53 protein-coding genes and 1 tRNA gene are annotated in these 56,465 nt (G+C 64.9%); 27 read left to right on the top strand and 27 right to left on the bottom strand.

The annotated features are described in order from the left end of the window. Positions 1 to 374: 374 nt before the first annotated feature. Positions 375 to 713: a hypothetical protein gene (locus K9B33_RS15475; RefSeq protein ID WP_224549982.1), complete on the bottom strand. Its 339-nt coding sequence runs from the start codon at positions 711 to 713 to the stop codon at positions 375 to 377. A gap of 499 nt (positions 714 to 1,212) precedes the next feature. Between K9B33_RS15475 and K9B33_RS15470 the strand changes: the two genes are divergently transcribed. Both K9B33_RS15470 and K9B33_RS15465 read left to right on the top strand, forming a co-directional pair. Continuing rightward, on the top strand, positions 1,213 to 2,484 hold the full coding sequence (locus K9B33_RS15470; RefSeq protein ID WP_224550055.1) for an ammonium transporter: 1,272 nt from the start codon (positions 1,213 to 1,215) through the stop codon (positions 2,482 to 2,484). A 4-nt stretch (positions 2,485 to 2,488) separates the two neighbouring features. After that, entirely contained in the window at positions 2,489 to 3,364 is an 876-nt protein-coding gene (locus tag K9B33_RS15465; protein WP_224549981.1) for a glycosyltransferase family A protein, read from the top strand. Here the strand turns inward: K9B33_RS15465 and K9B33_RS15460 are convergent. Continuing rightward, positions 3,361 to 4,695, bottom strand: a complete 1,335-nt coding sequence (locus tag K9B33_RS15460; RefSeq protein ID WP_224549980.1) for an MFS transporter — start codon at positions 4,693 to 4,695, stop codon at positions 3,361 to 3,363. The genes K9B33_RS15465 and K9B33_RS15460 overlap by 4 nt on opposite strands. Positions 4,696 to 4,858: 163 nt before the next feature. Here K9B33_RS15460 and cyoA point away from each other — a divergent pair, with 163 nt between their 5' ends. The 8 genes from cyoA to K9B33_RS15415 all read left to right on the top strand — a co-directional run bounded on the left by cyoA (position 4,859) and on the right by K9B33_RS15415 (position 14,291). After that, positions 4,859 to 6,010, top strand: a complete 1,152-nt coding sequence (gene cyoA / locus K9B33_RS15455) for a ubiquinol oxidase subunit II (RefSeq protein ID WP_224549979.1) — start codon at positions 4,859 to 4,861, stop codon at positions 6,008 to 6,010. Between the two features lie 57 nt (positions 6,011 to 6,067). After that, positions 6,068 to 8,086: a cytochrome o ubiquinol oxidase subunit I gene (gene cyoB / locus K9B33_RS15450; RefSeq protein WP_224549978.1), complete on the top strand. Its 2,019-nt coding sequence runs from the start codon at positions 6,068 to 6,070 to the stop codon at positions 8,084 to 8,086. Between the two features lie 6 nt (positions 8,087 to 8,092). Further along, on the top strand, positions 8,093 to 8,737 hold the full coding sequence (cyoC, locus tag K9B33_RS15445) for a cytochrome o ubiquinol oxidase subunit III (RefSeq protein WP_224549977.1): 645 nt from the start codon (positions 8,093 to 8,095) through the stop codon (positions 8,735 to 8,737). Then, a complete protein-coding gene (gene cyoD, locus K9B33_RS15440; RefSeq protein WP_224549976.1) occupies positions 8,734 to 9,120 on the top strand; it encodes a cytochrome o ubiquinol oxidase subunit IV in 387 nt (128 codons plus the stop codon). The genes cyoC and cyoD overlap by 4 nt, the downstream gene beginning before the upstream one ends. Beyond that, a complete protein-coding gene (locus K9B33_RS15435) occupies positions 9,117 to 9,842 on the top strand; it encodes an SURF1 family protein (protein ID WP_224549975.1) in 726 nt (241 codons plus the stop codon). Before cyoD ends, K9B33_RS15435 begins: the two co-directional genes overlap by 4 nt. Beyond that, complete coding sequence (locus K9B33_RS15430) at positions 9,839 to 11,164, top strand: ATP-binding protein (RefSeq protein ID WP_224549974.1); 1,326 nt, start codon at positions 9,839 to 9,841, stop codon at positions 11,162 to 11,164. The genes K9B33_RS15435 and K9B33_RS15430 overlap by 4 nt, the downstream gene beginning before the upstream one ends. After that, positions 11,154 to 11,687 carry a response regulator transcription factor gene (locus K9B33_RS15425; protein ID WP_224550054.1) on the top strand — a complete coding sequence of 178 codons (534 nt, stop codon included), beginning with the start codon at positions 11,154 to 11,156 and terminating at the stop codon, positions 11,685 to 11,687. The genes K9B33_RS15430 and K9B33_RS15425 overlap by 11 nt, the downstream gene beginning before the upstream one ends. A 174-nt stretch (positions 11,688 to 11,861) precedes the next feature. Beyond that, a complete protein-coding gene (locus K9B33_RS15415; RefSeq protein ID WP_263499607.1) occupies positions 11,862 to 14,291 on the top strand; it encodes a calcium-binding protein in 2,430 nt (809 codons plus the stop codon). Between the two features lie 174 nt (positions 14,292 to 14,465). On the opposite strand, the gene K9B33_RS15410 is transcribed toward K9B33_RS15415, so the two are convergent. Together K9B33_RS15410 and K9B33_RS15405 are read right to left on the bottom strand one after the other, a co-directional pair. After that, a tRNA-Gly gene (locus tag K9B33_RS15410) sits at positions 14,466 to 14,539 on the bottom strand. Between the two features lie 47 nt (positions 14,540 to 14,586). After that, positions 14,587 to 15,498, bottom strand: a complete 912-nt coding sequence (locus K9B33_RS15405; RefSeq protein WP_224549973.1) for a sugar kinase — start codon at positions 15,496 to 15,498, stop codon at positions 14,587 to 14,589. A gap of 155 nt (positions 15,499 to 15,653) precedes the next feature. Here K9B33_RS15405 and K9B33_RS15400 point away from each other — a divergent pair, with 155 nt between their 5' ends. Both K9B33_RS15400 and K9B33_RS15395 read left to right on the top strand, forming a co-directional pair. After that, complete coding sequence (locus K9B33_RS15400; protein ID WP_224549972.1) at positions 15,654 to 17,624, top strand: PAS domain-containing sensor histidine kinase; 1,971 nt, start codon at positions 15,654 to 15,656, stop codon at positions 17,622 to 17,624. Between the two features lie 121 nt (positions 17,625 to 17,745). Beyond that, the gene (locus tag K9B33_RS15395) at positions 17,746 to 18,663 is read left to right on the top strand and encodes an alpha/beta fold hydrolase (RefSeq protein ID WP_224549971.1); all 918 of its coding nucleotides are present in this window, start codon (positions 17,746 to 17,748) and stop codon (positions 18,661 to 18,663) included. Here the strand turns inward: K9B33_RS15395 and K9B33_RS15390 are convergent. Further along, on the bottom strand, positions 18,619 to 19,551 hold the full coding sequence (locus K9B33_RS15390; protein ID WP_224549970.1) for an NAD(P)H-dependent flavin oxidoreductase: 933 nt from the start codon (positions 19,549 to 19,551) through the stop codon (positions 18,619 to 18,621). The genes K9B33_RS15395 and K9B33_RS15390 overlap by 45 nt on opposite strands. A 135-nt stretch (positions 19,552 to 19,686) precedes the next feature. Between K9B33_RS15390 and K9B33_RS15385 the strand changes: the two genes are divergently transcribed. Next, positions 19,687 to 20,745, top strand: coding sequence for a hypothetical protein (locus tag K9B33_RS15385; RefSeq protein WP_224549969.1), 1,059 nt, complete (start codon positions 19,687 to 19,689; stop codon positions 20,743 to 20,745). A 47-nt stretch (positions 20,746 to 20,792) separates the two neighbouring features. On the opposite strand, the gene K9B33_RS15380 is transcribed toward K9B33_RS15385, so the two are convergent. After that, positions 20,793 to 21,149 (bottom strand): DUF2794 domain-containing protein, encoded by a 357-nt coding sequence (locus K9B33_RS15380; RefSeq protein ID WP_224549968.1) that lies wholly within the window; start codon positions 21,147 to 21,149, stop codon positions 20,793 to 20,795. Further along, entirely contained in the window at positions 21,149 to 21,880 is a 732-nt protein-coding gene (gene epsC, locus K9B33_RS15375; protein ID WP_224549967.1) for a serine O-acetyltransferase EpsC, read from the bottom strand. The genes K9B33_RS15380 and epsC overlap by 1 nt, the downstream gene beginning before the upstream one ends. 171 nt (positions 21,881 to 22,051) lie before the next feature. Between epsC and K9B33_RS15370 the strand changes: the two genes are divergently transcribed. After that, complete coding sequence (locus K9B33_RS15370) at positions 22,052 to 22,825, top strand: sulfite exporter TauE/SafE family protein (RefSeq protein ID WP_224549966.1); 774 nt, start codon at positions 22,052 to 22,054, stop codon at positions 22,823 to 22,825. A gap of 39 nt (positions 22,826 to 22,864) precedes the next feature. Further along, entirely contained in the window at positions 22,865 to 23,794 is a 930-nt protein-coding gene (locus K9B33_RS15365) for a hydrogen peroxide-inducible genes activator (RefSeq protein ID WP_224549965.1), read from the top strand. Here K9B33_RS15365 and K9B33_RS15360 read toward each other — a convergent pair. The 3 genes from K9B33_RS15360 to pgsA are packed head-to-tail and all read right to left on the bottom strand — an operon-like array spanning position 23,791 to position 25,061. Beyond that, positions 23,791 to 24,234, bottom strand: coding sequence for a molybdenum cofactor biosynthesis protein MoaE (locus K9B33_RS15360; RefSeq protein WP_224549964.1), 444 nt, complete (start codon positions 24,232 to 24,234; stop codon positions 23,791 to 23,793). The genes K9B33_RS15365 and K9B33_RS15360 overlap by 4 nt on opposite strands. Continuing rightward, the gene (locus K9B33_RS15355) at positions 24,231 to 24,491 is read right to left on the bottom strand and encodes a MoaD/ThiS family protein (protein WP_224549963.1); all 261 of its coding nucleotides are present in this window, start codon (positions 24,489 to 24,491) and stop codon (positions 24,231 to 24,233) included. Before K9B33_RS15355 ends, K9B33_RS15360 begins: the two co-directional genes overlap by 4 nt. 6 nt (positions 24,492 to 24,497) lie before the next feature. Continuing rightward, positions 24,498 to 25,061, bottom strand: a complete 564-nt coding sequence (pgsA, locus tag K9B33_RS15350; RefSeq protein WP_224549962.1) for a CDP-diacylglycerol--glycerol-3-phosphate 3-phosphatidyltransferase — start codon at positions 25,059 to 25,061, stop codon at positions 24,498 to 24,500. Positions 25,062 to 25,193: 132 nt separating this feature from the next. On the opposite strand from pgsA, the gene K9B33_RS15345 reads away from it, so the two are divergent. Next, positions 25,194 to 26,504, top strand: a complete 1,311-nt coding sequence (locus K9B33_RS15345) for an MFS transporter (protein WP_224549961.1) — start codon at positions 25,194 to 25,196, stop codon at positions 26,502 to 26,504. A 20-nt stretch (positions 26,505 to 26,524) separates the two neighbouring features. Here K9B33_RS15345 and K9B33_RS15340 read toward each other — a convergent pair whose 3' ends face one another. Beyond that, positions 26,525 to 26,722 carry a hypothetical protein gene (locus K9B33_RS15340; protein WP_224549960.1) on the bottom strand — a complete coding sequence of 66 codons (198 nt, stop codon included), beginning with the start codon at positions 26,720 to 26,722 and terminating at the stop codon, positions 26,525 to 26,527. A gap of 120 nt (positions 26,723 to 26,842) precedes the next feature. Between K9B33_RS15340 and K9B33_RS15335 the strand changes: the two genes are divergently transcribed. The 3 genes from K9B33_RS15335 to K9B33_RS15325 all read left to right on the top strand — a co-directional run bounded on the left by K9B33_RS15335 (position 26,843) and on the right by K9B33_RS15325 (position 29,525). Further along, positions 26,843 to 28,885, top strand: a complete 2,043-nt coding sequence (locus K9B33_RS15335) for a transglycosylase domain-containing protein (RefSeq protein ID WP_411974028.1) — start codon at positions 26,843 to 26,845, stop codon at positions 28,883 to 28,885. 66 nt (positions 28,886 to 28,951) lie between these two features. Continuing rightward, the gene (locus K9B33_RS15330) at positions 28,952 to 29,209 is read left to right on the top strand and encodes a type II toxin-antitoxin system ParD family antitoxin (RefSeq protein ID WP_224549958.1); all 258 of its coding nucleotides are present in this window, start codon (positions 28,952 to 28,954) and stop codon (positions 29,207 to 29,209) included. A gap of 4 nt (positions 29,210 to 29,213) precedes the next feature. Then, positions 29,214 to 29,525: a type II toxin-antitoxin system RelE/ParE family toxin gene (locus tag K9B33_RS15325; RefSeq protein ID WP_224549957.1), complete on the top strand. Its 312-nt coding sequence runs from the start codon at positions 29,214 to 29,216 to the stop codon at positions 29,523 to 29,525. Positions 29,526 to 29,598: 73 nt separating this feature from the next. On the opposite strand, the gene lpdA is transcribed toward K9B33_RS15325, so the two are convergent. The 9 genes from lpdA to K9B33_RS15280 form a co-directional block, all read right to left on the bottom strand. Continuing rightward, the gene (lpdA, locus tag K9B33_RS15320; RefSeq protein WP_224549956.1) at positions 29,599 to 30,999 is read right to left on the bottom strand and encodes a dihydrolipoyl dehydrogenase; all 1,401 of its coding nucleotides are present in this window, start codon (positions 30,997 to 30,999) and stop codon (positions 29,599 to 29,601) included. Positions 31,000 to 31,013: 14 nt separating this feature from the next. Beyond that, positions 31,014 to 31,595, bottom strand: a complete 582-nt coding sequence (locus K9B33_RS15315) for a DUF1877 family protein (protein ID WP_224549955.1) — start codon at positions 31,593 to 31,595, stop codon at positions 31,014 to 31,016. Positions 31,596 to 31,610: 15 nt separating this feature from the next. Beyond that, complete coding sequence (odhB, locus tag K9B33_RS15310) at positions 31,611 to 32,870, bottom strand: 2-oxoglutarate dehydrogenase complex dihydrolipoyllysine-residue succinyltransferase (protein WP_224549954.1); 1,260 nt, start codon at positions 32,868 to 32,870, stop codon at positions 31,611 to 31,613. 8 nt (positions 32,871 to 32,878) lie between these two features. After that, positions 32,879 to 35,674, bottom strand: coding sequence for a 2-oxoglutarate dehydrogenase E1 component (locus tag K9B33_RS15305; protein WP_224549953.1), 2,796 nt, complete (start codon positions 35,672 to 35,674; stop codon positions 32,879 to 32,881). 90 nt (positions 35,675 to 35,764) lie between these two features. Beyond that, entirely contained in the window at positions 35,765 to 36,649 is an 885-nt protein-coding gene (gene sucD, locus K9B33_RS15300) for a succinate--CoA ligase subunit alpha (protein ID WP_224549952.1), read from the bottom strand. A gap of 99 nt (positions 36,650 to 36,748) precedes the next feature. After that, positions 36,749 to 37,711, bottom strand: coding sequence for a malate dehydrogenase (gene mdh, locus K9B33_RS15295; RefSeq protein WP_224549951.1), 963 nt, complete (start codon positions 37,709 to 37,711; stop codon positions 36,749 to 36,751). A gap of 348 nt (positions 37,712 to 38,059) precedes the next feature. Then, the gene (zapE, locus tag K9B33_RS15290; RefSeq protein ID WP_224549950.1) at positions 38,060 to 39,172 is read right to left on the bottom strand and encodes a cell division protein ZapE; all 1,113 of its coding nucleotides are present in this window, start codon (positions 39,170 to 39,172) and stop codon (positions 38,060 to 38,062) included. Next, entirely contained in the window at positions 39,169 to 39,630 is a 462-nt protein-coding gene (locus K9B33_RS15285; protein ID WP_224549949.1) for a PaaI family thioesterase, read from the bottom strand. Before K9B33_RS15285 ends, zapE begins: the two co-directional genes overlap by 4 nt. Before the next feature lie 2 nt (positions 39,631 to 39,632). Further along, complete coding sequence (locus tag K9B33_RS15280) at positions 39,633 to 40,421, bottom strand: succinate dehydrogenase iron-sulfur subunit (RefSeq protein ID WP_224549948.1); 789 nt, start codon at positions 40,419 to 40,421, stop codon at positions 39,633 to 39,635. A gap of 189 nt (positions 40,422 to 40,610) precedes the next feature. Between K9B33_RS15280 and K9B33_RS15275 the strand changes: the two genes are divergently transcribed. Genes K9B33_RS15275 through K9B33_RS15265 form a run of 3 tightly spaced genes read left to right on the top strand, consistent with a single transcriptional unit; the run spans position 40,611 to position 43,236 of the window. After that, the gene (locus tag K9B33_RS15275; RefSeq protein ID WP_224549947.1) at positions 40,611 to 41,702 is read left to right on the top strand and encodes a glycosyl transferase; all 1,092 of its coding nucleotides are present in this window, start codon (positions 40,611 to 40,613) and stop codon (positions 41,700 to 41,702) included. Then, positions 41,699 to 42,802 (top strand): CDP-alcohol phosphatidyltransferase family protein, encoded by a 1,104-nt coding sequence (locus K9B33_RS15270; RefSeq protein WP_224549946.1) that lies wholly within the window; start codon positions 41,699 to 41,701, stop codon positions 42,800 to 42,802. Before K9B33_RS15275 ends, K9B33_RS15270 begins: the two co-directional genes overlap by 4 nt. Next, positions 42,799 to 43,236 (top strand): HIT family protein, encoded by a 438-nt coding sequence (locus tag K9B33_RS15265; protein WP_224549945.1) that lies wholly within the window; start codon positions 42,799 to 42,801, stop codon positions 43,234 to 43,236. The genes K9B33_RS15270 and K9B33_RS15265 overlap by 4 nt, the downstream gene beginning before the upstream one ends. A 32-nt stretch (positions 43,237 to 43,268) precedes the next feature. On the opposite strand, the gene K9B33_RS15260 is transcribed toward K9B33_RS15265, so the two are convergent. From K9B33_RS15260 to glmU, 6 genes are all read right to left on the bottom strand, one after another. Beyond that, on the bottom strand, positions 43,269 to 44,483 hold the full coding sequence (locus K9B33_RS15260; protein ID WP_224549944.1) for an FAD-dependent oxidoreductase: 1,215 nt from the start codon (positions 44,481 to 44,483) through the stop codon (positions 43,269 to 43,271). Positions 44,484 to 44,525: 42 nt separating this feature from the next. Further along, positions 44,526 to 46,349 (bottom strand): glutamine--fructose-6-phosphate transaminase (isomerizing), encoded by a 1,824-nt coding sequence (gene glmS, locus K9B33_RS15255; protein ID WP_224549943.1) that lies wholly within the window; start codon positions 46,347 to 46,349, stop codon positions 44,526 to 44,528. 15 nt (positions 46,350 to 46,364) lie between these two features. Continuing rightward, complete coding sequence (locus tag K9B33_RS15250; protein WP_224549942.1) at positions 46,365 to 46,745, bottom strand: PIN domain-containing protein; 381 nt, start codon at positions 46,743 to 46,745, stop codon at positions 46,365 to 46,367. Further along, on the bottom strand, positions 46,742 to 47,116 hold the full coding sequence (locus K9B33_RS15245; RefSeq protein ID WP_263499606.1) for a ribbon-helix-helix domain-containing protein: 375 nt from the start codon (positions 47,114 to 47,116) through the stop codon (positions 46,742 to 46,744). The genes K9B33_RS15250 and K9B33_RS15245 overlap by 4 nt, the downstream gene beginning before the upstream one ends. A gap of 117 nt (positions 47,117 to 47,233) precedes the next feature. Further along, entirely contained in the window at positions 47,234 to 48,097 is an 864-nt protein-coding gene (locus K9B33_RS15240) for a metallophosphoesterase (protein WP_224549941.1), read from the bottom strand. Then, on the bottom strand, positions 48,094 to 49,392 hold the full coding sequence (glmU, locus tag K9B33_RS15235; protein ID WP_263499609.1) for a bifunctional UDP-N-acetylglucosamine diphosphorylase/glucosamine-1-phosphate N-acetyltransferase GlmU: 1,299 nt from the start codon (positions 49,390 to 49,392) through the stop codon (positions 48,094 to 48,096). The genes K9B33_RS15240 and glmU overlap by 4 nt, the downstream gene beginning before the upstream one ends. Positions 49,393 to 49,567: 175 nt before the next feature. Here glmU and K9B33_RS15230 point away from each other — a divergent pair, with 175 nt between their 5' ends. Both K9B33_RS15230 and K9B33_RS15225 read left to right on the top strand, forming a co-directional pair. Then, positions 49,568 to 50,236 carry an HAD family hydrolase gene (locus K9B33_RS15230; RefSeq protein ID WP_224550050.1) on the top strand — a complete coding sequence of 223 codons (669 nt, stop codon included), beginning with the start codon at positions 49,568 to 49,570 and terminating at the stop codon, positions 50,234 to 50,236. 11 nt (positions 50,237 to 50,247) lie between these two features. Next, a complete protein-coding gene (locus K9B33_RS15225) occupies positions 50,248 to 51,009 on the top strand; it encodes an enoyl-CoA hydratase/isomerase family protein (protein ID WP_224549940.1) in 762 nt (253 codons plus the stop codon). A 78-nt stretch (positions 51,010 to 51,087) separates the two neighbouring features. On the opposite strand, the gene K9B33_RS15220 is transcribed toward K9B33_RS15225, so the two are convergent. Continuing rightward, the gene (locus tag K9B33_RS15220) at positions 51,088 to 51,432 is read right to left on the bottom strand and encodes a UrcA family protein (protein ID WP_224549939.1); all 345 of its coding nucleotides are present in this window, start codon (positions 51,430 to 51,432) and stop codon (positions 51,088 to 51,090) included. 590 nt (positions 51,433 to 52,022) lie between these two features. Between K9B33_RS15220 and K9B33_RS15215 the strand changes: the two genes are divergently transcribed. The 3 genes from K9B33_RS15215 to uvrA all read left to right on the top strand — a co-directional run bounded on the left by K9B33_RS15215 (position 52,023) and on the right by uvrA (position 56,248). After that, positions 52,023 to 52,322: a hypothetical protein gene (locus K9B33_RS15215; RefSeq protein WP_224549938.1), complete on the top strand. Its 300-nt coding sequence runs from the start codon at positions 52,023 to 52,025 to the stop codon at positions 52,320 to 52,322. After that, positions 52,319 to 53,149: a 23S rRNA (adenine(2030)-N(6))-methyltransferase RlmJ gene (locus tag K9B33_RS15210; protein WP_224549937.1), complete on the top strand. Its 831-nt coding sequence runs from the start codon at positions 52,319 to 52,321 to the stop codon at positions 53,147 to 53,149. The genes K9B33_RS15215 and K9B33_RS15210 overlap by 4 nt, the downstream gene beginning before the upstream one ends. Before the next feature lie 183 nt (positions 53,150 to 53,332). Beyond that, a complete protein-coding gene (gene uvrA / locus K9B33_RS15205; protein WP_224549936.1) occupies positions 53,333 to 56,248 on the top strand; it encodes an excinuclease ABC subunit UvrA in 2,916 nt (971 codons plus the stop codon). Positions 56,249 to 56,465 lie beyond the last annotated feature (217 nt).

Below are 56,465 nucleotides of genomic sequence, written 5' to 3'. Positions count from 1 at the left end.
CCGGGACATAGATCGAGCACACAGAAATGCGGCTGTGACGAAGATGAGCGTAGGAAGGGGGAATGGTATAAGCCTCCACCATAACTCCTCCGTTCCCGGCGCAGGGTCGCCAAAATTTCGCCCGAAATCAAAGAACAGAGCGACGACGCCCACCACTGCTCCGGCCAAGCAGCCCATCTGGTTGTTCGGATCGCCTCGATATCCCTCCTTCATAGTGTGTGAGTAGCATACGAGCGAACGTCTGCAATCGGGCGCGGCGATTTGTCCAATGAACGGCTATAAATGGTCGCTTCCAGACATGCCCGCTCCAGTCATGCCGGGCTTGCCTCGGCATCGCGCCTCTTTCCGAGCGCATCAGCAAATTGCGCCCTGCCTTACCGCTGCTTCTTGGCGATGGTCGCGGTGAAATCAGGGTCTTTATTCGCCACCCAGTCGACGAATTTGCGCACATTGGGATGGGCCAGCAGGCCCTCGACATCCGTGCCGTGGCGCTGCAATTCGGAATTGGTGAAATTGGCGATCAGCGTCTGCTGGCAGATGCCATGCATGGGAACGACATCGCGCCCGCCCCGGCTCTTGGGAACGGGATGGTGCCAGACGATCGTCTTGCCGGTCGGCCGCCCGCACAGCCAGCAGTCTATCACCGGCGCCGGCGCATCCTCCTCGACAGGCACGTCTTCGTAGCGACCATGTTTGGAATGTTTGCGGGCCATCTTCTACCTGCCATCATCTATATGAACGTCTTGGAACTGCGCCGCCCCTCTAAAGGAGCGGGGGCGCCATTACCACAGTCGAACCTGTTAATCGGCTTTGGCTATCCATCGGCGGAAAGACGGGTATGCTGCCCATTCACGAGGGCCTTCCAATGTAGGATTTTGTCTGGTCTATCCTTCTGGATGAATCCGCCGCCCCTCCCCGACAGTCCTGCCGTCGCGCGATCGGCGCATCGCAGTCGCGTGGGCGTAGCGCCAGTGTCGCGCGCGTGTCGCTTGAGTGTGGCCCATGTGGCGCGTCGCAGGGGCGTCACGAGGGCTTCGCGGCAGCCTCACAGTGACTATTGGCCGAATTTGCCCGACGACGGTGTGAACTTCGCCCGTCGTGTCCCGTCGCGTCCTGCCGCTGCATCGCCCGTCACCAATCGACCTTACTTATCGAAAACTTTACCAGAGCGCCGCTAGACACAGCGGACTTGTCCATAGCCGGGTTTTGATGATGCGCTTTTCCTTCGCCCTGCCCCTTCTGACCGCGATCGCGGTGCCGCAACCTGCCTGGGCGCAGGTGGCCGTGGCCGACAGCGGCGATACCGGCTGGATGATCCTGTGCGCGCTGCTGGTGCTGCTGGCCGCGTTGCCGGGGCTGATGTTGCGCCATGCGGGGCAGGTCAATGTGCGCAGCGCCCTGTCGGTGACGGCGCAGGGCGCGGCTGTCGCGGCGGTCGCGGCGCTGACCTGGGGCATTGCGGGCTACAGCATCGCCTATGCGCCGGGCAGCGCCTGGCTGGGCGGCGGCGCGAACCTGCTGCTCGCCAATCTCGCCCAGTTGCGTGACGGGCTGACGGTGCCCGAATCGGCCTTCGTCCTGTTCCAGCTTGCGATTGCGCTGCTCGCCGCCTGCCTGCTGGTGGGCGCAGTGGCGGAGCGGACGCGGATCGGCTGGTGGGTCGCCTTCACCCCGCTCTGGCTGCTGATCGTCTATGCCCCGGTCGCCCATGCGGTGTGGGGCGGCGGCTGGCTGGCCGATATGGGCGTCATGGATTTTGCCGGCGGGCTGGTGCTGCATGGCGTGGCGGGCTTTTCCGCCCTTGCCCTCTCCCTGATCGCGGGCGGGCGGCGCGAACCGTCCGATCCCGGCCACGCCCCGCTGCTGAGCCTGGCGGGCGGCGGGCTGCTGTGGGTCGGCCTGTCCGGCGTGGTCGGCGGCTGGGCGCTGGGCGCGACCGACGACGCCGCGACCGCCATCCTCAATCACCTCTTCGCCGCCTGCGCCGCGGCGCTGACCTGGGGGCTGCTCGACCGGATGCTGAACGCCCGCACCAGCGCGACGGGCATACTGTCCGGCGCACTGGCCGGCATCGCCGCCATAGCGGCCAGCGCCGCGCTGGTGGGCACCGGCGGCGCGATGCTGATCGGCGTCATCGCCGCCTGCGTCGCACGCACCGGCGCAGGCATCCTCTCCGGCCGGGTCGATGACGGTGCAGGCGTCTTCGCCATCCATGGGCTGGGCGGACTGACCGGCGTGCTGCTGCTGCCGCTGTTCGTCCTGCCGCTGATGGGCGGGGTCGGCTTCGACGCGAATATCTCGGTTGGCGGGGCGTTGACGGCCCAGGCCATCGGCCTGATCGTCGTGGCGCTGTGGGCGATGGTCGGCAGCGCGATCGCTGCGCTGGTCGTGTCGGTCGTCATCCCCATGCGGGTCGGCGCGCAGGAAGAGGCCGACGGTCTCGACGCCAGCCAGCACGGCCAGCAGGGCTGGGACTTCCGTTAAGGCGATGACGCCCCCCCCCTCTTCCGTCGCCCCCTCTTCCGTCGCCGTCGCCATCTTCGCCCATCAGGAAGAACGGCGGATCGGCGCCTGCCTGGCGTCGCTGCCGCTCGACCGGGCGGATACGCTCTTCCATGTGCTGGTCAACGGCACCACCGACTCCACCGTGGCGCGAGCAAAGGCAGCGGCGGCCGGCCGGGCCAATGTCATCGTCCATGACATCCAGGCGGGCGGCAAGTCGCGGACCTGGAACCATATGGTGCATGATCTGCTGACCGGGTCCGAGGATGCGGTCGTCTTCCTGGATGGCGATGCCCAGATCGCGGCGGGATCGATCGACGCGCTGGTCGCCGATCTGGCCGCCCATCCCCGCGCCAATGCCGCGTCGGGGATGCCGATGAACGGGCGGATGGCGGCAACCTATCGCGGCACGCTCCACAGCGAAGGCGGACTGTTCGGCGATCTCTATGCACTGTCTGGGAATTTCGTGCGGGCTATCCGCGCCCGCGGGCTGCGCCTGCCCGACGACCTGATCGGCGACGACGGGCTGGTCGCATCCTGGGCGCATACCGGACTGCAAAAGGATATCGCCTGGGATCTGGCCGGGATCGTGCCCTGCGACGATGCGGGCTTCCTGTGCGAGCAGGTCAGCCTGGCCCGACCCCAGACCTGGCGGATGCATTACAAGCGGCTGGTCAACTATTCGGTGCGTTTCTACCAGAACCGGATCGTGTCGGACATCATGACGCGCGAGGGGCCGGCCGGCCTCCCCGCGCGTCTTGCGAGCCTTTATTCCGAATGGCTGCCCCGCTTCCGCCCGCGCCCCGGCCTCACATCTTGGTTCGACCGGAAGGCGCTTAAGAGAATGCGCGACGCGGTTTAACGATCGCGGCCGGCCAGTTCCTTGTTCACAAACAGGGCGACACCCGTCACCACCGCACCCGACAGCAGATAGATGCCCGATGCGGCCAGGCCGAACTCGGCCGACACGAACAGCGCGACCAGCGGCGCGAAGCCTGCGCCCACCAGCCAGGCGAGGTCCGACGTCAGCGCCGATCCGGTATAGCGGGACGCGGTGCGGAAGTTGGAGGCGACGATGCCCGACGACTGGCCGAAGCTTAGCCCCAGCAGGATGAAGCCCAGCACCATGAAGGCGACTTCGCCCAGATCGCCGCCATTCAGCAGCAGGGGCGCCGCGACCGCGAAGATGGCGATGCCCACGGCCGACCAGCCGATCAAAGTGCGGCGGCCCACCATGTCGGCGACGAAGCCCGACACGATGATCGCCAGCACGCCGACGAACGCGCCGATCACCTCGATCATCAGGAAGCGTTCCAGCGGCTGGTCGGTGTAGAGCGCGATCCAGGACAGCGGGAACACGGTGACCATGTGGAACAGCGCGAAGCTGGCCATCGGCGCGAAAGCGCCGATCACGATGTTGCGCCCTTCGCTGCGGACGGTTTCGACGACCGGCGAAGGCTGTAGCTCGCGCGTTTCGAACAGCCGCTCGAACTCGTGCGTCACCACGATGCGCAGGCGGGCGAACAGCGCCACCACGTTGATCGCGAAGGCGACGAAGAAGGGATAGCGCCAGCCCCAGTCGAGGAAATCGGCGGTCGAGAGGGTGTTGAGGAAGAAGGCGAACAGGCCGGCCGCCACCATCAGCGCCAGCGGCGCGCCGAGTTGCGGCATCATCGCATACCAGCCGCGCTTGTTCTGCGGCGCGTTGAGCGAGAGCAAGGAGGCGAGGCCGTCCCAGGTGCCACCCAGCGCCACGCCCTGCCCGGCGCGGAACAGCGCCAGCAGGAAGGCGGCACCATGGCCGATCGTGTCATAGCCCGGCAGGAAGGCGATGGCCGCCGTCGATCCGCCCAGCAGGAACAGCGCAATGGTGAGTTTCACGCCGCGGCCATAGGCGCGATCGACCGCCATGAAGATGAATGACCCGATCGGACGTGTGATGAAGGCGAGCGCGAAGATGGCGAAGGACCAGAGCGTTCCCATCAGCGGCGACATATAGGGGAAGATATGCGCCGGGAAGACGATGCAGGAGGCGATCGCATAAACGAAGAAGTCGAAAAATTCCGACGTGCGACCGATGATGACGCCGATCGCGATCTCGCCGGGCGCGATCTTCTTGTGCCCATGCGCATGAAGCTGGCGCACGTCGCGTTCCGCCTGGGTCGAATTGGGCGTGGTCGTCGCGGAAGTCATGGGGTAAAACGGACCTTCATGCTGCGGGAACGATCCGTGCCGCACTTCGTTGCACGACGAATCATCCCGGTGATAAATTCACCCATGCCCTATTTTGCAGATGCACAGGGATAGGACAAAAGGTCCAATGTCGCGCGCCGGCCATCCTGATAATGCGGGCCGCATGATAGCCCGTCATTCCGCCACCAAGTGCGCATTTCTGCGCCGAATCGCGCCACTCCTGCTGCTGCCGCTGGGCGGATGCAACTGGGTGGTCCTGTCCCCCGCCGGCGACGTTGCAATGCAGCAACGCGACCTGATCCTCATTTCCACCGCGCTGATGCTGCTGATCATCATTCCGGTGATGGCGATGACGATCTGGTTCGCCTGGAAATATCGGGAGAAAGCGAAGGCGGAGGATTATGATCCCGACTGGGATCATTCGACCAGCCTGGAGCTGCTGATCTGGTCGGCGCCGCTGCTGATCATCATCGCGCTGGGCGCGGTGACGTGGAGCAGCACCCATCTGCTCGACCCCTATCGGCCGATCGAACGCGTCGATCAGGCGCGTAAGGTCGATCCGGCCGCCAAGCGGTTGCAGGTCGAAGTGGTGGCGATGGACTGGAAATGGGTGTTCATCTATCCCGAGCTGGGCATCGCGACGGTGAACGAACTGGCCGCGCCGGTCGACCGGCCGATCGAGTTCAAGATCACCTCGTCCAGCATCATGAACAGCTTCTTCGTGCCCGCACTCGCCGGCCAGATCTACGCCATGCCGGGGATGCAGACGGTGCTGCACGCGGTCGCCAACAAGCCGGGCAATTATGAGGGTTTCTCCGCCAATTATTCGGGCGCCGGCTTCTCCAACATGCGTTTCCGCTTCCACGCGATGGATGAGGCCGGTTTCGACCAGTGGGTCGCCAAGGTGAAAGCCAGCGGCGCGACCCTGGACCGGCCGACCTATATCAAGCTGGAACAGCCCAGCGAAAAGGTGCCGCCTATGTATTTCGGCGGCGTCGAGCCCAAACTGTTCCACGCCGCGCTCAACATGTGCGTGCAGCCGGGCAAGAAGTGCATGGAGGCGGTGATGATGACCGACATGCACGGCGGTGCGGGCAAGGAGTCGGCGCATGACGTCGAAGGGCTGCGCCATGACGGCACGATCGACGTGGGCGGCTATCATCCGGTCGAACCGGGCAAGAAGGGCGAAATCGCCCAGCCTGCGGGCATGACCCCGGCGGCGGACCGCACCCCGGCCGCGCAGGGCAAGCAAGCCCCCGGCCAGCAGGACGGCGATGGGCATGGCGGTGGCCATGCCGGTCATGAAGGCATGTGATCGCCCATGCCCTGCCCCCCGTTCTTTCTTTTCTCTCTCGCCTGAAGGCTAGACGCCATGTCCCCCTCCCCCGCCTCTGAAAATAGCGGCATCTGGAAGCTGATATTCGGTCGGCTCGACTGGAGTTCGCTCCCCCTGCACGAGCCGATCGTCGTCGGCACCTTCATCATGGTCATGCTCGGCGGCCTCGTCGTCGTCGCGGGCATCACCAAGTATAAATTATGGGGCATGTTGTGGCGCGACTGGTTCACCACCGTCGACCATAAGCGCATCGGCATCATGTATATGATCCTGGGCCTCATCATGTTCGTGCGCGGCTTTGCCGACGCGGTCATGATGCGCCTGCAACAGGCGATGGCGTTCAACGGATCGGAAGGCTATCTGAACGCCCATCATTACGACCAGATTTTCACGGCGCATGGCGTCATCATGATCTTCTTCGTCGCGATGCCGATGATCACCGGGATCATGAACTATATCGTCCCGCTCCAGATCGGCGCGCGCGACGTATCCTTCCCCTTCCTCAACAATTTCAGCTTCTGGATGACCACGGCGGGCGCCGTGATCGTCATGATGTCGCTGTTCGTGGGCGAATTCGCGCGCACCGGCTGGCTGGCCTATCCGCCGCTGTCGGGCATCGCTTATTCGCCGGGCGTGGGCGTCGACTATTATATCTGGGGCTTGCAGATTGCGGGCATCGGCACGCTGCTGTCGGGCGTCAACCTGATCGCGACCATCGTGAAGATGCGCGCGCCGGGCATGAACATGATGAAGCTGCCGGTCTTCACCTGGACTTCGCTGTGCGCCAACGTCCTGATCGTCGCCGCCTTCCCCGTGCTGACCGCCGTGCTGGCGCTGCTCAGCCTCGACCGCTATATCGGCACCGCCTTTTTCACCAACGACATGGGCGGCAACCCCATGATGTATGTGAACCTGATCTGGATCTGGGGCCACCCGGAAGTCTATATCCTGATCCTGCCGCTGTTCGGCGTGTTCAGTGAGGTCACAGCGACCTTCTCGAACAAGCGCCTCTTCGGCTATAGCTCGATGGTCTATGCGACGATCGTGATCGCGCTGCTCAGCTATCTGGTCTGGCTGCACCATTTCTTCACCATGGGTTCGGGCGCCAGCGTCAACAGCTTCTTCGGCATCACGACGATGGTCATTTCCATCCCGACCGGCGCGAAGCTGTTCAACTGGCTGTTCACCATGTATCGCGGCCGCATCCGGTTCGACCTGCCGATGATGTGGACGGTCGCCTTCATGCTGACCTTCACCGTCGGCGGCATGACCGGCGTGCTGCTCGCCGTGCCGCCCGCCGACTTCGTGCTGCACAACTCGCTGTTCCTGATCGCGCATTTCCACAACGTCATCATCGGCGGCGTATTGTTCGGCCTGTTCGCGGCGATCAATTACTGGTGGCCCAAGGCGTTCGGCTTCACGCTGGACACCAAATGGGGCAAGCGCAGCTTCTGGCTGTGGGTCGTGGGCTTCTGGTTCGCCTTCATGCCGCTCTACATCCTGGGTCTGATGGGCGTGACTCGCCGGATGCGCGTGTTCGACGATCCTTCGCTACAGATCTGGTTCCAGATCGCCGCCTTCGGCGCGCTGATGATCGCCGCCGGCATCGCCTGCATGTTCATCCAGTTCGCGGTCAGCATCATCAACCGCGACAAGCTGCGCGACACGAGCGGCGATCCTTGGAACGGCCGCACGCTGGAATGGGCGACCAGCTCGCCCCCGCCGGACTATAATTTCGCCTTCACGCCCGTCATTCACGACAATGACGCCTGGGCCGACATGAAGAAGCGCGGCTATCAGCGTCCGCTGACGGGTTACGAAGCGATCCATATGCCGTCCAACACCGGCACCGGCATCATCATCGCGGGTCTGTCCGTCGCCTTCTCGGTCGGCATGATCTGGTACATCTGGTGGCTCGCAGGCCTCAGCTTCGCCGGCATCCTCGCCGTCGCGATCGGCCATACCTTCAACTATAAGCGCGACTTCTACATCCCCAAGGATGTGGTCGAGCGTACCGAGGGCGAGCGCACCGCGCTGCTCGCGACCCAGGGTTAATCCATCATGGCAAGCGCATCTCCGATCGACCCCGCCTTCCTCGACAAGGACGGCAACCCGCTCTTCCATCTGGACCATGAGCCGCATCATCCCGAAGGGTCCAGCACCATGCTGGGCTTCTGGATGTACCTGATGAGCGATTGCCTCATCTTCGCCTGCCTGTTCGCCACCTATGCGGTGCTGGGCGGCAATTATGCGGCGGGACCGGGGCCGAAGGATCTGTTCGATCTGCCGCTGGTGGCGGTGAACACGGCCATGCTGCTCTTCTCCTCCATCACCTATGGCTTCGCCATGCTGGCGATGGAGAAGAACCGGGTCGGCGCGACGCAGGGCTGGCTGGCCGTCACCGGCCTGTTCGGCCTCGCCTTCCTCAGCATCGAAATGTACGAATTCGCGCACCTCATCCATGAGGGCGCGACGCCGATGCGGTCGGGCTTCCTGTCGGCCTTCTTCACGCTGGTCGGCACCCACGGGCTGCACGTCACCTTCGGCTGCATCTGGCTGGTGACGCTGATGGTGCAGGTCGCGAAAAAGGGCCTGATACCCGCCAACCAGCGCCGCCTGATGTGCCTCAGCATGTTCTGGCACTTCCTCGACGTCATCTGGATCGGCGTCTTCACCTTTGTCTATCTGATGGGAATGCTGCGATGAGCGATGCCGCCCACCCCAAACCCGGCCATGACCACCCCGACGCCCATGCGGGCGCGCATGGCAGCATGGGCAGCTACATGATCGGCTTCGGCCTGTCGGTGATCCTGACGGCCATCCCCTTCTGGCTGGTCATGGCCGGCGTCTTCGCCAATCCGCAGACCACCGCAATCATCATCATGGCCTTCGCCGTGGTGCAGATCGTGGTCCACATGATCTACTTCCTGCACATGAACACCCGCTCCGAAGGCGGCTGGTCGATGATGGCGCTGATCTTCACGCTGGTGCTGGTCGTCATCACCCTGTCCGGGTCGATGTGGGTCATGTATCATCTCAATCATAATATGATGCCCATGTCGCAGCATGACATGAGCCAGATGCCGTGACACAGGCCGACCCCCGCCCCGCCCCCAAGGGCAAGCGGGCGGGGTTTCCGGTCGGCCTGACATTGGCTGCACTGATCCTGTTCGTCGGCCTATGTGCGCTGGGCGTCTGGCAGGTGGAGCGGCTGGAGTGGAAGCGCGACCTGATCGCCCGTGTGGACGCCCGCATCCACGCCGCGCCGGTGCCAGCGCCGCAAAGCGCGACCCAGGCCGACGAATATCGCCGCGTGTTCGCCACCGGCACCTTCCTGCATGACAAGGCCGCGCTGGTGCAGGCTTCGACCGTGCGCGGCGCGGGCTATTGGGTGCTGACGCCGCTGCGCCGCCCCGATGGCGCAATCCTGCTTATCAATCGCGGCTTCGTGCCGCCGGACGCCAAAGCCCGTTACGACCGGCCGCAAGGCGTGGTGCGCGTCACCGGCCTGCTGCGCCTGACCGAGCCGGGCGGCGGCTTCCTGCGCAGCAACGATCCCGCCGCCGACCGCTGGTATTCGCGCGACGTCGCCGCCATCGCCGCCGCGCGCAGGCTTGTGCCGGTCGCGGGCTATTTCATCGACGCACAGGCTGGCCCCGCCCCCGACGCACTGCCCGTCGGCGGACTGACCGTCGTCAGCTTCCCCAACAACCATCTGCAATATGCCATCACCTGGTTCATACTGGCGGCGATGGTCGCCGGGGCCTATAGCCTGGTCATGCGCCAGTCTGGAAAAGATCGCCGGGGATGACTGCACAGCCGGGAAGACGCGCGCGCTGGCTGCCGAGCCGGTGGCCCGCCGACGCAGCCGGGCGCCGCAACATGGCGTTGCTGGTGCAATTGCGCTGGATCGCCATCGCCGGGCAGGTCGCGACGATCCTGTTCGTCCATTTCGGCATGGACATCCACCTGCCGCTGCCATCGATGCTGGTCGTGCCGTGCATCGCAGCGGCGATGAACATCGGCAGCCTGATGGTGCTGCGCAGGCGCACCGACATCACCCATGCCGAGCTGTTCCTGGCGCTGTTGTTCGACGTGTTCGCGCTGACCACCCAACTTTATCTGAGCGGCGGCGCGACCAATCCGTTCGTGTCGCTCTATCTGGTGCAGGTGGCGCTGGGCGCGGTGCTGCTGCATCGCTGGAGCGTATGGGGAATCGTGGCGGTATCGATGCTCTGCGCGGCGATGCTGGCCTTCGTCTACCGTCCGCTCGACCTCAGCGAAACGCTGGAAGGGCATTTGTTCGACCTGCATATCGTCGGCACCTGGATCTGCATCACCATGATCGCGGTGTTGCTGGTGCTGTTCATGACCCGCGTGACCCGCAACCTGCAACAGCGGGATGCTTATCTGGCGGAACTGCGGCAGCAGGCGGTCGAGGAAGAGCATATCGTACGGATGGGCCTGCTGGCATCGGGCGCGGCGCATGAACTGGGCACTCCTCTCGCCCAGCTCGCCGTGGTGCTGGGCGACTGGCGGCACATGCCGGAGATCAAGACCCACCCCGCACTGGTCGAGGAAGTGGGAGAGATGGAAGCGGCAGTGCAACGCTGCAAGACCATCCTGACCGGCATCCTCATGTCCGCGGGGGAGGCGCGCGGCGAAGCGCCGCAGATCACCAACGTCCGCGATTTCATCGACATCATCGCGCGCGACTGGCGGATCGCCAATCCGGGTATGCCGCTGCGCTGCGATTTCGGCCCGCATGAATATCCGCGCATCATCGCCGATCCGGTGATCCGCCAGGCGGTGACCAACCTGCTGGACAATGCGCGCGAGGCGGGCGCGACCTATATCAACATGATGGTCAGCCGCGACAGCCAGTGGCTGCACATCGCGGTGCGCGACAATGGCCGTGGCTTCGACGCGGCGATGCTGGCCGATGTCGGCAAACCCTATCGGTCGAGCAAGGGCAAGCAGGGCGGCGGCCTCGGCCTCTTCCTGGTGGTCAATGTCGTGCGCAAGCTGGGCGGGCGGGTCGACGCCAGCAATGGTGCGGAGGGCGGCGCGATGATCCTGCTGCGCCTGCCGCTCTCGACGCTGGCGCTGGAGGAGGCGAATGATGACGGATGAACGGCAATTGCTGATCGTCGAGGATGACGAAGGCTTCGCCCGCACGCTCAAACGCTCTTTCGAACGGCGCGGCTACAGCGTGCTGTCGGCCGACAGCCTGGAAACGGTGACCGCGATACTCGCCGACAACCGCCCCGGCTTCGCCGTCGTCGATCTCAAGCTTGGCCCGCAATCGGGCCTGGCCTGCGTCCAGGCGCTCCACGCCCATGATCCGGCGATGCTGATCGTGGTGCTGACGGGCTTCGCCAGCATCGCGACGGCCGTGGAGGCGATCAAGCTGGGCGCCACCAATTATCTCGCCAAGCCTTCCAACACCGACGATATCGAGGCCGCCTTCGCCCGCTCCGGCGGCAATCCCGCCGCGCCGCTCGCCCCCCGGCCGACGTCGATCAAGACGCTGGAATGGGAGCATATCCACGAGGTGCTCAAGGACAGCGAGTTCAACATCTCCGAAGCCGCGCGGCGGCTGGGTATGCATCGCCGCACCCTCGCCCGCAAGCTGGCCAAGCGTCAGGTAGGTTAAGTTTACTTACCCACTTGCGACGGACCCAGACAGGCTGGATCAAATAGAGAATCTTCGCTGTCGCAGTCCATGACAAAGTAGCCGCGCCGGACAGATGGTAATGGGCCGCTGTTTTCTTGTCGGAACCAGCGGCGTCGTCTATGATCTGTCCATCCATCCCGGCAGGAGGGGATCATGGCAGGCTTTATCGGCTATTGGCTTACGATCGATCGTGATTCCGGCACATTCGACATGCAGATCGATTATTATGTTCCCGGCTATGACGATCCGGAAACCGGGGAAGCCTTCTACGAAACAAGCTGGAATTACAATTATTACGACCAGGGCGGGACGATCGGGGGCACCGGCGGCTATGGCTGGGACTCGGGTTCCGCCATCGTCTATCTCGGCTTTCCGGGAGGCGAGGATGCGTCCGACGGCACTCTCTCCTTTTCCGCGATGAACAATTTCAGCGGCGAGTCGGTCTCCATGACCTGGCACATCCTCAATGCCGGCCTTGCCCATGGCGACCAGTTGCTGACCGGTTCCGCCGACATGGACATCATCCTGTCCGGCTATGGCGCCGATGAACTGCGCGGCGGCGATGGCGACGATTTTCTCGACTCTGGCGATGGCAATGACCGGCTGTTCGGCGGCGCGGGCGATGACTGGCTGGACGGGGGGCGCGGCGCCGACCAGATGAGCGGCGGCGACGGCCATGACATTTATTTCGTGAGCAACATCTACGATCAGGTGATCGAGGCGGACGGCGAAGGCATCGATTTCGTCGTGTCGTCGGTCAGCTACACATTGGCGCCCTTCGTCGAAGCGCTGGCGCTCGACGGCGCCGATGCCCGCAACGGCACAGGCAATGAGCAGGATAACCGGATCGACGCCAACGACCTGGCCAACGTGCTGAGCGGTCTGGGGGGCGACGACCTGCTGCTGGGCTATGACGGCGATGACAGGCTGCTGGGCGGCGCCGGCTCGGACCTGCTGGACGGCGGCGCGGGCGACGATCGGCTGGAGGGCGGCGATGGCGATGACCTCTATGTCGTCGACTCAATCAATGACCAGACGATCGAACTGTCCGGCGGCGGCACGGACGAGGTTCTTGTTCTGGATCTGGACGATTACGAGTTGGCGAGCCATGTGGAAAATCTCACCTATCTCGGCGGCGCAGCGCTGTTTCGCGGCAGCGGCAACAGCCTGAACAATCTCCTGAACGGCGGATTGGACGCGGATATCCTGCGCGGCCTGCAAGGCAGCGACACCCTGCACGGCGACTTGGGCGACGATGTGCTGATGGGTGGAACGGGCGCCGATATGCTTTATGGCGATCAGGGCGTCGACATGGCCAGCTATGCCGAGGCCCTGTCGGCCGTCGCCGCCAACCTCGCCTCCGGCGTCGGAACGCGCGGCGAGGCGATCGGCGACCAATATGACGGGATCGAGGGGCTGATCGGCAGCAGCCACGACGACAAGCTGACCGGAGACGCCGGCGAGAACCAGCTTATGGGCGGCGCGGGCGATGACATGTTGTTCGGTGGCGACGGGCGCGACTGGCTGATCGGCGGAGCCGGCGCGGATCTGCTCAACGGCGGCAAGCATGGCGACGTTGTGAGCTATCGCGGATCGGTCGGGGCAGTGCTTGTCAATCTGCAGACCCAGACCGCATCGGGTGGCGACGCCGACGGCGACACGCTCATCAGCTTCAGCCATGCGGAGGGCGGCGACGGCAACGACGTACTGATCGGCGGCGGCGGCCGCAACCAGTTGATCGGCGGCCTGGGGAATGACCGGCTGGAAGGCGCCGCTGGCGACGACATGTTGCGGGGCGGCGCAGGCGCGGATACGCTGCTGGGCGGCGACGGCAACGACATTCTGGACTATAGCGGATCGACCGCCGGCGTGACTGTGAACCTCACCACCGGCGCAGCGGACGGCGGCGATGCGACCGGCGACAGCTTCAGCGGCATGGAAAGGATCACCGGCAGCGACCTTGACGACACTCTGGCTGGCGATGGCCGGGCCAATATATTGGTCGGCGGCGCCGGCGACGATATTTTATACGGCGGTGCTGGCAACGACATCATCATCGGCGGCCTTGGCGCGGATGAAATGCACGGCGGCAGCGGGTCGGACCTGTTGAGCTACAGGGGATCGCTCGACTGGGTGACCATCCATCTCGACCTGGGCTGGTCCTATGGCGTGGAAGGGGCCGGCGACAGGTTCATCGGGTTCGAGAATGCCCGCGGGAGCGAGGTCGGGGATGCGCTGTACGGCAATGCCGGCAACAACCATCTCTACGGCGGCGGCGGTGGCGACTATCTGGACGGCGGCGGCGGCAAGGACGTCCTCTACGGCGAGGCCGGCGACGACGCCTTCCTGTTCTGGACGGGGTCCGGCCAAGTGCGAATCATGGACTTTACCGCCGGCGACGAGCAGGCCGATGATCGCATCATTCTGACGATGGGCGAGGATTATGACAGTTTCGCCGAAATCATGGCGATCGCGACGACGGATGGCGCCGACACCCGCTTTGATTTTGGGGGTGGACAGTCCCTGATCCTGACCGGCGTCGATAAAGCCGCGCTGGTCAGTTCGGATTTCGTCTTCAGCTAGGGAGGGAGAGGCAATTCCCGCCACGGCATGGCCGGTCAGGGCGTAGCGCGCCAAAAACGAGGGTTCGCATCGTAGAGCATCGTGCGGAAAAGTGGGAACCGTCCGCATGATGCGAAGATAAAAAACCAGATCGTACGACTTGCATCCGATTAAACGCAGCGCGCTTTAGACGGCTGGAGCGGGTGAAGGGAATCGAACCCTCGTCACTTGCTTGGGAAGCAAAAGCTCTACCATTGAGCTACACCCGCCTGCCCGATCGCCCATGGCGCAAGCCATGGGCTGCTGTCAACGGGGATCAGCCATAAGGCGCATCGGCATCGCGCGCCGGAATCGCGCCGCGGCGGCCGATATTCCAGCCGGCGAGACGATGCCCGGCCAGCGCCGCATCGCGCGGGCTGGCGCCGGCCAGCCGGGCATGGAGATAGCCGCCATTGAACGCGTCCCCCGCCCCGCTCGAATCGATGACGTCCAGTTGACGCGGTATCGGCACGATCTCACCCGCCACCAAACAGCCATCGCCGCCCAGCTTCACGACCACGTCCCGCCCTTCTCCCGCACCCCAGCGCGCCGCCGCGTCGCGGGCGTCGTCGGCTTCGCCCATCTCGACCTCGTCCGCCAGCGTCGGCAGGCCCATGTCGCTGACCGCGATCGCCCGGTCGCGCCAGCGGCGCGCGGTCGCCGCATCATCCCACAGCCGCGCGCGATAATTGCCGTCGAAGGCGATGCGGCCGCCATGGGCACGCACCTGCGCGCACAGGTCCAACAGCGCCTCCCGGCCGGCGTCCGGCAGGATCGCCAGGGTGATGAGCGAAAAATAGAGCAGGTCCGATTGCGCCGCCTGCGCCACCATCGCCGCGCTTTGCGGCAGGTCGAACATCCGCCGCGCCGCCGCCTCGCCGCGCCAGTAATGGAAGCTGCGCTCGCCCGCCGCATCCGTCTCGATCGCGTAGAGGCCGGGCAGCTTGTCCTTTGCCGCGATGACCAGCGACGTGTCCACGCCTTCCGCTTCCCATTGGGCGCACAGTTGCGCGCTCATGGGATCGGTGCCCAGCGCGCTGGCGAGGCGGACAGTGTCGCCCGCGCGCGCCAGATGGATGGCGGTGTTGATGACGTCGCCGCCATAGCGCAGGTTCCAGCCATCCCCATCGCCGCGGCTCAGCTCCAGCATCGCTTCGCCAATAACCGTGATCGTCGCCTTCGTCGCCATGCCCGCTCCCTGTGCAGTAGAGCCGGCGTGGTGCGCAGGGCCGCGTTTCAAGTCAAGAGGGCCTGCCGCGCGACCGCAGGGAACGATTGCGCTGCAGCGCCGTTTTGCCGATGGCAAAGAGAGCACCGTCCACCGGCGCTTGATTCGGGGACAAGATGGTTACCGCCTCCACTGACGAAACAGGCAATCGCTTCGAACTGCTGGTTCAAAGCGTCACCGACTATGCGATCTATATGCTCGACCCGACGGGCGTAATCGTCAGTTGGAACGCGGGCGCGCGCCGCTTCAAGGGCTATGAAGCGGACGAGATCATCGGTCAGCATTTTTCCCGCTTCTACACGCCGGAGGACCTGGCGCGCGGTATCCCCGCAATCGCGCTCCATGCCGCCGAGCATGACGGCCGGTTCGAAGCGGAAGGCTGGCGCGTCCGCAAGGATGGCGGACAATTCTGGGCCAGTGTCGTGATCGATCCTATCCGCGCCCCCGACGGCCGCCTGCTGGGCTTCGCCAAGGTGACGCGCGACCTGACCGAGCGACGCGCCGCGCAGGATGCCTTACGCGCCAGCGAGGAACGCTTCCGGCTGCTGGTGCAGAGCGTGACCGACTACGCCATCTACATGCTCGATCCCGTCGGCACGGTGACGAGCTGGAACATGGGCGCGGAACGATTCAAGGGCTATAAGGCCGAAGAGATATTGGGCCAGAATTTCTCCCGCTTCTACAGCGAGGAAGATCGGCTGGCGGGCCTGCCCTCGCGCGCGCTCCATACCGCGCAGACCGTGGGCCGGTTCGAGGCGGAAGGCTGGCGCATTCGCAAGGACGGCACGCGCTTCTGGGCCAATGTCGTGATCGACCCGATCCGCACCCCGGACGGCACCTTGCTGGGCTTCGCCAAGATCACCCGCGACCTGACCGAACGACGCGATGCGCAACGCGCCCTCGACGAGGCGCGCGACGCCATCGTCCAGACCCAGAAGATGGACGCGATCGGCAAGCTGACCGGCGGCGTCGCGCATGATTTCAACAATCTGCTGGCGGTGATCGTCGGCAGCCTGGACCTCGCCCGGCAAAGGCTGACGACCGGCGGCGACATCGCCCGTTATCTCGACAACGCCATGACCGCGGCCGAGCGCGGCGCGACCCTGACGCAGCGGATGCTCGCCTTTGCGCGCAAGCAGGAACTCAAGCTGCAAAGCGTCGACTGCGTCCTATTGGTGCAGGGCATGGCCGAATTGTTCCGCACCACGTTGGGCGCGGCGGTAGCCATAGAGATGCGCTTTCCGCCGGCGCTGGGCGCCGCCCATGCCGATCCATCCCAGTTGGAACTGGCGCTGCTCAACCTGGCGGTCAACGCGCGTGACGCCATGCCGGAAGGCGGGCGGATCATCGTCGACGCGGCGCGAACGACCGTCGCCCCGGACGAGCGCCCCGACCTGGGGGCGGGCGACTATATCCGCCTGTCCGTGATCGACGAGGGCGAGGGCATGGACGCCGCCACGCTGGAGCGCGCCCGCGAACCCTTTTTCACCACCAAGGGCGTGGGCAAGGGCACCGGCCTGGGCCTGTCGATGGTGCATGGCTTCGCCCAGCAATGCGGCGGCTCGCTGACGATCGCCAGCGAGCCCGGCGTCGGAACCAGCGTATCGCTGTGGTTGCCAATGGCGCAGGCCGATGCGGAGGCGCAGCACATCGCCATGGTGGTGGAGGAATTGCATGACCCCAACATGCCGCTGGTCATTCTGGCGGTGGACGATGACGATCTGGTGCTGACGAACACGGCCGGTATGCTGGAGGATCTGGGCCATACCGTGTTCCAGGCGTCGTCCGGCGCCGATGCATTGCGGGTGCTGGCGGGCGGCAGCGTAGACCTGGTCGTCACCGACCATGCAATGCCGGGCATGACCGGCGCGCAGCTCGCCGATGCGATCGAACAGATGCAACCCGGCCTGCCGGTCGTCATCATTACCGGCTTTGCCGAACTACCGCCGCACGCCACGCATCGCCTGCGTCTCGACAAACCGTTCAGGCAGGCGGAGCTTGCGCGCACCGTCGCGACCGCCATGCGCACCGCGCTCGCATCGGCGATCGTGGCGCGCGAACCCGATCCGCCCCGTACCGACTGTTGATCCATTTTTCGAAAAACCCGGCCGAAATATTGGAAAAGCGGCATTTTTCGTCGCTCTTTACTTGCAACATCGGTGCAGTTCCCTGATGGGGACCATATCTGTTCCCAGCCTGCAGGATCGCATGGACATCTTGACCGCGCCGACCCCGACTTCGCATTTCTTCACATCGTTGCGGACACGGCTGCACTATCTCGACTGGGGCAATCCATCGGCCCCGACGCTGGTCCTGGTGCATGGCGGCTTCGACCATGCGCGCAGTTGGGACTGGACGGCGCGCGCGCTGGCGCGGGACTATCATGTCATCGCGCTGGACCTGCGCGGCCATGGCGACAGCGGCTGGTCGCCCGACGGCTCCTATATGATGGCCAATTTCGTGTACGACCTGGCGCAGCTGGTCGACCTGCTCGACCGGTCGCCCATGACGATCGTGGGCCATTCGCTCGGCGGCGCGATCAGCCTGCGCTATGCGGGTCTGTTCCCTGAAAAAGTGCGCAAGCTTGTCGCGATCGAAGGTCTGGGTCTGTCGCCCGACCGCCTGAAGCAAAAGGCCGAACAGGCGGCGCCCCAGGTCTGGCGCGAATGGATCGACACGCGCCGCGCCAGCGCACGGCGCACGCCGCGGCGCTATCCCACGATCGAGGCGGCGATCGGCCGGATGCGCGAGCGCAACGAGCATCTGACGGTCGAGCAGGCGCTGCATCTGACCAGCCACGGCGTCAACCGCAACGAAGACGGCAGCTATGGCTGGAAATTCGACCCCTATCTGAAAGGGCTGGCGCCCCAGGCCGGCACCGATGAGGAACTGCCCGACTTCTGGAAGCGGATCAGTTGCCCCACCCTGCTCTGCCTGGGCCAGGATAGCTGGGCATCCAACCCGGAAAAGGACGGCCGCATCCGCCATTTCAGCGACGCCCGGCTGGTCGAGTTCGCCGATGCCGGCCACTGGCTGCACCATGACCAGTTCGAGCGCTTCATCGGCGAGGTTCGCGGCTTCCTAGAGGGTGAAGCCGGCGACAGCCGCACGGTAGTCCGCCTTTAACCCCGCGACGAAATCGGCGGTCGGCTGCACCTTGTCGACCGCGCCGATCCCCTGGCCGCAACCCCATACGTCGCGCCACGCCTTCTTGTCGCCGCCGGTCATCGCCGCGAAATCCATGTCCTTCGCCTTGGGCAGGCTGTCGGGGTCCAGCCCCGACGCGACGATGCTGGGGCGCAGATAATTGCCGTGGACGCCGGTGAACACGTCCGAATAGACGATGTCGGCGGCATGGCTGTCGACGATCATCTGCTTGTAGGCGGGGTCGGCATTGGCCTCCGCCGTGGCGATGAAGGGCGATCCCATATAGGCGAGGTCCGCGCCCATCATCCGCGCGGCGGCGATGGCGCGGCCGGTGGCGATCGATCCCGACAGCGCCAGCGGCCCGTCGAACCATTGGCGGATTTCCTGGATCAGCGCGAAGGGCGACAGCGTGCCGGCATGGCCGCCCGCCCCCGCCGCCACCGCGATCAGGCCATCGGCGCCCTTCTCGATCGCCTTGCGCGCGAACATGTCGTTGATGATATCGTGCAGGACGATGCCGCCATAGCTGTGGATCGCCGCATTCACATCCTCGCGCGCGCCGAGCGAAGTGATGACGATCGGCACCTTATATCGGACACACAGCGCCAGATCCTCCTCCAGCCGCGCATTGGTGCGGTGGACGATCAGGTTGACGGCGAAGGGCGCATCGGCGTCGGTCAGTTCCGCCTGCAACTGCTGCAACCACGCCTCGAACATGCCCGACGGCCGCGCATTGAGTGAGGGAAAGGCGCCGACGATCCCTGCGCGGCACTGCGCCATGACCAGCGCCGGTTGCGAGATGATGAACATCGGCGACCCGATCAGCGGCAGCGCAAGGCGGCCTTCCAGCAATGTCGGCAGGGTCATGGAACAGGCGTCTCCTCTATTATCACACCGCGCTAACACCGCTCGACCCTCGGAAAAAGGCCAAAATCATCTGTGTTGATGTATTAATACAGCAATGCTATAACGACGCTGCCAGACAGTGTCGGGAGCAGGACGATGTATAGCGAGAGCGATCTACAGGATGCCGTAGCGGCGGGCGCAATCCCCGCGCAGGCGGCGCAGGCGTTGCGCGATCATGTGGCGGGACTGCGCGCCTCGCCGATGGTGGACGAAGAACATTTCCGGCTGCTGACGGGCTTTAACGACATCTTCGTCGCGATCGCCAGCGTCCTGCTGCTGGTGGCGGTTGGCTGGCTCGGCAACAGCCTGCGATTCGGGGCGCCGGACCATCATCCTGCCTTCATGGCCGGCCTGCTGGTGGCTGCCGTCAGTTGGGGCCTGGCCGAATATTTCACCCGGCGCCGCCACATGGCGCTGCCCTCCATCCTTTTGCTGGGCGGTTTCGTCGGCGGCATCGTCTTTGCGGTCGGCGCGCTGGGTGCGCAGATATTCCCCCATGCGGGCGACAGCCTGGCCTCGATGATCGTGTGCGTCGCGGCCGGCGCGGGCGTGCTGGCGGCCTGGGCGCACTGGCGGCGCTTCATGGTGCCGATCACCGTGGCGGTCGGCGCGGCGGCGGCGGCCGGCGTCGGCGTCAGCCTTGTCATGGCCGGCACGCCCGACGATATGACCCTGCCCTTCGCGTTGCTGCTGATCGCGGGCCTCGCCATCTTCGCGCTGGCTATGCGGTGGGACATGAGCGATCGCGCCCGCACCACGCCGCGATCCGACGTCGCCTTCTGGCTGCACCTGGCCGCCGCGCCGATGATCGCGCATTCGCTGTTCCACCTGCTGGGCGTGATGAACGGCGACGAGATCAGCGCCGCGCGCGCCGCGCTGGTGATCGCCCTCTATGTCGCCTTCGGCCTCATCGCACTGGCGATCGACCGGCGCGCGCTGCTCGTCTCCAGCCTCGCCTATGTCCTTTTCGCCCTGTACGGCCTGTTCCGCCAGGCCGGCGCGGTGGAACTGTCCTGGGCGCTCACGACGCTGGTGATCGGCGCGGCGTTGCTGCTGCTGTCGGCGCTATGGCACCATGCCCGCGCGCTGGTGGTGCATGGCTTGCCGCCACGCCTTTCCGAGCGCCTGCCCTATCTGGATCGCGCCGTCGCTTGACCGCGACCGGCTGCTCCCTCTTTTCAGGAGGGAGCAGCCGCAGACCTTCAATCCTCGACGATCCGCAGCAGCTTGCGCTCGACCGGTGCCAGCACGCCCTGCAACTCCTGGCCGCGCTTCAATATCTGGCCGCTTTCCCCGACCAGCGCCCACATGCCCTGGCGATGGCGCAGCGCCGGGCGCTTCTCGATCCGATATTCGGGGCGTTCGGCGGAGCGGCGGAAGGCGCTGAAGATCGCCGCCTCCTGCCCCATGTCCATCGCATAGTCGCGCCAATGGCCGGCCGACACCATGCGGCCGTACAGATCCATGATCCGTTGCAGTTCCAGCCGCTCGAACCCGACCTGGCCGCCCTTCGGCCCCGGCCCCGCTCCTTGATGGGGAAACGGCGTCACATTGGTCATCAGGCCCGGCCGCGCTCCTTGAACAGCGGCGCATCGTCATCGTCGCCCAATGCCGATGGCAATATCGGTGTCTGGCGCTCCGCCATCAGTTCGGCGAGGCGCTTCTGCAACTGTTCGACCTCGCACTGAAGCATCTCCAGCTTCTGCTTTTCGGGATCGAAACAGTCCGAACAGGGCGTGCCATAGGGCATGAAGTCGCGCTGATAGGCGGTCACGTCGACCAGCATCGCCCGCGCAGGAATGCCGACCATGGTCGCGCCTTCCGCCACATCCTTGGTGACCACGGCGTTCGCACCGACGCGGGCGCGCGCGCCGACGTTGATCGGCCCCAGCACCTGTGCGCCCGACCCGACGATCACGCCGTCATTCAGCGTGGGGTGACGCTTGCCGGCAATGCCGTTGGCGGGGTCGGTACCGCCCAGCGTGACATTCTGGTAAAGCGTCACATCGTCGCCGATCTCGGCCGTCTCGCCGATCACGGTAAAGCCATGGTCGATGAAGAAGCGTTTGCCGATCTTCGCGCCCGGATGGATGTCGTTACCGGTCAGGAAACGCGACAAATGGTTCACGGCGCGCGCAAGAAAGAACAGCCGCGCGCGATACAGGCGATGGGCGACCCGATGAAAGGCCAGCGACCAGACGCCGGGGTAGAGCAGGATTTCCGCGCGGGACCGCGGCGCCGGATCGCGGGATTTGATCGAATCCAGATAGGAAATGAGGCTGCGCACCATCCAGACGTCCCTGACCGTTCCTAGACTTGTTATGAGCATCCCATATAAGAGGAATTGCCCGGCTTTTCCAGATGGGGCGCTAACCGCGCTTTTTCGCCGCAAATAGAAACTTGCTTGGCGGCACGCGATATACCAATCATGGAAGTAGACAATTCCAGTGAGGGGTAGCGGATGATCGACACTTTTATCGCCCATTTCGGCGAAATCCTGCCTTTCATCCTCGTCGGATTCGGCGCGCAGATCATCGACGGCGCGCTGGGCATGGCTTATGGCGTCATTTCCAGCACCCTGCTGCTGACCCTGGGTGTGTCGCCCAGCCGCGCGTCGGCCAGCGTCCATGTCGCCGAAACCTTCACCACCGGCGTATCGGCGATCAGCCATATCCTGCACCGCAATGTCGACTGGAAACTATTCGCCCGGCTTATCATTCCCGGCGTGATCGGCGGCGTCAGCGGTGCCTATTTTCTGTCCAATATCGACGGCGCGGTGATCAAGCCTTTCGTTCTGGCCTATCTCGCCGCGATCGGCTTCTACCTCATCTGGCGCGGCTTCCATCTGCCGCCCAAGCCCCGCGATCCCAAATGGGTCGCGCCTCTGGGCCTGGTCGGCGGCTTCATGGACGCCAGCGGCGGTGGCGGCTGGGGACCGATCGTGACATCGAACCTGCTGCTGCAGGGGTCCAGCCCGCGCCACACCATCGGCACGGTCAACACGGTCGAATTCATCCTGACCCTGTCGATCAGCCTGACCTTCCTCCTTCATCTGGGCTGGGAAGCCTTCACCACCTATACGCTGGGCCTGCTGATCGGTGGGGTGATCGCCGCGCCCTTCGGCGCGATGCTGGCACGCCGGGTGGCGCCGCGCATCCTCTTCTCGGCGGTGGGCGTCATCCTGACGATCACGTCGCTGTTCGGGGTCGCCAAATATCTTGGATATATCGGCTAAGACGCTTATATTCGGATTTCTGATCGAGGAATCCGATAAATGTCCAGTTATCTGCCCACGCTCAAGCAGCTGCAATATCTGGTTGCGCTCAAGGAGCAGGGCCATTTCGGCAAGGCCGCCGATAGCTGTTTCGTCACCCAGTCGACCCTGTCGGCGGGCATCCGCGAACTGGAATCGCTGATCGGCGTCACCCTGGTCGAGCGCACCCGCCGGGTGGTGCGCTTCACCGCCCTGGGCGATCGCATCGTGGTCAAGGCGCATCGCGTGCTGCGCGAGGCGGAGGAGCTGGCCGCCATCGCCGAGGCGTCGGGTAAGCCGCTGACCGGCGAGTTGCGGATGAGCGTGATCCCGACCATTGCGCCCTTCCTGCTGCCGCGGATGCTGCCCAGGCTGCGCGCCGACCGGCCCGACCTCAAACTCTATCTGCGCGAGGAAACGACCCAGGCGGGGATTGAATCGCTGCGCCACGGCCATGTCGATTGCGTGCTGATGGCGCTGCCCTTCGCCATGGGCGAGGTGGACAGCGAAATCCTGTTCCAGGACCGGCTCTATGTCGCCTTTCCGCATGACGAGCCGCGCGATCCGCCCGAATGGATCGGCCCGGACATGATCGATGAGAGCAAATTGCTGCTGCTGGAGGACGGCCATTGCCTGAAGGACCATGCGCTGGCCGCCTGCAACCGGCCCGACCTGCGCGCCAGCGCGACGATGATGGGTACATCGCTGCACACGCTGATCCAGATGGTCGATAATGGCCTGGGCATGACGATGATCCCGGAAATGGCGATTGCGAGCGGGATATTGGAGCATACGCAAATTGTCGCGCGGCCGCTTCAGTCGGAACGCGCCTGGCGCGACATCGCGCTGGTGTGGCGCAAGAACAGCCCGCGCGAGAAGGAATTCCACCTGCTGGCCGGCATCTTGCGCGACGCCGCGGCGCTCAATTGCCGGTTGCCCGAAGCGGCTTAAGCCTTCCAGCCCTTCGCCCTGGCCTCATCCTCGGCCCGCGCCGCAACCCATTGAGTTGCGCCGTCGCCAAAATGCTCCTTCTTCCAGAAGGGCGCGTCGGACTTCATCCAATCGATCAGGAAGGCGCAGCTTTCCAGCGCGGCGGTGCGATGGCGCGACGCCGTGCCGACGAAGACGATGCGCGCGCCCGGCGCCAGCCGCCCGAAACGATGGATCACGCTGACGCCCAGCAGCGGCCAGCGCGCCAGCGCCTCGTCCACGATCCGGTCGACCTGCGCCTGCGTCATCGCCGGATAATGTTCCAGCTCCAGCGCGATCAGGCCGCCGTCCCCGCGCACCACGCCGGTAAAGCTCGCCACGCCGCCACCGCCCAGCGCCTCCAGCGCGGCCAGTTCGGCGGCGACATCGAAATCCGCCGTCTGGATGGCAACCCGTTTCATCCGCCCGTCACCGGGGGAAACAGCGCCACTTCGCGCGCGTCGCCGATCAGGCTGTCCAGCGGCACGAAACGCTGATCGATCGCCGCACGCAGCCGCGCCGGATCACTCAAAGCCTGCGCGTAACCCCCGCCCCGGGCGGCCAGCGTCGCGACCAGATCGGCCACGCTGCTATCTGCTGCGGGCCGCGCGACCCGCTCCTCGTCGCGGCCGATGGCCTCGCGCACCCAGGCGAAATAGACGATGGTCAGGTCCGCCATCGCCGGTCAGTCCATATGCTTGATGCCGACGCGCAGATAGTCCCAGCCGGTGACCAGCGTCAGCATCGCCGCGGCCCACAGGGTCACGATGCCCACCGTCTGGACGAAGGGGAATTGCGGCACCGCCCCGGCCAGGATCAATGCGCCCAGCGCGATGATCTGGAACGTCGTCTTCCATTTTGCGAGGCGCGACACCGGCACCGACACCTGCAGCCCGGCCAGAAATTCGCGCAGGCCCGACACTGCGATCTCGCGCAGCAGAATGATCATCGCGGCGGCGATATGGATGCCCGCTATGTCGCGGGTCGCCGCCAGCATCAGGATGACCGCGCCGACCATGATCTTGTCCGCGATCGGGTCCAGAAACACGCCCAGTTTCGACACCGTGCCCTGCGCGCGCGCCAGATAGCCGTCGAAATAATCGGTCACGCCCATCAGGCAATAGAGGGCGAAGGCCAGCGCATAGCCGGTGGTCCAGCGCGCGCCCTGTTCCGCCGGCCACAGCAGAGCGACCAGCAGCGGCACCGTCACGATCCGCGAAAGCGTCAGCAAATTGGGCAGCGTTAGCATCGCCGCGAACTGCCACAGTCCGGCGCGGCATACAAGCAAAGCCGTATCGTCATGCCCAACCCATTGGACACAGACGTCGTCAACCGCTAGACCCCGCCCCGGTCGCTCACGGGAAAGAAGACGCCCCTATCCATGCAAGCCTCTCTCAGGCTCTTGAACAAGCGCCGTTTTCTGCCGCTTTTCATCACCCAGCTCCTTGGTGCGTTCAACGACAATCTGTTCAAGAACGCGATGGTCCTGTTCGTGGTCTATCAGGTCTATAATGACGAGAAATCCGAAACCTGGTTCAGCGCGCTGGCCACGGGCCTGTTCATCCTGCCCTTCTTCCTGTTGTCGGCGATATCGGGCCAGTTGGCCGACCAGCGCGACAAGGCGGTCATCATCCGCTGGGTGAAGGCGGCGGAAATCCTGATCATGGGCGTGGGTGCGGTGGGCCTCGGCCTCATCTGGAGCGGCATTGCCGTCCACACGCTGGCGATCCCGCTGCTGCTGGTCGCGCTGTTCGCCATGGGCATCCATTCGACCTTCTTCGGCCCGATCAAATATGCGATCCTGCCCCAGCATCTGCATGACGACGAAGTGCTGGGCGGCACCGGCCTGGTCGAAGCGGGCACCTATATCGCGATCCTGGCCGGCACGATCCTGGCCGGCGTGATCCCGGTGGAGGCGGCCGCGGTCGGCATCATCATCACGGCGCTGATCGGCTATATCGCGGGGCGGGGAGTGCCCTCGGCGCCGTCATTGCTCGAAAAGCAGCCGATCGACTTCCACATCATCCGCTCGTCGGTCGCGCTGGTGCGCGGGACGATGCATATTCGCCGCCTGTTTCTGGCGATCATGGCGATCAGCCTGTTCTGGGCGGTCGGCTCGATCCTGTTCATCCAGTTCCCGCCGCTGGTGAAGAATGTCCTGACCGCCGACAAGCCGGTCGCCAGCCTGTTCCTGGCCATCTTCTCGATCGGCATCGCGATCGGCTCCGTGGCGATCAACCGGCTGTTGCAAGGCCATGTCTCGGCCAAATATGCGCCCGCGTCGGTGATCGGCATGGGGCTGTGCATCGTCGCCTTTCACATCGTGTGCGACCTGTGGACGCCCTCGCCGGACGGGAAGATGCTGTCGCTCGCCGGGTTTCTGGCCCATCCGCTGGCGATTCCGCTGTCGTTCTGCCTGCTCGGCGTCGCGACCTTCGGCGGCATGTTCGTCGTGCCGCTCTACGCCTTCCTGACCACGACGGTCGAAAAATGCGAAGCGGCGCGCACCGTGGCGGCCAATAATATCGTCAATTCGGGCGCGATGGTGGTCGGATCGCTCTGCGCCATCGGGCTCAGCATCGCCGGCGTATCGGTGGTGATGCAGTTGCTGCTGGTCGCCTTCCTCACCCTGCCCTGCGCGGCGATGGCGTGGAAGCTCCACAAGGCCTGCGACGGCCCTCTATGCCATTGACCGGACGCCCGGTCCTCGTCTCAGAAAATGAAGCTGTAGAAGGCCGTGAAGAAGGCCGCGAAGCTCAGGCCGAACAGCTTCCAGTCGCTGTCGTCGTCGCTGAACCGCTTCTTGCGCGCGGGCATATCCTCCACCACGCGCAGCACATGGGCGGGCAGCCGCTGGCGGAACGGATGGCGGGCCGATTCGGTGGTGAGGACGAGGGGTCGGTTTCGCATAGCGATTGGTTAACGCAAAATTTACCATATAGACCAGCGCATATTGTGGTTAATTCCGGCCTGTCCCGGCACGGGACAGGCTTGACTGTATGATATGAATAACACAGTATGACCCAAGACATGCCCGATTCCGCCCCACTCGATCCCTTCGCGCAACCCCCGCGCGAGTTCGGCGCGGGTCCGCCCAGCGCCTTCGCACGGCCCACGCCCTGGCGTCGCCGGCTCCAGATCGCCGGATGGGTGATCGCCGCAGGCCTCGCCGTGCTGATGATTCTGGTCGCCTGGCTCGCGGTCACGGCGCCGCTCTCCCGCTCGCTCAAGCCGATCGCGCCGCCCAGCATCAGCCTGACGTCGGCGGACGGCCATCTGATCGCCCGGCGCGGCGCGGTGATCGACACACCGGTGACGATGGCCGAATTGCCCGCCCATGTGCCGCAGGCGTTCATGGCGATCGAGGATCGCCGCTTCATGACCCATTGGGGCGTCGATCCGCGCGGCATCGCGCGGGCCATGTGGCATAATCTCTGGTCGGACGGATCGTCGCAGGGCGGCAGCACGATCACGCAACAACTGGCCAAGGGCGTCTTCCTGTCCAGCGACCGCACCTTCGGCCGCAAGGCGCGCGAGGCGCTGATCGCACTCTGGCTGGAAGCGTGGCTGACCAAGGACCAGATCATGGAGAGATATCTCTCCAACGTCTATTTCGGCGACAATGTCTATGGCCTGCGCGCCGCCGCGCTGCATTATTTCAATCGCGCGCCCGAACGGCTCACCATCCCGCAGGCCGCGATGCTGGCGGGGCTGTTGAAGGCGCCCTCGCGCCTTGCTCCCACCGGCAACCTGAAGGGCGCCCGCACCCGCGCCGCGCTGGTGACGCAGGCGATGGTCGATGCCGGCTATATCAGCCAGGCGGAACGCAACGCCCTGCCTCCCGCCCGGCTCAACGTCCATGACACGCCCGACGCCACCACCGGCACCTATTTCGCCGACTGGGTGCTTGCCGACGCGCGCGATCGCGCCGGGGCCGTCTATGGCGAACAGAAGATCGAAACCACGCTCGACTGGCGCATCCAGCGGCTGGCCGAAGCCGCGATCCGCCGCGCGCCGCTGGGGGCTGCGCAGGCGGCGCTGGTGGCGATGAAGCCCGATGGCAGTGTCGTCGCCATGGTCGGTGGCAAAAATTACGCCAAGAGCAGCTTCAACCGCGCGGTGCAGGCGAAGCGCCAGCCGGGTTCGACCTTCAAACTGTTCGTCTATCTCGCCGCCTTCCGCGCGGGGATGACTCCCGACGACATGATCGATGACACGCCGATCACCACCGGCACCTACCGCCCCGCCAATCACAGCGGCAAGTATCGCGGCCGCATCACCCTGCGTCAGGCCTTCGCCGCGTCGAGCAACGTCGCCGCCGTCCGCCTGACCCAGAAGGTCGGCGTCGACAATGTCATCAAGGTCGCCCGCGATCTGGGCGTCACCGCGCCGCTGACCGAAGATTTGAGCCTCGCGCTCGGCACGTCGGAAATCCCGCTGGTGGAACTGGCGGAGGCCTATGCGGCGGTCGCGGCGGGCGCCTATCCGGTGCTCGCCCATGGCCTGCCGCCCGAGGAACAGGGCTGGTTCGAAAAGCTGATGCAGCGCCAGCGGCAATTCAGCCAGGACCAGCTCGACATGATCCGCGACCTCCTCTCCTCCGCCGCCAATCGCGGTACCGGCAGCGCGGCGGCGCTGCGCACCAGCACCTTCGGCAAGACCGGCACGACGCAGGACAGCCGCGACGCCATCTTCGTCGGCTATGCCGGGGGCCTCGTGACGGCGGTGTGGATCGGCAATGACGACAATGCCCCCCTGCCCGGCGGCGCGGCCGGCGGCGGCGTGCCCGCGCGCATCTGGCGCAATTTCATGAGCGGCGCGATCAACGAACCGGTCGAGGATGCGCCGGAAGAAACGCAGGACGCCGACCTGGTCAACGCCATCGCCAATGTCACGGTGGAAACCGGCATCGGCAATGTCGGGCTGGGCGTGGACGAAGGCGGCATGACGGTGAATATCGGCGGCGGCCAGATCCGCCTGCCGATCGACCAGCCTGCCGGGCCGTCAGGCACTCCACCGCCGAGGATCGCGCCGACGCAGCCGGGCGAAGGCGAGGATGGCGGGCCGCAATAAGGATGAAACAGACCACCTTGCCCCCGTCCTGAATATTCCATATCCTGTGGACAGGAAGGTTATCGCATGTCCAAACCCATGACCCTGAATGTGCGCGTGAGCGGTGCGCTGAGCGATTTCGTCTCTACCAATATCGGGGACAGCGGGGCTTATGAAAATGTCAGCGAATATGTTCGCGATCTCATCCGTCGGGACAAGGCACGGGTCGAGGGCGAGCGGCTTGCGCTTCTCAAAACCGAACTGGTCCATGCCTTCGCCGCACCAGAGAGCGACTATCAACCGCTCGATGCCGATATGATTATCGCCCGCAACGCGCGGCCATAGGCGCATGGCCGCCTATCGCGTGCGGCAGGCGGCCGGACGGCGGATCGACGATATCTATCGCTACACCCGTGATAGATGGGACCAGGACCAGGCCGAGAATTATATTCGCGGCCTTTTCGCGCGGTTCGAGGATATCGCTATGCGGGACTGCGTCTGGCGGGATATTCCTGCGGAGTTCGGCGTCGATGGCTTTTTTTGCCGCTATGAACACCATTATATTTATTGGCGCGTCCTGTCGGACGGTGCTGTCGGCATCGTGACGGTGTTGCATGAACGAATGCACCAGATTGATCGCTTCCGGCAGGACCTGACCTGACCATCAGCCCGAAAAGAAAAAGGCCCCCGCAGTGCGGAGGCCCCTTCCTTTGTCTTCGCGATAAGCGAACCGATCACATATGGATCGGCTTGCCCGTTACGGCCATGGCCGCTTCCTTGATCGCTTCGCTGTGCGTCGGGTGCGCGTGGCAGGTATAGGCGATGTCTTCGCTCGACGCGCCGAATTCCATCGCCTGCGCCGCCTGCGCGATCATCGTGCCCGCGGGCACCGCGATGATCCACACGCCCAGCACCTTGTCGGTTTCGGCGTCGGCGATGATCTTCACGAAGCCGTCCGGTTCGTGATTGGTCTTGGCGCGGCTGTTCGCCATCATCGGGAATTTGCCGACCTTGATCGCGCCCTTTTCCTTGGCTTGTTCCTCGGTCAGGCCCACGCCCGCGATTTCCGGCTTGGTGTAGACCACCGACGGGATCACGGCATGGTTCACGATGCCGGTCAGGCCCGCGATATTCTCCGCGACGGCAATGCCTTCGTCCTCGGCCTTGTGCGCCAGCATCGGACCGGGGATCACATCGCCGATCGCCCAGACGCCCGGAACCTTGGTCGCGAAGTCATGATCGGTTTCGATCTGGCTGCGCGCGTTGAGTTCCAGACCGATCTTGTCGAGACCAAGCCCTTCGGTGTTGGGACGGCGGCCGATCGACACGAGGACCACATCGGCCTCGATCGTCTCCGCGTCGCCACCGGCGGCGGGTTCGACGGTCAGGGTCACGCCCTTCTTGCCGACTTCCGCGCCCGTGACCTTCGTGCCGAGCTTGTACTCGAAGCCCTGCTTCTTGAAGATCTTGTTGGCTTCCTTGCGGACTTCGCCGTCCATGCCGGGCAGGATCTGGTCGAGATATTCGACCACGGTCACCTTGGCGCCCAGGCGCTTCCAGACGCTGCCCAGTTCCAGCCCGATCACGCCGCCGCCGACGACGACCAGATGCCCCGGAACCTTGTCCAGTTCCAGCGCGCCAGTCGAATCGACGATTCTACCGCCCGCATTGTCCACCGCGACGCCCGGCAGCGGCGTGACCGACGATCCGGTGGCGATGACGATATTCTTCGCCGTCACCGTCTCGCCGTTGATCTCGACCGTGTTGGCGCCGGTGAAGCGCGCCAGACCCTTGAGCCAAGTCACCTTGTTCTTCTTGAACAGGAACTCGATGCCGCCGGTCAGGCCTTTGACCGCGTCGACGCGCTGGCCCTGCAGGGTGGGCAGGTCCAGGCTCATCTTGTCGATCTTGACGCCCAGCTTGGCGAGCGCGCCATTGGCCGCTTCGTCATACAGCTCCGACGCATGCAGCATCGCCTTGGACGGGATGCACCCTACATTGAGGCAGGTGCCGCCCAGCGTCTCGCGGCTTTCGGCGCAGGCGGTCTTGAGGCCTAGCTGCGCGGCGCGGATCGCGGCGACATAGCCGCCGGGGCCAGCGCCGATTACCAGGACGTCATAGTCGAAGTCTGCCATCGTTCTTCTTCCGATCAGGTGTAATAGGTTATGATCGCTTCGCCGTTTCGCGCTGCTGCGACGGCGAAGTCACGGAGAAAATGAAAGTTCTCCAGCGAATATTCTTTCATATCATCGTGGTCGCCACGCGCCACAACATCACCCATATAGAGTTCATCGGTAGGCATTTGCTCTGGTATGAAACGAGCTAGGAAAACCTCATCGGAAATCGATTGGGCCGCTTCAGCGAACGCCTTTGTCGCATCGACAGAAATAACGTTGGGCTTACCAAGACCTAGATCGAGATCGGCAAGGGGGTGGAGGTCGTCTGCAATCAAACCAAGCGGCCCTTCGACGCGCCCCGTCTTACCGGTTAGCAAATAGTGGACGAGATGCCATGCCTTATCCAAGTCGGCTTCATCATCCTTTCCACGATCTGGTACGGGCGCGTTGTCGCTAACGACGCCCGCTCTAGACAAGCGTGCAAAAAAGCCCGGCTTCGGCGGCTCATAGGCATCGGGGTCCTGATACACGAACTCAGCCACGGCTTTCGGCCGCCCCCGAAGTTGATCCACAACTTCGGGCTTTGCTCTAATCAGGCTGTAAGCGATGCCCATGAGTTCACCTCATTATTACAGGTCGATCAGCAGGCGGGTCGGATCTTCGATCGCGTTCTTCACTGCGACCAGGAACGTCACCGCTTCGCGACCGTCAACCATGCGATGGTCATAGCTCAATGCCAGATACATCATCGGACGCGCCACGATCTGACCATTGCGGACGACCGGGCGTTCCTCGATGCGGTGCAGGCCCAGAACCGCCGACTGGGGCGGGTTAATGATCGGGCTGGACAGCAGCGAACCGAACACGCCGCCATTGGAGATGGTGAAGGTGCCGCCCTTCATATCTTCCATGGTCAGCTTGCCTTCCTTGGCCTTCTTGCCGAAGCCGCCGATGGTCTTTTCGATGTCCGCGACGCTCAGCGCCTCGGCATTGCGGATGACCGGCACGACGAGGCCGGTGGGCGCAGACACGGCGACCGAGATGTCGCAGAAGTCGTTATAGACGATCTCGTCGCCTTCGATCTGTGCGTTCACGCCCGGAATGTCGCGCAGCGCCATGCAGACGGCCTTGGTGAAGAAGCCCATGAAGCCCAGACGAACGCCATGCTTCTTCTCGAACAGATCCTTATATTTCGCGCGCGCCTCGATGATGTTGGTCATGTCGACGTCGTTGTAGGTCGTCAGCAGCGCGGCGGTGTTCTGCGCTTCCTTCAGGCGCTTGGCGACCGTCTGGCGCAGGCGGGTCATCTTGACCCGTTCCTGCTTGCGGCTCGGGCCAGCGGCGGGCGCGTCAGCGGCAGGCGCAGCGGCGGCCGCACCGGCGGCAACCTTGGCGGTGCCGGCGGCGGCGGCGGCAGTGACGTCGTCCTTGGTCAGGCGGCCGTCCTTGCCGGTGCCCTTGATCTTGCTCGGGTCAAGGCCATGTTCCAGCACCAGGCGACGCACCGCCGGCGACAGGGTCAGATTGCCGCCCTCTTCGTCATCCGAAGCGGCAGGCGCAGGCGCCGACGCGGCGGGCGCCGGGGCAGCGGCTTCCGCCTTGGCGGCAGGCGCGGCAGCAGCGGCAGGCGCAGGCGCGGCAGCGGCCGAACCGCCTTCGTTCACATAAGCCAGCAGCGCGCCGACCTCGACCGTGTCGCCTTCCTTGGCGATGATGTCGCCCATGACACCGGCGACGGTCGAGGGTACGTCGACCGCGACCTTGTCGGTTTCGAGGGACACGATCGGCTCGTCGACCTTGACGGCTTCACCGGGCTTTTTGAGCCACTGGCCCACGGTTGCTTCGGTAACGGATTCGCCCAGGGTTGGGACTTTGACTTCGGTAGCCATGAGCTTGATCAGCCTTTCTTCTGGCGACGGATTTCTTCACGGACGCTGTGACCCAGCGCATCGGCGACGAGGGCGCCCTGTTCGGACACATGGCGCGACGCCAGCCCCGTCGCGGGCGATGCCGACGCCTTGCGACCGGCATAGCGGGCGCGCTTGGGCGCCTTGCCGGCCTTGGCCAGGGCTTCCTCGATATAGGGTTCGACGAAGAACCATGCGCCATTGTTGCGCGGCTCTTCCTGGCACCAGACGATTTCGTCCAGATTGGTCATGCGCTCGATGCGCTTGGCCAGGGCGTCGGTCGCGAACGGGTAGATCTGTTCGATGCGAACGATCTGCACATCCTTGTCGCCGGCCGCGTCGCGCGCCTCCATCAGGTCGTAGAACACCTTGCCGGAACACAGGACCAGACGCTTCGTATCCTTGTCGGCCGACCCGTTGGGGTCCGACAGGATGCGCTTGAACTGGGTTTCGCCCAGGAAATCCTCCGCCTTGCTGACCGCCAGCTTATGACGGAGCAGCGACTTGGGCGCCATGATGATGAGCGGCTTGCGGAAGGGCCGCAGCATCTGGCGACGCAGCGCGTGGAAGTAATTGGCCGGGGTCGTGATATTGGCGACCTGGATATTGCCTTCCGCACATAGTTGCAGGAAGCGTTCCAGACGCGCCGAACTATGTTCCGGCCCCTGCCCTTCATAGCCGTGCGGCAACAGGCAGACGAGGCCGTTGGAGCGCAGCCACTTGGTTTCGGACGAAGCGATATACTGGTCGAAGATGATCTGCGCGCCGTTGGCGAAATCGCCGAACTGCGCTTCCCAGATTACCAGGCTCTTCGGGTCGGCCAGTGCGAAACCATATTCGAAACCCAGCACGCCATATTCGGACAGCGGCGAATCCAGCACCTCGAACCGGCCATGTGGTACGGTCGACAGCGGGATATATTTATTCTCGCTGTCCTGATCGGTCCAGACCGCGTGACGCTGGCTGAACGTCCCGCGCCCGGAGTCCTGCCCCGACAGGCGGACGCCATAGCCTTCCGACAGCAGCGAACCGAAGGCCAGGGCCTCGCCGGTCGCCCAGTCGAAATTCTCGCCGGATTTGAACATCTCCGCCTTGGCGGCGAGGACGCGCGTCAGCGTCTTGTGGACGTTCAATCCTTCGGGAACGGTGGTCAGCGTCTTGCCGAGGCCGTCGAACAGCTTGGTGCTGATCGCCGAATCCACGCTCTGGCGCGAGGTTTCGGCGTCGGCCGGCTTGTGCAGGCCCGACCAGCGACCGGCGAACCAGTCGGCCTTGTTGGCCTTGTAGCTCTTGGCCGCCTCGAACTCTTCCTCCAGATGATTGACAAAATCGCCCGTCACCTTGTTGACATAGTCGTCGTCGACCACGCCTTCATTCTTCAGCCGCGCCGAATAAACGTCGCTGACCGGCGGATGCTGGCGGATTTCCTTGTACATCAGCGGCTGGGTGAAGCCGGGCTCGTCGCCTTCATTATGGCCGAAGCGGCGATAGCACCACATGTCGATCACGATGTCGCGGTGGAAGGTCTGGCGATATTCCATCGCAAGCTTGCACGCGAAGGTCACCGCTTCGGGATCATCGCCATTGACGTGCAGGATCGGCGCCTGGACACCCTTCGCCACATCGGACGGATAGGGCGAGCCGCGCGAAAATTGCGGGCTGGTGGTGAAGCCGATCTGGTTGTTGATAATGAAGTGGACGCAGCCGCCGGTATTGTACCCATGCACACCGGAGAAGCCGAGGCATTCCCAGACGATGCCCTGCCCCGCAAAAGCGGCGTCGCCGTGGATCAGCACGGGCAATACCTGCTCATGCTTTTCCAGATCGTCGCGGAAGGTCTGCTGCGCACGGACCTTGCCCAGCACCACCGGATCGACGGTTTCGAGGTGCGAGGGGTTGGGGACCAGCGACATATGGACCTTGACGCCGTCGAACTCGCGATCGGTCGACGTGCCCAGATGATATTTCACGTCGCCCGATCCGCCCACATCTTCCGGATTGGCGGTGCCGCCGGAAAATTCGTGGAAGATGACGCGGAAGCCCTTGGCCATCACATTGGCCAGCACATTGAGGCGGCCGCGATGGGCCATGCCGAACACGATCTCGCGCACGCCGGACTGGCCACCATATTTGATGACCGCTTCCAGCGCGGGGATCATGGATTCGCCGCCGTCCAGGCCGAAGCGCTTGGTGCCGACATATTTGCGGCCCAGGAACTTCTCATATTGCTCGCCCTGGATGACCTTGGCCAGGATCGCCTTCTTGCCCTCGGGCGTGAAGATGATTTCCTTATCCTTGCCTTCCAGCCGGTCCTGCAGGAAGCGGCGTTCCTCCACATCGGCGATGTGCATATATTCCAGGCCGACATTGCCGCAATAATTGGCGCGCAGGATCGCGACGATCTCCGCCACGGTCGCATATTGCAGGCCCAGCGTGCCGCCCAGATAGATTTTTTTCGCGGGGTCGGTCAGGCCGTGATATTCCGGCGTCAGGTCGGCCGGCAGATCGCGCTTGGTCAGCCCCAGCGGATCGAGATTGGCGGCCAGATGGCCACGCACGCGATAAGTGCGGATCAGCATCTGCGCGCGGATGGCGTCGTCGGCAGCGGCGACGGCGTCGACATCCGACACGGCTTTGCCGGCGGACTTGGCGGCGGCCTTCACGGCGACCTGCATCTGGGTGGGGTCCATCGCCCCGGTCAGATCGTCGGTGTCGCTCAGCGGCCAGTTATCGCGCGCCCAGCTTGGCCCGCGTTCAATCTCGAATTCCTGGTTCTCGTAACCCATTGCCTTGTCCCATGCCAGCCGCGTGCAGTCGCGGCGCGGGGAAATCAGCGGCCGGGGTGCAGCCCGGCCGCCTGCATAGATAGGAGCTGTTTAGCCCTTCAGCACGTCGACCAGCGTCGAGCCCAGCTCGGACGGGCTGGCGGCGACCTTGATACCGGCCGCTTCCATCGCCGCGATCTTGCTTTCCGCGTCGCCCTTGCCGCCCGACACGATCGCGCCGGCATGGCCCATGCGACGGCCCGGAGGCGCCGTGCGGCCCGCGATGAAGCCGGCCATCGGCTTCTTGCGGCCGCGCTTGGCTTCGTCGATCAGGAACTGGGCGGCCTGTTCTTCCGCATCGCCGCCGATTTCGCCGATCATGATGATCGATTCGGTGGCGTCGTCGGCCAGGAACAGTTCCAGCACGTCGATGAAGTTGGTGCCGTTGACCGGGTCGCCGCCGATGCCGACGGCCGTGGTCTGGCCCAGGCCCGCATTGGTGGTCTGGAACACGGCTTCATAGGTCAGGGTGCCGGAACGCGACACGACGCCGACGCTGCCCTTCGAGAAGATCGAACCGGGCATGATGCCGATCTTGCATTCGCCCGGCGTCAGGACGCCGGGGCAGTTCGGGCCGATCAGGCGCGACTTGCTGCCCGACAAAGCGCGCTTTACGCGGACCATGTCGAGGACAGGGATGCCTTCGGTGATCGCGACGATCAGCGGGATTTCGGCATCGATCGCTTCCAGGATCGAATCGGCCGCAAATGGCGGCGGCACGTAGATGACCGAAGCGTCGGCGCCGGTCTTGCTCTTGGCTTCGGCGACCGTGTCGTACATGGGCAGGCCGATATGGCTGGTGCCGCCCTTGCCGGGGGTCACGCCGGCAACCATCTGGGTGCCGTAGGCCAGGGCCTGTTCGGTGTGGAAGGTGCCGGTGGCACCGGTCATACCCTGCGTGATGACCTTGGTGTTCTTGTTCACCAGAATGGACATGGGTGTCCCTTTATCTGCTGTGGAAGTGGCACTTGGGTCTAAAGCGCCCCGTTCCAGGCTGCGCACTTACCTGGAACGGAACGGTGCAGCTGTTAAAGCTCAGGCGAGCGAGGGATCGATGCCCTTGCACGCTTCCAGCAATTCCTTGACGGCGTCGACCGACACCTGAAGGTTCGCCTTGGCTTCGTCATTCAGTTCGATCTCGATGATCTGCTCGACGCCGTCCTTGCCGATGATGACCGGCACGCCGACATAGAGATTGTCGACGCCATATTGACCGGTCAGGTTCGCGGCGCAGGGCAGCAGGCGCTTCTTGTCGCCCAGATAGGCTTCGGCCATCGCGATCGCGCTGGTGGCGGGCGCATAGAAGGCCGAACCGGTCTTGAGCAGCGCGACGATCTCGCCGCCGCCCGAACGGGTACGCGCGACGATGGCGTCGATGCGCTCCTGGGTCGACCGGCCCTGCTTGATCAGGTCGGGAACCGGGATGCCGGCGACGGTCGAATATTCGATCACCGGGACCATCGTGTCGCCATGGCCGCCCAGCACGAAGCTGGTGACGTCCTTGGCCGAAACCTGGAATTCCTCGGCGAGGAAATGGTTGAAGCGCGACGAGTCGAGCACGCCGGCCATGCCGACGACCTTATTGTGCGGCAGGCCCGAAAATTCGCGCAGCGCCCACACCATCGCGTCGAGCGGGTTGGTGATGCAGATGACGAAGGCGTCGGGCGCATTGGCGGCGATGCCCTCGCCCACGGCCTTCATGACCTTGAGGTTGATGCCCAGCAGGTCGTCGCGGCTCATGCCCGGCTTGCGCGCCACGCCGGCGGTGACGATGATCACGTCCGCGCCCGCAATGTCGGCATAATCGTTGGAGCCGGTGATCTTGGCGTCGAAGCCTTCGACCGACGCGCACTGCGACAGGTCGAGCGCCTTGCCCTGCGGCACGCCTTCGACGACGTCGAACAATATAATGTCGCCAAGCCCCTTGAGGGCCGCGAGATGCGCCAACGTGCCGCCGATATTGCCAGCGCCGATGAGCGCGATCTTGTTACGGGCCATATGCAATCATCCTCCAAGTCGTGACTACTGGAATTGCTGGTCCGCCTACGCCCTTCGAACAGGGGTTTCAACCGCCGAAGCCCTGGGAATGCAAATTATCTTTGCAATTCATTCGCAATTGCATTAGATGCGATTCACACCCTGTCGCTGTAGACTTCTACCCTGGTCTCCAGCCTTCCCTGCAGAGGTATCCTGCCGGGCGCCTTTCTCCTCGGAGGCGCCCGGCCTGTTTCCCACCTTAAGATTGCGGCCTGATGAACGGCCCGCGCGCGATCGGACGGGCCGATTCCACCCGGCGACGAACGGACCGACGAGGATGAAGTCATGTCGGGTCCATGACCCGGCGGGCTATTTCGGCCCGTGGCCCAGCGCCAGATAGTCGTCCGACTGCATTTCCATCAGCCGCGACACGGTGCGCTCGAATTCGAAGGCGCCGTCTCCCTCCGGATAGAGGCGCGCCGGTTCGGCATCGGCCGACGCCAGCAATTTCACCTTATATTCGTAGAGCGAGTCGATCAGCGTCACGAAGCGCGCGGCTTCGTTGCGGTTTTCCGGCCCCAGCACGGGAATGCCGACGATGATGACCGTATGATATTTACGCGCGATCGCCAGATAGTCCGGCGCACCGCGCGCTTCCGCACACAGCCGCTTGAACGAGAAGACCGCGACGCCCTTCAGGCTCTTGGGCACATGCAGGGTGCGGCCGCCCTGCACGACAATATCCTCCGACGGCACATTGGCACGGTCGGACGGCGGATAGTCGGTCAGCCGGAAGAAGGCCGTGCTGAGCGCCTGCGTCGCTGCGTCGCCATTGGGACAATGCCACAATGTCGCGTCGCCCAGACGGTCGCGCCGATAATCGGTCGGCCCGTTCAGCGTCATCACGTCCAGCTTCATCTTTATGAGGTCGATGAAGGGCAGGAAAAGCTGGCGGTTGAGGCCGTTCTTGTAGAGTTCGTCCGGCGCGCGGTTGGACGTCGTGACGATCGTCACCCGCTTTTCCAGTAACCCGGTGAACAGCCGCGACATGATCGCCGCGTCGGCCATATTGTTGACGACCATCTCGTCGAAGCAGAGCAGGCGCGCCTCGTCGGCCAGCGATTCGACCACTGGCGGGATCGGATCGCCCGTTTCCGACTTGCGCGCGTCGGCCAGCCGGGCATGGACGTCGAGCATGAATTCATGAAAATGCGCGCGCTTCTTCCGCTGAATCTGCACCGTGTCGAAGAACAGGTCCATCAGCATCGATTTGCCGCGCCCGACCCCGCCCCACATATAGAGACCACGGGGCGGATCGGGTTGCTTGCGCAGCAGCTTCCACAGCGTCGATCCGCGCGCGGGCACCGCTTGCAGCTCCTGCTGCAACCGATCGAGTCGCTCGGCCGCCGCCCGCTGGTCGGCATCGGGCCGCAATTCGCCCGCCTGCACCAGCGCGTCGTAGCGGGCGAGAACGGCGGTCACTTTTTCGCGCGCGCCTTGCGGATCGTGGCGGTCGATGCCGCGACCGGCTCGCCGTCCTGCGTCATCACCATGCGCAGGAACAACATCCGCCCGGTTTCGCGCAGCAGCTCGACTTCGGCGATCAGGTCGGGGCCGACCTTGCCAGCGCCCAGATATTGCATGTTAAGGTCGATGGTCACGCCATTGACATGCTCCTTCAGCCCCATGGCCCACAGCGCGCCGAAAAAGGCGTGGTCGGCAAAGGCGGCCAGGAAGCCGCCATGCAGCATGTCGATTCGATTGCGATGGCCGGGGCGCGTCTCCAGCCCCACCTGCGCCCTGCCCGAACCCAGGTCGCGCATATAGCCGCGCCCGATGGCCTGCAGGAAGGTGTCGGGATGCGGCTCGGCCCAACCGGACCAACCCGCCCATTTCCCTTCGGTCAGCGCAATCCCGCCTGCAACGCCGTCACTGCTCAAGATCAGAGCTGCCGCTCGACCATCATCTTCTTGGTTTCGGCGATCGCCTTGGCCGGGCTGAGGCCCTTGGGGCAGACATTCGCGCAATTCATGATGGTGTGGCAGCGATAAAGGCGGAAGGGATCTTCCAGATCGTCCAGACGCTCGCCGGTATATTCGTCGCGGCTGTCCGCCAGCCAGCGATAGGCCTGGAGCAGGATCGCCGGACCCAGGAACTTGTCCGAATTCCACCAGTAGGACGGGCAGCTGGTCGAGCAGCAGGCGCACAGGATGCACTCGTAGAGGCCGTCCAGCTTTTCGCGCTCGGCGGGCGACTGGAGCCGCTCCTTGCCCGAGGGCGGCGGCGACACGGTCTTCAGCCAGGGCTGGATCGAATTATACTGGGCGTAGAAATGGGTGAAGTCGGGCACCAGGTCCTTGATGACGTCCATATGCGGCAACGGCGTGATACGCACATCCTTGCCGCTGCATTCGTCGATCGCGGTGGTGCAGGCCAGGCCGTTCTTGCCGTTCATGTTCATCGAACAGCTGCCGCAAATGCCTTCGCGGCACGACCGGCGGAAGGTCAGCGTGGGATCATATTCATTCTTGATCTTCAGCAATGCGTCCAGAACCATCGGGCCGCACGCATCGAGATCGATGTCGAACGTGTCGTAGCGCGGGTTCTGGCCGGAGTCGGGATCGTAGCGATAGACCTTGAAGCTGCGCACATTGGTCGCGCCGGCGGGCGCGGGGTGGGTCACGCCCTTGCCGCTGATCTTGCTGTTCTTGGGCAACGCAAATTCGGCCATCGCTCGTCGAGCCTCTTCGAATAGGTCTGTCTGGTCGGGGTCCGCATAACAAAAAATAAGCAAAGGTCCAGCGTCGTGGACCATGTTTCTGTCCTCAAGCGCTTGTTGCAAATGGCTTGCAAATCATCGGAGGGCCGCTTGCTTCCTCCACCATCCGCGCTAGGGCGGCAAATCTCTAAGGATATAGTCTTGCCGACCGACATCGCCTTTCTCGCTATCGCCGAAGCGCAGCAACTCTATCACTGGCTGCCCGCCGCGCTCGAACTGGCGCGCCGGCCCGACGTGCGGGTCAGCATATTGTCGCCATCGGACCAGATATTGGCGCTGGTCGCCAGCTATGATCCGCAGGGCCGCCTCGCCTGCATCCGGCTGCGTCGCCCCCCCTCCCGCCCCGACTCGCTGTTCCGCCAGCCATCCCGCCTCGCGACCCTGCTGCTCAACTATGCGACCATCGCCCGCTTCCCGACTCTGGTGACGACCGAGATCAGCAGCGCCTGGCTGCGCCGCGTGCCGGGTTTCGCCTCCCGCCTCATCCTCATCAAACATGGCGCGGGCGACCGGGAGGGCGGCTACAAGAAACGCCATGCCGATTTCGACCTCACCCTGGTCGCGGGCGAAAAGGACCGCCGCCGCATGATCGATCGCGGCCTGTGCACGCCCGACACGGTCGCGGTCGGCGGCTATCCCAAGTTCGAGCTGAAGGCGCCGCGCCAGCGCTATTTCTACAATGACGACCCGGTGCTGCTCTATAACCCGCATTTCGACCCGAAACTCTCCTCCTGGATAAAGCACGGGCCACAGGTGCTTGCCGCGCTGGAGGCCCTGGTCGGCTGGAACGTCATTATCGCCCCCCATACCAAGCTGGCGCGCACCGCCGCCCCGATCGCCAGCCCCGCGCCGCATATCCGCATCGACATGGGCAGCCGCCATTCGATCGACATGAGCTATACGATGAGCGCGGACGTCTATCTGGGCGACGTATCGAGCCAGGTCTATGAATTCCTGCTCCACCCGCGCCCCTGCATCTTCCTCAATCTCGACCATCGCGACGGCGCGGGCGACGCCTTCGCCCATTGGCGGCTGGGCCAGGTGATCGAGTCCGCCGACGCGCTGCCCGCCGCGCTCGCCCGCGCAACCGACTTGCAACCCGGCTTCGTTGCTGCTCAGGAAGCAGCGATGCAGCAATCGATCGACCTGTCCCCGGCCCCCGCCTCACAGCGCCAGGCCGACCTCATCCTGAATTTCGCCCACACACACCATCTTGCGACGAGCCAAGCATGACCCAGATCCTCGCCACCACCCTTGGCCCCGTCCGCCTTCTGGGCGACAATCCGACGCCGATCTGGGGCATGGCCAATGCCGAACGCAATCGCCGCATGGCGGAAAGCGCCGCGAAGAACGGCAGCCATCTGGCGGCGGGGCATGAACTGGTCTTCAACCTCCTCTATGCCTTCGACCCGCTGCTGCTGCGGCTCGTGCTCGAAACGCCCGGCACGCTCTTCGCCTGGGGCCGGACGCCGATCGTGGGCCAGGTGCCGCAGGGCAGCGATCCCCTCGCCGCGCCGCATGTCATCGACCTGTCGGACGGCCGCAGGCTCTACAATCGCCAGTTGCGCAAGCTGGAGCAACCGATGGTGCGCGAGCTGACCCCGGCGACCCGGCGGGAGATCGAGCGGCGCAGCTATTTCGGCGCCTATAAGGGCGTCACGGACCTGCTCACCAAATATCTCTGGCCCGAACTGGCGCTGATCCTGACCCGCATCGCCGCGCAGTTGAAGATGACGCCCAACATGGTGTCGGTGATCGGCGTCACCCTCTGCCTGGTCGCGACCTTCCTCTTCGCCGAGGGGATGTACTGGACCGGCTTCCTGTGCGGCTTCATCTTCATGGTGCTGGACACGGTCGACGGCAAACTCGCCCGCTGCACCATCACCTCGTCCAAATGGGGCAATGTGATCGACCATGGCGTCGACCTCGTCCACCCGCCCTTCTGGTGGTATTTCTGGGGCACGGGCCTGGCCTATTGGGGCCTGTCGCTCTCGACCCGGGCCTTCGCGCTGGTGATGGCGGCGGTGATCGCAGGCTATGTGCTGCAACGGCTGATCGAGGGCATGTTCCTCAAGGACTTCAAGATGGACATCCATGTCTGGCGTCCCTTCGACAGCCAGTTCCGCCTCGTCACTGCACGCCGCAACCCGAACATGGTGATCCTGTTCGTGTCGCTGCTCTTCGGCCGCCCCGACATCGGCCTGATCGCGCTGGCCTGGTGGACGGTCCTCTCGCTGGTCGTCCACGCCGTGCGACTGGCCCAGGCCTATGCCGTCAAGCGTTCGGGCCGTCCGATCGTGAGCTGGATGGACGAAGCGGAGGCCGCAGCATGAATGCCACCATCGCAAAATTCGGCTGGCCCGCGACCCTGATCGCGGAATTCGACCACTGGGTCGTGCTGCTCCGTCCTACCCAGCCGACGCTGGGATCGCTGGTGCTGGCGGCGAAGAGCGACGCGACCGCCTTCGGCGACCTGCCGGCGGAGGCCCATGCAGAATTGAAGACCGTCACCGCCACGATCGAGGCGGCGCTCACCAGGGCGGTGGGCTATGCGAAGATCAATTATCTGATGCTGATGATGGTCGACCCCCATGTCCATTTCCACGTCATCCCCCGCTATGAAGGAACGCGCAGCGGCGGCGGCTTGACGGTGGCCGATGCGGGCTGGCCGGGGCAACCGGACCTGGGCGCGGCGGTCAGGCCGGACGGCGCGCTCGACGATTTGCGGACGTGGTTGCAAGGCTGGTTCGACGGGGCCATGGCGTAGCGCCCGCCCGCCTTCCCGCACAGGCACGCCAGCTAAGCCCGCCGCCCGGCGTCGGGCGACCGGATATGTTCGCGGCGCACGCCCAGACCCAGCAGCCGCGCCGGCACTCCCCGCAGCGCCGCGTGCCGGTCCAGCATACGCACCGCCAGGGGTGGCCCGTCCAGCCGCGCATCGGGCCGCAGCAACGCGCCGATGATCCGGTCATGCGCGATCTTTTGCACCCGCTGGATCAGCCATGTCGGCCACATTCGCCGCTGCTGGACGACCGCCGCCAGCCCGTCCGCCATGGCGCCCGCGGCCATCTGCGCCGCCATGATATTGGCCGCCGCCACCGCATCCTGGATCGCCAGGTTGATGCCGACCCCGCCCACCGGCGACATGGCGTGCGCCGCATCGCCGATCGCCAGCAATCCCGGCCGGTGCCAGCGCGTCAGCCGGTCGAGCGCCACCGACAGCAATTTCACCTGGTCCCAGTGGGTCAGCGCCTCCGCTGCCGACGCCATCTCGCGATTCAGCGTCGCAATTTCGGCGCGAAAGGCTGGCAGGCCCCGCGCCCGCACCGCATCCGCCTGCCCCTTGGCAAAGACATAGGCGCATTGCCCATATTCGCCCCGGTCGATCTGCACGAACAGCCGCCCCGCCTCGAACACGCCCATCGTCTCGTTGCCCGTTCCCGCGGTCTTGGGCAGGCGGAACCAGAAGACGTCCATCGGTGCGCCCAGATCCTTGCGCGGCAGCGCCGCCGCGTCGCGCAGCACCGACCGGCGGCCATCGGCGGCAATGACATAATCGGCCGCGATCACCTGTCCGTCCGCCATCCGCACCCCGTTCACCCGCTTGTGTGCATCATGGGTCAGCCCGGTCGCCTCGGCCGCCATGCGCAGCGTGAAATCGGGATAGCGCTTCGCTTCCGCCGCCAGAAAGTCGAGAAATTCCCATTGCGGCATCATCGCGATGAACCGGCTCTCCACCGGCAGGCGGCGGAAATCGGCGATCCGCACCGTCTGTCCGCCGATCCGCGCGCGCAACTGGTCGACCCTGTCGTGCGGGCGCCGCAACAGCGCGTCGCGCAGCCCCAGTTCGCGGAACAGTTCCAGCGTCGAAGGATGGACGGTATCGCCCCGAAAATCGCGCAGGAAATCGCCATGCTTTTCCAGCACCGTGGTCGGCACGCCCGCCCGCGCGAACAGCAGCCCCGCCATCATCCCCGCAGGCCCGCCACCGACAATGACCAGATGCGACGCCATGGCCGATCTCCCAAAGCGGCATCATAGCATCGTTCGCCCGGCCTATTCCACCGTCACGCTCTTCGCCAGATTGCGCGGCTGATCGACATCCGTCCCCTTCGCCACTGCGACATGGTAAGCCAGCAACTGCACCGGCACCGCATAGACCAAAGGCGCGATCAGCGGATGCACCTTGGGCATCTCGATCGTCGCCATACAGCCCTCGCCCGCCGCCGCAATGCCTTCCGCGTCGGAAATCAGCACCACCTTGCCGCCGCGTGCCTGCACTTCCTGCATATTGCTCACGGTCTTCTCGAACAGCGGGCCACTAGGCGCGATCACGATCACCGGCACCAGTTCGTCGATCAATGCGATCGGCCCATGCTTCATCTCGCCCGCGGCATAGCCCTCGGCATGGATATAGCTGATTTCCTTGAGTTTCAGCGCCCCTTCCAGCGCCATAGGATAGTCCGGCCCGCGGCCCAGATACAGCACGTCCCGCGCCGGCGCGATCAGGTGCGCCATCGCCTCGATCTGCCCGTCGCGGCTCAGTGCCTCGTTCAAGGCCGCAGGCGCCTCGCTCAGGTGCCAGACGATCTGCGCCTCCTCCTGTGGCGTCAGCCGACCCTTGGCCCGCGCCAGATTGGCCGCCAGCGCCGCCAGCACCGCCAACTGGCAGGTGAACGCCTTGGTCGACGCCACGCCGATTTCCGGTCCGGCATGGGTCGGCAGCAACAGGTCCGCCTCGCGCGCCATCGAACTGGTCGGCACGTTCACCACCACCGCGATGATCTGCCCCTCCGCCTTGGCATGGCGCAGCGCGGCCAGCGTATCGGCCGTCTCGCCCGACTGGCTGATGAACAGCGCCAGCCCGCCCGCCTCCAGCACCGGGTCGCGATAGCGGAACTCGCTCGCGACATCGATGTCCACGGCCACGCGCGCGAATTTCTCGAACCAATATTTCGCCACCAGCCCGGCATAATAGCTGGTGCCGCACGCGACGATGGTGATGCGCTTCACCGCGCCCAGGTCGAACTCCATGTCGGGCATGGCGACCTCATTCTCCATCCGGCGCAGATAGGAACGCAGCGTCTGGGCGACCACGACCGGCTGCTCGTAAATCTCCTTCTGCATGAAGTGGCGATGATTGCCCTTGTCGATCATCGCCCCCGACACGCCGGAAATCGTCACTGGCCGCTCGACCGGCTGGTTGTCCTTGTCGAAAATTGCTGCACCATCCGCCGTGACGACGACCCAGTCGCCCTCCTCCAGATAGGCGATCCGCTGGGTCAGCGGCGCCAGCGCCAGCGCGTCCGACCCCAGATAGGTTTCCCCCTCGCCATAGCCGACCACCAGCGGCGACCCCAGCCGCGCGCCGATCAGCATGTCGGGATGGCTGCGGAACGCGATCGCCAGCGCGAAGGCGCCATGCAGCCGCGGCAACACCTGCGCCACGGCCTCTTGCGGCGACGCGCCCTGCTCCACCAGTTCGCTCACCAGATGGGCGACGACCTCGGTGTCGGTCTGGCTGTCGAAATGCCGGCCCCGCGCCATCAACTCCGCGCGCAGCGACTTGAAATTCTCGATGATGCCGTTGTGGACCAGCGCGACTTCGCTGGTCGCATGGGGGTGGGCGTTGCTGGTGGTCGGCGCGCCATGCGTCGCCCAGCGGGTGTGCGCGATGCCGGTCGTGCCAGGCAGCGGCTCGTCGCGCAATTCGCGCACCAGGTTCGCCAGCTTCCCCTCGGCCCGTCGCCGCTCGATCGCGCCGTCATGGATCGTGGCCACGCCCGCGCTGTCATAACCGCGATATTCCAGCCGCTTCAAACCGTCGACCAGCCGTTCCGCCACGTCGTCCTTGCCGATGATGCCGATGATGCCGCACATGTGCCGGAAAGCCTTTCAGAGTGTATAGGGAACGCGGATGCCCGGCATCTCTGCCGGGAAATCCTTTGTATTTCGTGTCACCAGCACGCGGCCGCGCAATTGCGCCGTCGCCAGGATGATCGCGTCCATCGCTTTGAGCCGCCCCCGTTCGCGGCGCAAGGCCGCCGCGCGTTTGCCGACCTCCGCATCGATCTCATCCACGCCAAAGCCGGACAGGAGCGTTTCCGCCCGCCACAGCCCGTCGCCCGACCCTTTCGACATCACTTCGATCCATACCGCTCGGCTGATCCACGCCCGCGCGCCATAGTCGGTCGCGCGGTCGATTTCCATACGGGCCGGGGCAAAGCCCGCCAAGGCATCGATGATGATATTGGAATCGAAGCTGAAACCACTCACCGGGAAACGGGCTTCTTGGAGCCGGGATATTTGCCCGCCATCATATCGAGATAAATCTGACGCTGGCGATCATCCTCCGCGTCGAACAGGTCGGGAAACTCCGCCCTGGTCTCTTCATAATCATCGTCCCAGGGCCGGGTCGATGACGCCCGCTCCCGCCGCTGCCATGCAACCGCATCACCGATATCGACCTCGTCCTTCCAGGCGCCAAAGCCGATATCGAGCCATTTCTTGCTGGTGAGCGATTCCGCTTCGGCGCGATAATCGCGCACCGCCTCCCGCAGCACCGCCGCCCGCGACTTGCCCTGCTCGCGCGCCATCTGGTCGAGCCATTTGACATCATCGTCGGGAATGTCGGCCAGGAAACGCATGATGCCATGATATCATATCATGATATCAGGTCAAGTCGCGCCCATTCGCACCATGTCCGTTCGTTTCGAGCGAACGGGTCAGCATAAAGTCGCTCAGCCTTTCGCCGCACGAACCCTTTATCGCGGCCGGATCGTCACCAGCCAGATATCCGGCGGCGCCAGCATCCTAAACGGCGCGCTGCTCGTCCCCACCCCGCCCGACACGATCATCGTCCGCTTGCCCTCCCGATAGACGCCGCACGCATAGCGTGTCCCATATTTCGACGGCACATAAACGACGCCCAGGAATGGCAGGGCGATCTGCCCGCAATGGGTGTGGCCAGCGAGTGTAAGCGACGCCGCATCGGGTAGTCGCGGAAAAACATCCGGCCCATGCGACAGGATCAGCGGCGCGCCGCCCGCTTGGCGCATCGCCGCCAGCGTGCCGGGCATGTCGATCCGGCGGGTATAGACATCCTTCAACCCGCCGATCGCCAGCGGCCCACGCCGCACCGCGCCGTCCTGCAACAGGGTGACGCCGATCCGCGCGAACGCGGCACGCCAGTCCGGCCCGCTCAGCGCCCGGCGATTGCGCTTGCTGCGGCTGTCATGATTGCCCAGCACCGCCACCACCCCCAGCGGTGCGCGCAACCGGGCGAACGGCGCGATGCTCGCCCGCGCATCATAGGTCGCCCCGCCCTTGTCATCGCCGATATAGTCGCCGCCCAGCAGGATCAGGTCGGGCCTGAGCGCATTGATCTGCGCCACGATCCGGCGCAGCCGATCCGGACTGTTGTCCGGCCCCGACAAATGCGTGTCGGTCAGCAGCGCGACGGTGACGGGTGCGCGCGGCGCGCCCGCCGGAAAGGGCAGCACGATCTCCGCCCGCCGCACGACCGGCATGGCGCTGGCGTTGTGGAGGAGCCAGCCGACAAAAGCGAGGATCGCCAGCAAAAGGCACAGGCTTCCTGTCAACCACGGGCGGCGGCGGACAAAACTCATCCCTTGGCGGCGGCTTTCCGCGCCAGCATCCGCTCGCGGAAGCGCTTGGCCCAGCCCGGCTTGCCGACCTGATCGGGCCGCACCAGACACAGCGCATCGGCCTCGACCGGCTTGGTCACCACGCTGCCCGCCGCCACGATCGCGCCCGCGCCGATGGTCGCCGGGGCGACCAGCGCGCTGTTCGACCCGATAAACGCGCCCGCGCCGATCTCCGTCCTATATTTGAAGAAACCGTCATAATTGCAGGTGATCGTGCCCGCCCCGACATTGGCGCCCGCGCCCACGCTGGCGTCGCCGATATAGGACAGGTGGTTGACCTTCGCCCCCTCGCCCAGGGTCGCCTTCTTGATCTCGACGAAATTGCCGACCTTGGCCTTCACGCCGATCTCCGCGCCCGGCCGCAGCCGCGCATAGGGACCGATCGCCGCCCCACGCGCGATCGTCGCCCCCTCCAGATGCGAAAAGGCGTGGATCACGACATCGTCCGCCACGGTCACGCCCGGCCCGAACACGACATTCGGCTCCACCACCACGTCGCGGCCCAGCACCGTGTCATGGCTGAAGAACACGGTCTCCGGCGCCACCAGCGTCACGCCCTCGCGCATAGCCTCGGCCCGCCGCCGCGCCTGCCACACGCCTTCCACCCCGGCCAGTTCGATCCGGCTGTTGACCCCCGCCACTTCCCACGCTTCCGTCTCGATCACCGCGCTCGTCCCGCCGGGCAGCATGACGATGTCGGGCAGATAATATTCCCCCGCCGCATTCTGGTTGCCGATCTGGTCGAGCAGCACGAACAGGTCGGTCGACCGCACCGCCATCAGCCCGCTGTTGCACAGCGTCACCGCCCGCTCGCCCTCGCTCGCATCCTTATATTCGACCATCTTCTCGATGATGCCCTGCCCGTCGGCGATGATCCGGCCATAGGCCGCCGCGTCATCGGGCCGAAACCCCAGCACCACCGCGCGCGGCTCGTCGCCCCGGCTCAGCCGATCGAGCATCGCGCGCATCGTGCCCACGCTCACCAGCGGCACGTCGCCATAGAGGATCAGCACGTCGCCCGCGAACCCCGCCAGCGCATCATGCGCCTGGGCGACGGCATGGCCCGTGCCCAGTTGCTGCGCCTGCACCGCGACGATCGCGCCGGTGCCGGCCACCGCCTGCTCGACCTGCTCGCGCCCCGCGCCGACGACCACCACCTGCCGCTGTGGCGACAATGCGCCCGCGCTCGCCAGCAGGTGGAGCAGCATCGGCCGCCCGGCCACGGGGTGCAACACCTTGTGCAGGCTGGATTTCATCCGCGTCCCCTGCCCCGCGGCGAGGATGATGACGGCGAGCGGGCGCGAAGATGAGTCGGGTACAGTCACGATGAAAGCGTCCCTGGCAGGAGGAGGAATCTTGCCGCTCTCTGCCATGTTTGCCTTGCCATTGCCACCGCGCACGCGGCATGGCGGCGGCATGACCAGCCCCTCCATCGATCCCATTCCCTTCGACATCGTCGGCTTCGACCTCGACGGCACCCTGATCGACACCAGCGGCGATCTCGCCGCCGCGGTCAATTACGCGATCGGCACGATCGGCCGTCCGCCCTTTCCCGCCGCATCGATCCACCCCTTCGTCGGCAAGGGCGCGAAAATCATGCTGGCGCGGGCGCTCGACGCATCGGGCGGCTATACCGCGGACACGCTCGACGCGCTCCTGCCGATCCTGCTCGACTATTATGAGCAGAATCTCGCCATCCACTCGGTCCCCTATCCCGGCCTGCTGGACGCGATGGACGCGCTGGCGGAGGCCGGCGTCACACTCGCCATCTGCACCAACAAGGCGGAACGCTTCACCATCCCGCTGATGCGCCAGCTCGGCCTGTCGGACCGCTTCGCCGCGATCGTCGGCGGCGATACGGTCGGCGTCGCCAAGCCCGATCCGGCCCCGATCCGCGAAATGATCGCCCGCTCCGGCGGCGGCCGCGCCCTCTTCGTCGGCGACACGATCAACGACATCGCGGGCGCGCGCAACGCGGGCATCGCCAATGTCGCGGTCGGCTTCGGCTTTCTCGACGGCCCGGTCGAAAATCTGGAGGCCGACGCCGTCATACACCATTTTGACGAACTGGTCCCGCTGCTGCGGCGCTGGCCGGCATGACGCCCCCTGTCATGCCCCTGCGTCTGGAACAGGACGGCCCGGTCGCCCGGCTGCTGATCGACCGGCCCGACAAGCGCAACGCCATGACCCAGGCGATGTGGGAGGCCCTGCCCCGGCTCGTCGGGCAGGCGATGGCCGACGACGCCGTCCGCGTCCTTCTCCTCGCCTCCGCCACGCCCGGTCTGTTCTGCGCCGGCGCCGACATCCACGAACTGGCCGCCTGCGCCGGCGACCCCGACTGGAGCGCCGCCAACCAGGCCGCGATCCGCGCCAGCCAATATGCTCTGGCCCATGCCGAAAAGCCGGTGATCGCCGCGATCGACGGCGATGGCGTCGGCGGCGGCTGCGGCCTCGCCATCGCCTGCGACCTGCGCATCGCCTCGCCCGCCGCGCGCCTCGGCATCACCCCGGCGAAACTCGGCATCGTCTATTCGCTGTTCGACACGAAGCTGCTGGTCGACCTGGTCGGCCCCGCCCGCGCCAGGCGCATCCTCTACACCGGCGCGCTCCACAGCGCCGACGAAGCCCTGTCGATCGGCCTGATCGAGGAGATCGCGCCCGATCCCCTCGGCGCGGCGCACGCGCTCGCCCATATCATCGCCGCCAACGCCCAGCACAGCGTCCGCACTTCCAGGGCGATCGTCCGCCGCATCCTCGACGGGCAGGCGGACGACGACGCCACGACATTGGCGCTGTTCCGCGACGCCTTCACCCTGCCCGACTTCGCCGAGGGCGTCGCCGCCTTCCGCGCCAGGCGCCGCCCGGACTTCTGACGCGCCTTTTCCCGCGCCAACGCCAAAAGGCCCGGCGTCAACCGGGCCTTCGTCGCTGGCAGGATAGGCCGGTCGGGATCAGTTGCCCACCACCGGCCGCACATTCTTGCCCGCATCGGCATAGCGTTCGCCGGTCTCGGCGCGGGCGATGGCGGCGCTGACGGGGGCCTGGACATGGGCCAGCGCCTTCGCCTTGCACGCCTGCGCCGCGGCCAGGTCCATCGAGGAACAGACGCGGCTGGCGGCGCGGGCGATACGGCTGCGGAGCTGCTGCTGGTGCGCCGGCTGGGTCAGGTCCAGGTCGCCATGATAGACGGCGCTGGTGCGGCCGTTGGAGACGAAGTCTTCGGCGGATGCGGCGCCGGCGCTGGCCAGCAGGGCAAGGGACGCAACGGCGGCGGCGAATTTGGATGCAACGAACATGGGCTTATCTCCTCAAAATCTGTTGTGGCCGGCGCACCGCCGCAAAGGGGGGCTGTGCGGGGCGCCGGGTGCGAACGGAGGGAGCCAAAGGGTCTTTCAGGGGGTCGGCGTCCTGCCCCGTTCGCCTCATCTTGTTACGCCCCCGTGGCGCGCTACGCCCGTCCGCTTCGACCGATGGCGATCCGCATCGGCCAACGACGCGATCGCCGACCAAGCGCAGACCGGCGCGGACGAACGGCGTGACGAACGACATCCGTGCCGATGCGAACGACATGCGCGGATCATATTGCCGTAGGGGAAAAGGCGAATCGCCCGGCCGAAAGCGCCGGACGCGAAAACGCCCCCGGCGCAAGGGAAGGCCGGGGGCGTATCCAGATGCTGTCGGGCACCGGATCGGAGTAAGCTGCAGGACAGAGACGACGCCACGGGCGCTGAACCGTCGCTTAACGGGGCAGGTCCATCACCCGACGCCGCGCTCTGTCGATGCCCCACCATAGCGCCGCAACGCGGGCGATCCCGACCGCTTCGATGACCCGCCCACCCGCAGCGCCCGGCGGCATCCGGGACGGACCAACGGCCGGCGCGAGGCGATGAACGACATGGGAGCGGATGCGGAAGACCGAATGTCGGCATGGGCATGGGCGGCGGGCGGCGGGTGGTCCAATTATGCAGGAGGCGCGTGGACTAACGTCGCCAATGCGCCCTTTGTCGCCATCCTGCGCCTCATTTCCGTTTCTCGGAAGCGGTCATTTCGCCAGATTTACGCTGCCCTGCTGGCGATGAAAAAGCTACCGGTCGGCCGTCGGCCAATGCCGGCGCTGCCATGGCTTCGCTTTGCAGAAGGTTCAACACCTCTTAAAGGCAGGGCGTCAGGATCTGAATCACAATGAATTATCGCCATTCCTTCCATGCCGGCAATAGCGCCGATGTCGTCAAGCACAGCCTCCTGATCGCCTTGGTGCGGACCTTGCAGCACAAGCCGGGCGCGCTCACGCTGATCGACACCCATGCTGGCTGCGGCCTGTACGACCTTGGCGGCGACGATGCCCAACGCACCGGTGAGGCGACGCAGGGCGTGCTGCGGGCGTTTGCCGACCCCAACCCCTTGCTGGACGACTACCGTGCCGCCGTGCAGGCAGTGAATGTCGGTGGAGAACCGCAGCTTTACCCCGGCTCGCCGCAGTTTCTGGCACAGCTTTTGCGCCCGCAGGATTGCCTGATCCTCAACGAAAAGCATCCGGAAGACGCTTACACCCTGCGCGGCGTGATGCGCGGCACCAGCGCGGCCATACATGAACGCGACGCCTACGAACTCTGGCTGGCTATGGTGCCGCCCCGCACCGCGCGCGGCGTGGTGGTGGTCGACCCGCCCTACGAGCAGACGGACGAACGCGCGCGCATCACCGCCACCCTCGCCGCCGCTCACCGCAAATGGGCGCATGGCGTGACGGTGATCTGGTATCCGCTGAAAGACCGCGCCACGCATTGGCATTGGAAGAAGCAGTTACGCAAGCTCGGCATCCCGAAATTGCTGCTGGTGGAGCATTGGCTATACGATAGCGAGCAACCCGGCATCTATAACGGCGCGGGCCTCTATATCGTCAATCCGCCTTACGCTTTCACGCAGGCACTGCCGCCATTGTTGGAGGCTCTGCGCCCCGCGTTGGCCCCCGAAGGGCATAAGGGCGAGATTATTTCCGGTTGGTTGGGCGATTAAGATAAGCCTCGTCCCACCCTTCCTCCTGCCCGCGCCTGCCCCCGCCGTCCCGCATCATAATCGCGGCAGCGCCCTCGCATTCCCCCTGACGCGCTCCTATCTTCGGCTCTGGATTCTCTCTCGGAACATTTGTAGAACGGATCGCATGAGCCTTACCCCCATCAAGCAGCAGAGGTTTACCGAATGCTGACTCACATAAGCGTCCGCGGCGCGCGCGAGCATAATCTCAAGGGCGTCGACGTCGATCTCCCCCGCGACAGCCTCATCGTCATCACCGGCCTGTCCGGCTCCGGCAAATCCTCCCTCGCCTTCGACACCATCTATGCGGAGGGGCAGCGCCGCTATGTCGAATCGCTCTCCGCCTATGCACGCCAGTTTCTGGAGATGATGCAGAAGCCCGATGTCGAGCATATCGAGGGCCTCAGCCCCGCCATCTCCATCGAGCAGAAGACCACCAGCCGCAACCCGCGCTCCACCGTCGCCACGGTTACGGAAATCTACGACTATATGCGCCTGCTCTGGGCGCGCGTCGGCATTCCCTACAGCCCCGCCACCGGCCTCCCCATCAGCGCGCAGACCGTCAGCCAGATGGTCGATCGCGTCGCGCTCCTGCCCGAAGGCACGCGCTTCTACCTGCTCGCCCCGGTCGTGCGCGGCCGCAAGGGGGAATATCGCAAGGAACTGGCCGAGTGGCAGAAGGCGGGCTACACCCGCGTCCGCATCGACGGCGAAATGATGCTGATCGAGGACGCCCCCGCGCTCGATAAGAAGTACAAGCATGACATCGAAGTCGTGGTCGACCGTCTCGCCGTCACCGACGACATGGCCACCCGCCTTGCCGACAGTTTCGAGCAGGCGCTCAAGCTCGCCGACGGCCTCGCCTATGTCGATCTGGCCGACGGCGTCGTCCCCGGCCGCGAAGACGAAGTGCAATCCACCGACAAGAAGATGAAGGGCGCGGGCATTCCCCTGAACCGCATCGTCTTCAGCGAGAAATTCGCCTGCCCGGTCAGCGGCTTCACCATCCCCGACATCGAGCCGCGCCTCTTCTCCTTCAACGCCCCGCTGGGCGCCTGCCCCGCCTGCGACGGCCTTGGCGAACGGCAGGAGTTCGACCCCGAACTGGTCGTCCCCAACGAGGCGCTCTCGATCAAGAAGGGCGCCGTCGTCCCCTGGGCCAAGTCCAACCCGCCCAGCCCCTATTATATGCAGGTGCTCGGCAGCCTCGCCAAGGAGTTCGGCTTCTCGCTCGACACCCCCTGGGCCGACCTGCCCGGCGAGGTGAAGCTCATCATCCTCCACGGCACCGGCGGCAAGCCGGTCACCCTGCGCTTCCAGGACGGCAAGAAGAGCTACGAGGTCAAGAAGGCGTTCGAGGGCGTCATCGGCAACCTCAACCGCCGCCTGCTCCAGACCGAAAGCGCCTGGATGCGCGAGGAGCTGGCCAAATATCAGACCGCCATGCCCTGCGAGACCTGCCACGGCGCCCGCCTCAAGCCCGAGGCACTCGCGGTCAAGATCGCGGGCGAGGATATCAGCGTCTCCACCCGCCGCTCGGTGGTGGACGCGCTCGCCTTCTTCACCACCCTGCCCGATCATCTGAACGACCAGCAGCAGCAGATCGCCCGCGCCATCCTCAAGGAAATCGTGGAACGCCTGGGCTTCCTCAACAATGTCGGCCTCGATTACCTCAACCTCGACCGCACCAGCGGCACCCTGTCCGGCGGCGAATCCCAGCGCATCCGCCTCGCCAGCCAGATCGGCAGCGGCCTGTCGGGCGTCCTCTACGTCCTCGACGAGCCCTCGATCGGCCTGCACCAGCGCGACAATGACCGGCTGCTCGTCACCCTCAAGCGCCTGCGCGATCTCGGCAACAGCGTCATCGTCGTGGAGCATGACGAGGATGCGATCCGCCACGCCGACTATATCGTCGACATGGGGCCGGGCGCGGGCGTCCATGGCGGCCAGATCGTGGCGCAGGGCACGCTGGCCGAAATCCTGGCGCACAAGGACAGCGTCACCGCGGACTATCTCAACGGCACCCGCCGCATCGAAGTCCCCACCAAGCGCCGCAAGGGCTCCGGCAAGAAACTCACCGTCCACAATGCCCGCGCCAACAACCTGACCGGCGTCACCGCGTCGATCCCGCTCGGCACCTTCACCTGCATCACCGGCGTCTCAGGCTCAGGCAAGTCCAGCTTCACCATCGACACGCTCTACGCCGCCTCGGCCCGCGCCCTCAACGGCGCCCGCATCGTCGCCGGCCCGCATGACAAGATCACCGGCCTCGACCATTGCGACAAGGTGATCGACATCGACCAGTCGCCCATCGGCCGCACCCCGCGCTCCAACCCCGCCACCTATACCGGCGCCTTCACCAACATCCGCGACTGGTTCGCGGGCCTGCCCGAAAGCCAGGCGCGGGGCTACAAGCCCGGCCGCTTCAGCTTCAACGTCAAGGGCGGCCGCTGCGAAGCCTGCCAGGGCGACGGCGTGCTCAAGATCGAGATGCACTTCCTCCCCGACGTCTATGTCACCTGCGACGTCTGCCACGGCGCGCGCTACAATCGCGAAACGCTGGAGGTGAAGTTCAAGGGGATGAGCATCGCCGACGTGCTAGACATGACGGTCGAGGATGCGGTGGAATTCTTCAAGGCCGTGCCGCCCATCCGCGACAAGATGGCGATGCTCGCCGAAGTGGGACTGGGCTATGTCAAGGTCGGCCAGCAGGCCACGACCCTGTCCGGCGGCGAAGCCCAGCGCGTCAAACTCGCCAAGGAACTCTCCCGCCGCGCGACCGGCAACACGCTCTATATATTGGACGAACCCACCACCGGCCTGCATTTCGAGGATGTCCGCAAACTGCTCGAAGTCCTTCACGCGCTGGTCGACCAGGGCAACAGCGTGGTCGTGATCGAGCATAATCTGGACGTCATCAAGACCGCCGACTGGATCATCGACATGGGGCCGGAAGGCGGCGTGAAGGGCGGCGAAGTCGTCGCGGAGGGTACGCCGGAGAAGGTGGTGAAGGAGAAGCGCAGCTTTACCGGGCGGTACTTAGCGCCGTTGCTGGGGCTGGAGGCTTTGGCGGCGGAGTGAGTACGCAAAAAAAGTCACTATCTGTTACCAATAGGCGTGAATCTTGTCTTTCATTCAAGGTTTTCCCTGGGAGAGGCAGTGCGGAACAAAATAATTTAGTACATTCTCAAGCGACGGGTTTCTTCTGGCGCCGCGAGCAACGAACATTTCTCGTTACTAATCTACACAACATTACCGGATGGAATTACGAAATTAGGCCGTAGACTCATAAGCCCTG

It is taken from the genome of Sphingobium sp. 3R8 (assembly GCF_020166615.1).
GTDB classification, from domain to species: domain Bacteria; phylum Pseudomonadota; class Alphaproteobacteria; order Sphingomonadales; family Sphingomonadaceae; genus Sphingobium; species Sphingobium bisphenolicum.
The sequence above is the reverse complement of the archived record's forward strand: the minus strand, read 5'-3'. Positions and strand labels throughout refer to the sequence as shown.

Coding starts and splice junctions, on each gene's coding strand:
- K9B33_RS15365 (WP_224549965.1), top strand. CDS start 22,865: ATGTCCAGTTATCTGCCCACGCTCAAGCAGCTGCAATATCTGGTTGCG.
- K9B33_RS15430 (WP_224549974.1), top strand. CDS start 9,839: ATGACTGCACAGCCGGGAAGACGCGCGCGCTGGCTGCCGAGCCGGTGG.
- cyoC (WP_224549977.1), top strand. CDS start 8,093: ATGGCAAGCGCATCTCCGATCGACCCCGCCTTCCTCGACAAGGACGGC.
- K9B33_RS15265 (WP_224549945.1), top strand. CDS start 42,799: ATGAATGCCACCATCGCAAAATTCGGCTGGCCCGCGACCCTGATCGCG.
- K9B33_RS15210 (WP_224549937.1), top strand. CDS start 52,319: ATGAATTATCGCCATTCCTTCCATGCCGGCAATAGCGCCGATGTCGTC.
- K9B33_RS15220 (WP_224549939.1), bottom strand. CDS start 51,432: ATGTTCGTTGCATCCAAATTCGCCGCCGCCGTTGCGTCCCTTGCCCTG.
- lpdA (WP_224549956.1), bottom strand. CDS start 30,999: ATGGCAGACTTCGACTATGACGTCCTGGTAATCGGCGCTGGCCCCGGC.
- sucD (WP_224549952.1), bottom strand. CDS start 36,649: ATGTCCATTCTGGTGAACAAGAACACCAAGGTCATCACGCAGGGTATG.
- K9B33_RS15280 (WP_224549948.1), bottom strand. CDS start 40,421: ATGGCCGAATTTGCGTTGCCCAAGAACAGCAAGATCAGCGGCAAGGGC.
- K9B33_RS15395 (WP_224549971.1), top strand. CDS start 17,746: ATGGACATCTTGACCGCGCCGACCCCGACTTCGCATTTCTTCACATCG.
- K9B33_RS15305 (WP_224549953.1), bottom strand. CDS start 35,674: ATGGGTTACGAGAACCAGGAATTCGAGATTGAACGCGGGCCAAGCTGG.
- K9B33_RS15345 (WP_224549961.1), top strand. CDS start 25,194: ATGCAAGCCTCTCTCAGGCTCTTGAACAAGCGCCGTTTTCTGCCGCTT.
- K9B33_RS15325 (WP_224549957.1), top strand. CDS start 29,214: ATGGCCGCCTATCGCGTGCGGCAGGCGGCCGGACGGCGGATCGACGAT.
- K9B33_RS15465 (WP_224549981.1), top strand. CDS start 2,489: ATGACGCCCCCCCCCTCTTCCGTCGCCCCCTCTTCCGTCGCCGTCGCC.
- K9B33_RS15425 (WP_224550054.1), top strand. CDS start 11,154: ATGACGGATGAACGGCAATTGCTGATCGTCGAGGATGACGAAGGCTTC.
- K9B33_RS15330 (WP_224549958.1), top strand. CDS start 28,952: ATGTCCAAACCCATGACCCTGAATGTGCGCGTGAGCGGTGCGCTGAGC.
- K9B33_RS15340 (WP_224549960.1), bottom strand. CDS start 26,722: ATGCGAAACCGACCCCTCGTCCTCACCACCGAATCGGCCCGCCATCCG.
- epsC (WP_224549967.1), bottom strand. CDS start 21,880: ATGGTGCGCAGCCTCATTTCCTATCTGGATTCGATCAAATCCCGCGAT.
- cyoB (WP_224549978.1), top strand. CDS start 6,068: ATGTCCCCCTCCCCCGCCTCTGAAAATAGCGGCATCTGGAAGCTGATA.
- K9B33_RS15360 (WP_224549964.1), bottom strand. CDS start 24,234: ATGAAACGGGTTGCCATCCAGACGGCGGATTTCGATGTCGCCGCCGAA.
- K9B33_RS15470 (WP_224550055.1), top strand. CDS start 1,213: ATGCGCTTTTCCTTCGCCCTGCCCCTTCTGACCGCGATCGCGGTGCCG.
- glmS (WP_224549943.1), bottom strand. CDS start 46,349: ATGTGCGGCATCATCGGCATCATCGGCAAGGACGACGTGGCGGAACGG.
- K9B33_RS15355 (WP_224549963.1), bottom strand. CDS start 24,491: ATGGCGGACCTGACCATCGTCTATTTCGCCTGGGTGCGCGAGGCCATC.
- K9B33_RS15245 (WP_263499606.1), bottom strand. CDS start 47,116: ATGCGTTTCCTGGCCGACATTCCCGACGATGATGTCAAATGGCTCGAC.
- K9B33_RS15240 (WP_224549941.1), bottom strand. CDS start 48,097: ATGAGTTTTGTCCGCCGCCGCCCGTGGTTGACAGGAAGCCTGTGCCTT.
- K9B33_RS15370 (WP_224549966.1), top strand. CDS start 22,052: ATGATCGACACTTTTATCGCCCATTTCGGCGAAATCCTGCCTTTCATC.
- K9B33_RS15475 (WP_224549982.1), bottom strand. CDS start 713: ATGGCCCGCAAACATTCCAAACATGGTCGCTACGAAGACGTGCCTGTC.
- K9B33_RS15460 (WP_224549980.1), bottom strand. CDS start 4,695: ATGACTTCCGCGACGACCACGCCCAATTCGACCCAGGCGGAACGCGAC.
- K9B33_RS15385 (WP_224549969.1), top strand. CDS start 19,687: ATGTATAGCGAGAGCGATCTACAGGATGCCGTAGCGGCGGGCGCAATC.
- K9B33_RS15225 (WP_224549940.1), top strand. CDS start 50,248: ATGCCCCTGCGTCTGGAACAGGACGGCCCGGTCGCCCGGCTGCTGATC.
- glmU (WP_263499609.1), bottom strand. CDS start 49,392: ATGAAATCCAGCCTGCACAAGGTGTTGCACCCCGTGGCCGGGCGGCCG.
- K9B33_RS15405 (WP_224549973.1), bottom strand. CDS start 15,498: ATGGCGACGAAGGCGACGATCACGGTTATTGGCGAAGCGATGCTGGAG.
- cyoD (WP_224549976.1), top strand. CDS start 8,734: ATGAGCGATGCCGCCCACCCCAAACCCGGCCATGACCACCCCGACGCC.
- K9B33_RS15400 (WP_224549972.1), top strand. CDS start 15,654: ATGGTTACCGCCTCCACTGACGAAACAGGCAATCGCTTCGAACTGCTG.
- K9B33_RS15335 (WP_411974028.1), top strand. CDS start 26,843: ATGCCCGATTCCGCCCCACTCGATCCCTTCGCGCAACCCCCGCGCGAG.
- cyoA (WP_224549979.1), top strand. CDS start 4,859: ATGATAGCCCGTCATTCCGCCACCAAGTGCGCATTTCTGCGCCGAATC.
- K9B33_RS15315 (WP_224549955.1), bottom strand. CDS start 31,595: ATGGGCATCGCTTACAGCCTGATTAGAGCAAAGCCCGAAGTTGTGGAT.
- K9B33_RS15260 (WP_224549944.1), bottom strand. CDS start 44,483: ATGGCGTCGCATCTGGTCATTGTCGGTGGCGGGCCTGCGGGGATGATG.
- K9B33_RS15415 (WP_263499607.1), top strand. CDS start 11,862: ATGGCAGGCTTTATCGGCTATTGGCTTACGATCGATCGTGATTCCGGC.
- K9B33_RS15215 (WP_224549938.1), top strand. CDS start 52,023: ATGAACGACATGGGAGCGGATGCGGAAGACCGAATGTCGGCATGGGCA.
- K9B33_RS15390 (WP_224549970.1), bottom strand. CDS start 19,551: ATGACCCTGCCGACATTGCTGGAAGGCCGCCTTGCGCTGCCGCTGATC.
- mdh (WP_224549951.1), bottom strand. CDS start 37,711: ATGGCCCGTAACAAGATCGCGCTCATCGGCGCTGGCAATATCGGCGGC.
- uvrA (WP_224549936.1), top strand. CDS start 53,333: ATGCTGACTCACATAAGCGTCCGCGGCGCGCGCGAGCATAATCTCAAG.
- K9B33_RS15270 (WP_224549946.1), top strand. CDS start 41,699: ATGACCCAGATCCTCGCCACCACCCTTGGCCCCGTCCGCCTTCTGGGC.
- pgsA (WP_224549962.1), bottom strand. CDS start 25,061: ATGCTAACGCTGCCCAATTTGCTGACGCTTTCGCGGATCGTGACGGTG.
- K9B33_RS15380 (WP_224549968.1), bottom strand. CDS start 21,149: ATGACCAATGTGACGCCGTTTCCCCATCAAGGAGCGGGGCCGGGGCCG.
- odhB (WP_224549954.1), bottom strand. CDS start 32,870: ATGGCTACCGAAGTCAAAGTCCCAACCCTGGGCGAATCCGTTACCGAA.